This is a genomic window from Burkholderia sp. MSMB1835 (genome assembly GCF_001526365.1).
Lineage (GTDB): Bacteria > Pseudomonadota > Gammaproteobacteria > Burkholderiales > Burkholderiaceae > Burkholderia.
This window is the reverse complement of record NZ_LOYP01000031.1, coordinates 57,672-113,854: the sequence shown is the minus strand read 5'-3', so window position 1 is coordinate 113,854 and position 56,183 is coordinate 57,672. Positions and strand designations below refer to the sequence as shown.

Genomic DNA, 56,183 nt, shown 5'->3' with positions numbered 1-56,183 from the left:
GATCTCGCGACGGTTCAGGTCGGCGAGCTTCGCGATCCGCTGGCTCGAGACCTTGCCGAACACCACGCGCTTGAGCATCCATAGCGTGTACGACGCGCTGAGGATCAGCGTGAGCGCCGCGATCGCGCCGATCCAGAAGTTGAAGCGGATCGCGCCCATGATCACCATGAACTCGCCGACGAACCCCGACGTGCCCGGCAGGCCGACGTTGGCCATCGCGAACAGCAGCGTGAAGGTCGCGAAACGCGGCATCACGCCCGCCACGCCGCCGTACGCGGCGATCTCGCGCTGCCGGGTGCGATCCACGAGCACGTTCACGCACAACAGCATCGCGCCCGCCACGAAGCCGTACGACACGAGCTGCACGATCGCGCCTTCGACGCCGATCCGGTTGAACAGGAACAGCCCGAGCGTGACGATCCCCATGTGCGCGACCGTCGAATACGCGAGCAGCTTGCCGAGATCGGTCTGCGCGAGCGCGATCAGGCTCGCGTAGACGATCGCGAACAACGACAGCGCGATCACCGCCGGCGCGAAGAAGTGGCTCGCATCGGGCGTGATCGGCAGCGCGAAGCGCAGGAATCCGTAACCGCCGAGCTTGAGCATCGCGAGCATCAGCGCGGCGCCGGTCGGACCGTCCGTGTACACGTCGCTCAGCCACGTGTGGACCGGCCACATCGGCACCTTGACCGCGAACGCGGCGAAGAAACCGAGGAACACCAGCAACTGCGGCGCGAAGCCGAGTTGCAACGTGCGCCACACGGCCATGTCGAACGTATGCGACTGCGCGTACAGGTACAGCATCGCCATCAACAGCAACAGCGAGCCGGCGAACGAGATGAAGAAGAACTTCACGGCCGCATACACGCGGCGCTCGCGCCCCCACGTGCCGATCAGCAGATACAGCGGGATCAGCGTCGCTTCGAAGAAGATGAAGAACAGCAGCCCGTCCTGCGCGACGAACACGCCGACCATCAGCCCCGACAGGATCAGGAACGACGCGTAGTACTGCGCGACGCGCACCGTGACCGATTCCCACGACGCCACCACCACCACGAGCGTCGTGAACGCGGTCAGCACGACGAGCCACAGCGACGCGCCGTCGATGCCGACCCGCCATCCGGCATTGAACGCCGCCAGCCAGTCGCGTCTTTCGACGAACTGCATCGTCGCCGAATGCGCGTCGAAGCCGGCAATCAGCGGGACGACGGCCGCGAGCCCGGCAATCGCGCCGACCAGCGCGATCAGTCGTATCCGGCGTGAATGCCGGTCGGAACCGGCGCGCAGCAACCCCGCGCCGAACAGTATCGGAACCCAGATGGCCAGGCTCAGGAAGGGGAAATCATGCATGTCAACAAAGCCTTGAGGAGGTCGCGCGTTGCATCGGGGACAGGCGCGACGAAAGGAACGAAATCGAATCGACAGGTAGATTTCGTGAATCGCCAATGTTGGCTAAATGTAAAGCGGCATCACTGGAAAACTTGATGTCGCTCAAACGCGATCGGGTTAACCAGCATAAGACGATTGATTATTTTCTGCAGCGCAGCAGAGTGTTATTTTTGGGAGTCGACGTAGTTCACTGATTTTTATGAGTAATTTTTCGTAGTGCGCGATCGGCTACGCCACGCATATCGACGCGCTGCCGCATTTTTGACGTCAATCGATCATTTCAAAGGGTTGGAACGACATGGCTGACGTTCCGCATTGCAGCGGTCGCTTCGCCTGCTCCGCCTTACACGAACACTTTCATTTTTATTTCGATTTATTTCGCGTAGCGCAAGCCGGGCAAAGCGTTGCCCTCGCCTGTCGGTTTCACGTGGCCCGCCGCTAACGCCGATATCTCGAGCAATTCCCTACGCGCAGGGTCATCGCACGTTAGTGATCGCGTGGTGCGGGAGTCGTCGACCATTGCATGCCGATAGACCCGGGTTAGCCGGACAAAGTCGCTCGCGGACGATTCCCGCTTCATATCCCTACGCTGCACCTGCTCCGTTCGCCCCAAAGATTTTCTTTCGGCGTGGACAAGATGTTCTCGATTGTCGACGGGCCGGACGGTAGGCATAGTTCCTCGCTCGCCGTGCAGATCGCAGCAAAGCCGGCTCGACCGGTGGCTTCGGTACGTTCGCTGCATTCCTTCGTTCCCCGACAGCGGTCGGGATCGTCGTTGCCGGCGAGCACACCTCGATCGATGGAGCGACCTCCGCATACCGGATTCTCCCGTCACGCGCCAACGGCGCATGCTAGTCAGAGACTGTCCCATGAAAATCTATCATTGCCTTCCTCTCATCTTGCTGACCCTGGCGAGCGCTCGACTCGCAGAAGCCGCCGATCGGGCACCCGCGGCCAAGGACACCGTCGTGTTGCAACGCGTTCCCGTCCCGGGATCGGATCACGAGATGGGCATGGGCATCGCCGAGTTTCCGCCGAACGCCTCGAAGCCGCGGCACAAGGCGACGGGGCCCGAGGTTGCATACGTGCTGTCCGGCGAGGTCACGGTGCAGGTCGACGGTCAATCCCCGCGAGTCGTTCACGCGGGCGAGAGTTACCGGATGCCGGCCGGTGTCGTCCACGTGACGACTGCCGGGCCGGCAGGGGCGAAGGTTCTTGCCACGTGGGCCTGGATACCCGGCAAGCCGTTCAACATCCGTGTGCCGGACTAGCAGGCGCCGATCGACGACGGCAAACATGTCCGTTGCGTCGAGGCGGGTTCGCGAAATTGGGCGAGCCTCAGGCAGAAAAAGAAAAAGCCCCGCAAGTCCGAGAACTTGCGGGGCTTTGTCACCGCTTTTGGCGGAGACGGAGGGATTCGAACCCTCGATCCAGGTTTTGGCCCAGATGCTCCCTTAGCAGGGGAGTGCCTTCGACCTCTCGGCCACGTCTCCCAAACTTTCGCTCGCACCAGGGAGGCAGTGCGACGAGAACGAGATAATAAAGGGTTTCGAACCGTACGTCAATTTCCGTGGTGCATTTTCTTCAATGCATCACGAAAAATTCACGATGCCTGGTCGAGTTCGAATACCTTGTGCAGCGCGCGGACGGCCAGCTCCATGTATTTCTCGTCGATCAGCACCGAAATCTTGATTTCGGACGTCGAGATCATCTGGATGTTGATGCCCTCTTCCGACAGCGTGCGGAACATCTTGCTCGCGACGCCCACGTGCGAACGCATGCCGACGCCGACGACCGACACCTTCGACACCTTCGGGTCGCCCTGCACGCGCTCGGCGCTCACATGGCCCTGCACCTGGTTGGTGAGGATGTCCATCGCCTTCTGGTAGTCGCCGCGGCCGACCGTGAACGTGAAGTCGGTCTTGCCTTCGACGCTCTGGTTCTGAATGATCATGTCGACGTCGACGTTCGCATCGGCCACCGGGCCGAGGATCTGATATGCGATACCCGGCTTGTCGGGCACGCCCATCACCGCAATGCGTGCTTCGTCGCGCTGGAACGCGATGCCGGAAATGACTGCCTTTTCCATGGTCTCGTCTTCTTCAAAAGTAATCAGGGTGCCCGAGCGCATTTCTTCGTCGAGCGCAATCAGCGGATCGGTCAGGCTCGACAGCACACGCGTCTTCACCTGGTATTTGCCGGCGAATTCGACCGAGCGGATCTGCAGGACCTTCGAGCCGAGGCTCGCCATTTCCAGCATCTCCTCGAACGTGACGCGATCGAGGCGGCGCGCCTCTTCGACGACACGCGGATCGGTCGTGTAGACGCCGTCGACGTCGGTATAGATCAGGCACTCTTCGGCACCCAGCGCGGCCGCCACCGCCACCGCCGACGTGTCCGAGCCGCCACGGCCGAGCGTCGTGATGTGACCGTCCGGGTCGACGCCCTGGAAGCCCGTGATGATCACGACCTTGCCCGCGTTCAGATCATCCTTCACGCGCTCGTCGTCGATCGAGTGAATGCGTGCTTTCGTAAATGCGCTGTCGGTCTTGATCGGCACTTGCCAGCCGGCATAGCTCACGGCCTCGACGCCGATTTCCTGCAGCGCGATCGACAGCAGGCCGACGCTGACCTGCTCGCCGGTCGACGCGATCATGTCGAGCTCACGCGGGCTCGGCTGGCTCGAAATCTCTTTCGCAAGACCGAGCAGACGGTTGGTTTCGCCGGACATCGCCGACGGCACGACCACCATCTGGTGCCCGGCCTGATGCCATTTTGCGACGCGTTTCGCGACGTTCTTGATGCGCTCGACCGAGCCCATCGAAGTGCCGCCGTATTTGTGTACGATGAGTGCCATTGTCGTTCTGAACTGGAGGAGAAACCGCACGGGCGCGCTGGGCAGGCCGCGGAGCCGTTCGGTCACGCGGCTTGTGGCTGTGGACGGACGACGAGGGGGACGGCTGGGACGCAACACGCAAGCGTGACGGATTTTGCCCGGAAGGCCGATCAGGCCGCGCAAACCGGGTACGTCACGCGGAAAACCTGCACAAAACGCTCAAAAATCGAGCCGAGCAAACGACCGAGCGTACCCGATAGAAGCCCGCTTGACAAGCCGCGCGCCGTGGCGACGGCCGTTCCGGCGCTGTTTACCAAATGGTGAAAAAGGGCCCGCCGTCGCGCCGCCGGCAGCCCGCCGCCGCTAAGCGATCAGCAGGTCCGGGCGCCATTCGATCCGGCGCCATGCGGGGGCGCCGGGCGCCGCGTCCTCGGGCACGTCGATGTCGCGATTGACACCCAGCCGCGGCACGTAGATCAGCCGGTCGCCCGCGAACAACAGCGGTACGTCGCGCTGCCACGCCGGCACGCCACGCTCCTGGAACAGGTTCTTCAGCGTCCGGCCCGGCCCGCCCGGCGACGTGCGCATCCGTTCGCCGCCGGCCCGGGCGCGCACCGCCAGTCGCGCGCCGCGCAGCAGCGCCTCCGGCACCGCGTCGGCACTGCCCGCGTCGGCCGGCGCGAACACGAACGTGCCGCGCCATCCCGGCAGGCGCCACACTTCCTGTCCGTCCCAGGCGAGCGCCGCCTCCGGTTGCGGCGTCCCCGTACCGTCGTCGGCCGGTTCGCTGCTGTCGCCCGCTTCCCAGTAGACGACATCGCGATAGAGCCGCAGGCACTGCCCCGCGTGATCGACGCGCAGCGCATGCGCGTCGCGCGCCGCGCGCAGTTGCCGCATCATGTTGGCCAGCCGGGCAGCCGACGCGCCCGGCAAACCGAGCCGGCGCATCCAGAAGCGCAGCAGGTTCGCGCCTCGCGTGTCGTCGAACGCGACCAGCGCATCGCGCGACAGCGCCTGACCGTCGTCGCGCGCGGCGACGGCGAAATCCAGCTCGGCCAGATCGTCGAGCAGCCGCTGGGCGGCCGCCGCATGCTGGGCCGCGCGACCGAGCGCGTCGCGAAAGCCCGGGAAATGCACGGCCAGCGCCGGCAGCACGTCGATGCGCAGCGCATTGCGCGCATAGCGCGTATCGCCGTTCGATTCGTCGTCGATCCACGCGAGCGCGTGCTGCTCCGCATAGCGCTCGAGTTGTGCGCGCAACAGTCGCAGCAATGGACGCACACGCTCGATGCGCGTGCCGTCGGGGCGATAACGCGGCGCCATCGCGGCAAGCCCCGCGATTCCCGCCCCGCGCAACAGTTGCAGCAGCACCGTTTCCGCCTGGTCGTCCGCATGTTGCGCGAGCCACAACGCCGCCACGCCGTGGCGCTCGCCCATCTCGTCGAGCGCCGCGTAGCGACGCTCGCGTGCAGTCGCCTCGAGACCGAGCCCGCTGTCGCGCGGCACGTCGACGCGCATCGATTCGAATGCGACACCGCGCCGCGCCGCCTCCGCTTCGGCATGCGCGACCCACGCATCGGCGTTCGCGCTCAGGCCGTGATGCACGTGCAGCGCGACACAGCGCGATGCGCCCGCGACGCGCACGGCCGCATCGAGCAGCACCGTCGAATCGAGGCCGCCGCTGTAGGCGATCGCGATGCGCGCATCCGGCGGCAGGCCGGAAAGCGCAACGCCGACCGCGTCGAATACGACACGGTCGGCGGAGAATTCGTTGGGCGGGATCACGAGCGGGACGCGCGCGCAGCGGCGCGCGAATCGAATACGCAGCCGGTCATGCGCCGGGCGTGGTTTCCTTGAACTTGCCGTAGGCCATCAGGCGCTCGAAGCGACGCTCGCGCAGCGCATCGATGCTCATGCCCTGGAATTGGCGCAGCGAATCGGCCAGCGCACGGCGCAGCAGCGCGGCCATGCCCTTCGGATCGCGATGCGCGCCGCCGAGCGGCTCGTTGACGATCTTGTCGATCAGGCCGAGCGCCTTCAGGCGGTGCGCGGTCAGGCCCAGCGCTTCCGCCGCTTCCGGCGCCTTCGCGGCGCTCTTCCACAGGATCGACGCGCAGCCTTCCGGCGAGATCACCGAGTAGGTCGAGAACTGCAGCATCATCACGGTATCGGCCACCGCGATCGCGAGCGCGCCGCCCGAGCCGCCCTCGCCGATCACCGTCGTGATGATCGGCGTCTTCAGCTCGGCCATCACGTACAGGTTGCGGCCGATCGCCTCCGACTGGCCGCGCTCTTCCGCGCCGATGCCCGGGTACGCGCCCGGCGTGTCGACGAACGTGAAGATCGGCAGCCCGAACTTCTCGGCCAGACGCATCAGGCGTTCGGCCTTGCGATAGCCTTCCGGGCGCGGCATCCCGAAGTTGCGCGCGGCGCGCTCCTTCGTGTCGCGGCCCTTCTGGTGACCGATCACCATGCACGGATGACCGCCGAAGCGTGCGAGACCGCCGACGATCGACAGGTCGTCCGCGAACGCGCGGTCGCCATGCAGCTCGTGAAAATCGGTAAACAGCTCCGCAACGTAATCGAGCGTGTACGGACGCTGCGGATGCCGCGCGATCTGCGAAACCTGCCACGGCGACAGGTTCGCGTAGAGGTCTTTCGTCAGTTGCTGGCTTTTCTTCGACAGCCGCTCGATTTCTTCCGAAATATCGACAGCCGAGTCGTCCTGCACGAATCGCAGCTCTTCGATCTTGGCCTCGAGTTCGGCGATCGGCTGTTCGAAATCCAGAAACGTGGTCTTCATGTGTTCGAATCCTTGGGTCTTGCGGCAGCGCGTATTCTACCCGCGCGGGCGACGCTCAAAACCGGCTCTCAACTATTGATGTTTAAAACCCGATAGCCGGCGCTCAGGCGTCGGCGTCGGGCGCATCGAGGCTGCGCCACATGTACCAGGTCGCGACGGTGCGCCACGGTTCCCAGTTGGCCGCGACCTCGCGCGCCTCGCTGCGCGTGACGGGTTCCCCGCTGAAGTAATTGACGCTGATCGCACGGATCAGGCCCGGGTCGTCGAGCGGCAGCACGTCCGGCCGCGACAGGTTGAAGATCAGGAACATCTCGGCCGTCCAGCGGCTGATGCCGCGGATCTGCGTGAGTTCCGCGATCACGTCCTCGTCGTCCATCGACGTCCATTTGTCGACGTGCAGCGCCCCCGACACGAAATGCTGCGCGAGATCGAGGATGTATTCCGTCTTGCGCTTCGACAACCCGCACGCGATCAGCTTGTCCGCGCCGAGCCGGATCACCGGTTGCGGCGCGAGTTTCGGACAGGCGTCCTCGATGCGCGCCCACAGCGACTGGGCGGACGGCACCGAAATCTGCTGGCCGACGACCGAGCGCGCGAGCGTGACGAACGGGTCGCCGCGCTTCACGAGATGCGCGGGGCCGAACTTCGGAATCAGCTTCTTCAGGATCCGGTCGCGCTTGACGAGGTCCGCGCACGCCTTGTCCCAATAGGCAGGACGCACGACGACCTCCTCGCCGTCCGCTTCGGACGCCCGTGTCTTGCGGGTCGTGTCGGCGGCCGGCGGCGCGGCCGCGGGCTGCGCATGACCGTTCAGCGCGCCGTTCGGCACGGCGCGCGTCGCGTCCGCCTTCGTCGCCGGTACGCGCTTGGCTGCCGGACGCGCGGCGACCGGGGTCGCGCGCCTGACCGGCGCTTTTCTGGCCGTTGCCATCTTGCCTCCTACCTGACGGATCGGTCAGTGGAACGCGCCGCGCTCATACGCGACGCCATTCGGTCGATCCGCCCGGTTTGTCTTCAAGTGCGATGCCGGCGTCGAGCAATTCCGCCCGGATCCGGTCCGCTTCGGCATAGTCCTTCGCTTGCTTCGCCGCGACGCGCGCGGCGATCTTCGCTTCGATCTCGTCGGCAGCGAGCCCGCCCGCCTGTGCGGCGCCCGACGCCTGCTGCAGGAACGCGCGCGGTTCGCGGCCCAGCAGGCCGAGCAGGCCCGCCAGCTGTTTCAGTTGCCGCGCGAGCGACGCATCGCGCGTGCGGTTGACTTCGCCCGCCAGCTCGAACAGCGTCGCCACCGCGACCGGCGTGTTGAAATCGTCGTTCATCGCGGCCGCGAAACGCTGCGCGTGCGGCTCGTTCCAGTCGAGCGCGAGCGTATCGGCGTCGACGTCCTTCAGCGCGGTGTACAGACGCGTGAGCGACGCGCGCGCATCGTCGAGGTGCACGTCGCTGTAATTGAGCGGCGAACGGTAGTGCGTGCGCACGATGAAGAAGCGCATGACTTCCGCGTCGTAACGCTCGAGCACTTCGCGGATCGTGAAGAAGTTGCCGAGCGATTTCGACATCTTCTCGTTGTCGACCTGCACGAAGCCGTTGTGCATCCAGTAATTGACGAACGTCTCGCCGGTCGCGCCTTCGCTCTGCGCGATCTCGTTCTCGTGGTGCGGGAATTGCAGATCCTGCCCGCCGCCGTGGATGTCGAAGTGATTGCCGAGCAGCGTGCAGCCCATCGCCGAGCACTCGATGTGCCAGCCCGGGCGCCCCATCCCGTACTTCGACGCCCACGACGCGCCTTCCGGATCTTCCGGCTTCGCGCGCTTCCACAGCACGAAGTCGAGCGGATCTTCCTTCGCGTCGTTCGCGGCGACGCGCTCGCCCGCGCGCAGATCGTCGAGCGACTTGCCCGACAGCTTCCCGTAGTTCGTGAACTTGCGCACCGAGTAATTGACGTCGCCGTCGGTCGCCTGGTACGCGTAGCCGTTCGTCTCGAGCGTCTCGATCATGCCGAGCATCTGCGGGATGAACTGCGTCGCGCGCGGCTCGATGTCGGGCCGCTGGATGCCGAGCGCGGCTTCGTCCTCGTGCATCGCGCCGATGAAGCGATCGGTCAGCGACTTGATCGTCTCGCCGTTCTCGACCGCGCGGCGGATGATCTTGTCGTCGATGTCGGTGATGTTGCGCACATACGTGACCCGATAGCCGATCGCACGCAACCAGCGCTGGACGAGGTCGAACACGACCAGCATGCGCGCGTGGCCCACGTGACAATAGTCGTAGACGGTGATCCCGCATACGTACATCCGCACTTCGCCGGACTGGCGCGGCACGAAAACTTGCTTGTCACGCGCGAGCGTGTTGTAGATGCGCAGTGATTCCATAGAGATGAACCGTGAGCCGAAGGAAACCGCCCTGGCGAAGCTCGCCCAGCATGTGAAACGGACGGACCATCTGCCGCGGCGCCAGGCCGCGCGTCCTCGATATCACATGGGGCGGTCAGGCTGCAAGCACAGCGGTGACGGCCACGAGAGGCTAAGAAAGACTGTCTGACGCTCGCCGGAACGCTCAGACGTTTTGTTAGAATGGCTCGGAGTATAACATTCCGATTTACGCCTATGAAACCTCATCGCGGCCGCGCGCCGAGCGCTGCGACCCTCGTTGCGACCACCGTCATGGGCGTCGCGCTGACGCTTTTCGCGGCTCCCGCGGCGCATGCGCAAAAGGCCCCGGCGGTCGCCGACGGCACCCCCGAAATCGACGCGTCGATCGCCGGCAAGCAGTGGAAGCAGGCGCTCGCGCAGCTCGACGCACGCATCGCATCGAACCCGCACGACGTGCAGGCGCAGTTCAAGCGCGGCACCGTGCTGGCCCGCCTGAACCGCGACGACGACGCGATCCAGCAGTTCGTCGCGATCACGCAGGCGTACCCCGAACTGCCCGAGCCGTACAACAATCTCGCGGCGCTCTACGCGAAGCACGGCCGCTACGACGAAGCGCGCACCGCGCTCGTCACCGCGACGCAATCGAACCCGAGCTACTCGCTCGCGTACGAGAACCTCGGCGATCTGTACCTGCGGCTCGCGGCCGAATCGTACAAGCGCGCGCAATCGCTCGGCCGCACGAGCGGCGCGACCGCGCAGCGCCTCGCCGATCTCCAGAAGATCGTGTCGCCGTCGAAAGCCGCGCCGAACGCCCGCGCGACGACGCCGACCACGCGCGACTACACCGATCGCGCCGCCGCGAACGTGAGCACCACCACGCTGCCGATGTCGCCGACGTTCCAGTTCAGCGGTCCGTCGGGCGCCCTGGCGGCGCCGTACGTCGCGCCGTCGAAATAAGCGGCGCGGCCTTCCTTCCCCTCCCAACCTGAGGATCGCAATGAAACGTCTGTTGCTGGCGCTTGGCGGCGCCGCCCTTCTCGCGACCGCACCCGCGTTCGCGCAAACGGCCACCGCGCACCCCGTCGTGCAGCTGAAGACCTCGCAGGGCGACATCCGCGTCGAGCTCTATCCGGAGAAAGCGCCGAAATCCGTCGCCAACTTCCTCGATTACGTGAAGTCCGGCCAGTACAACGGCACGATCTTCCATCGCGTGATCAAGGGCTTCATGATCCAGGGCGGCGGCTACAAGACCAACTTCGAGGAGAAGCCGACCCGCGCGCCGATCCCGCTGGAGAGCCGCAATGGTCTGAAGAACCTGACGGGCACGATCGCGATGGCGCGCACCAGCGACCCGAATTCGGCCACCGCGCAGTTCTTCATCAATACGGTCGACAACAGCGGCCTCGACTACCCGAACCCGGACGGCAACGGCTATGCGGTGTTCGGCAAGGTCGTGTCGGGTCTCGACGTCGTGAAGAAGATCGAAGGCGTGGCGACGACCTCGCGCGGCCCGATGCAGGACGTACCGGCCCAGCCGATCGTGATCGAATCCGCGAGCATCGTCTCGAAGTAAGCACCTGCCGGCACGTCCGGCGCCTCACGCGGCCGCGTCGCACGACCGGCCGCGTGCCATTTAAACCGCCTCACCGAAGGAATTCATCATGGTTGAACTGCATACGAACCACGGCGTGATCAAGCTCGAACTCGACGCCGCGAAGGCACCGAAGACGGTCGAGAACTTCCTGAACTACGTGAAGAAGGGCCATTACGACGGCACCGTGTTCCATCGCGTGATCAACGGCTTCATGATCCAGGGCGGCGGCTTCGAGCCGGGCCTGAAGCAGAAGCCGACCGACGCGCCGATCGACAACGAAGCGAACAACGGCCTGAAGAACGACAACTACACGATCGCGATGGCGCGCACGAACGATCCGCATTCGGCGACCGCCCAGTTCTTCATCAACGTGAACGACAACGACTTCCTGAACCACTCGTCGCCGACGCCGCAGGGCTGGGGCTACGCGGTGTTCGGCAAGGTCGTCGAAGGCCAGGACGTGGTCGACAAGATCAAGGGCGTCAAGACGGGCAACGCCGGCTTCCATCAGGACGTGCCGACCGACGACGTCGTGATCGAAAAGGCCGTGGTGGTCTGACGCGCAGTCGTTACGGAGGCACTTCGATGTTGCAGGAGAGTCCGCCGCGAAGCGTCTCCGCGGGCGTGCCGGGCGAGCGCGAATACGCGCAAGCCGCACGCCCGTTCCTGTTTCTCTCCGATCTGCACCTGAGCGAAGCGATTCCGAAGACGGTCGCCGCGTTCGAGCATTTCGTGAGATACACCGCCGACAGCGCCGATTCGGTGTTCATCCTCGGCGACCTGTTCGAATACTGGATCGGCGACGACATCCTCGACGACGATCCGTTCGCGGCCCGCATGGCCGCGCTGATGCACACGTTCTCGGAACGCGGCATCGCGCTCTACGTGATGCACGGCAACCGCGATTTCCTGCTCGGCCGGCGCTTCATGAAGGCCGCCGGCGCGATGCTGCTGCCCGATCCTTCGCTGATCGTCGCGTTCGGCCAGCGCATCGTGCTCGCGCACGGCGACGCGCAATGCACGGCCGACCGCGGCTACCAGATGTTCCGTCGCTTCGCGCGCAACCGCGTCGCGCAATGGCTGTTTCTCGCGTGGCCGTTCCGGTGGCGCCGCGCGCTCGCGCAACGCATGCGCTCGACCAGCGAAGCGGGCCGCATGCGCCCCGCTTCGGCCCTCTACGACGTCACGCGGGAAGGCGTGGCCGCGCTGTTCCGGAAAAGCCGCGCGAGCGTGATCATTCACGGTCACACGCACCGCCCCGCGCGCCACGCGGAACCGGGCGGAATCCGCTGGGTGCTGCCCGACTGGGATCTCGATCACGGCACGCCGCGCGGCGGCTACCTGCGCGTCGATGCGGAAGGCATCCACGCGATGCCGCTCGACTGAGGCCGCCGCTGCCGCGCCGACAGCCGCCGTCGGCGCCCTTCCCGTTCGTTACATCTGGCGTTCGACCGTCCTGCCTTCCAGCACCGCGGACAGCCTGCGCAGGTCGAGGCCCGCCGCGTCGGCGCCCTGCAGCGTTTCCAGATGCGTGCCGAGCCGCTCGAGCGCCGCGACGATCTCGTCGACGCGGCGGCTTTCCTTCGCCGCGTGATCGATCAGCCCGTGAATCGCGAGCGACATCGGATCGTCGGCGTTCGGCGTGATCCCGTATGCGCAAAATGCCGCGCGCTCGGGTTGCGGCTTCGGCTGCGCCGGCATCACGATGCGCGCCGGATTGCCGACCGCCGTACCGCCCGCCGGCACCGGCTTGACGACCACCGCGTTCGAGCCGATCTTCGCGCCCGCGCCGACCGTGAATCCGCCGAGCACCTTCGCGCCCGCGCCGACGATCACGCCGGCCTCGAGCGTCGGGTGGCGTTTCGCGCCGCGCGTGAGCGACGTGCCGCCCAGCGTCACGCCCTGATAGATCGTGCAGTCGTCGCCGACGATCGCCGTCTCGCCGATCACGACGCCCATGCCGTGATCGATGAACACGCGCCGGCCGATCGTCGCGCCGGGATGGATCTCGATCCCGGTCAGGAACCGGCCGGCCTGCGACGCGAATCGCGCGAGCCAGTAGCGTTTCGCGCGCCAGCATGCATGCGCGAAACGGTGCAGCACGAGCGCATGCAGCCCCGGATAACAGGTCAGCACTTCCCACGCACTGCGAGCGGCGGGATCCCGCTCGCGAATCGTTGCAATGTCTTCGCGCAGTCTCGTGAACATGATGTGATCAGGGAAAAGGCCGGCGCGCATCGCCGGCAATGCCGGCCTTATCGCGCCGGGTCATTTGCTTATGACGTCCGGCGATTGTAGGGCCAGTTGCGACGGGCCGCACGCGGCCGCGCGTTCACCCCGCCGCCGGCACGGGTATTCGGCCGGGACGCTTGCTGCGGCGGGGTTTCCGCGGAGGGGTCGATCGGGAGAAACAGCGGGTTCGGCGTGGCCGGTCGGTCGCTGCATGGCCTGTTCGGCCACGCGCCGCATTCGCCGGCGAACGCCCCTCGCGCGTGGCAATCGGAGCGCCGGCCCCTTATGCGTCGCCGCCCGGCTTGCCCGATTTCAGCAGGATGTGCTTCGCGACGCCGCGCAGGATGTTGACCTCCTCGCGCTCGAGGCCCGTGCGCGCGAACAGGCGCCGCAGCCGCGGCATCAGCTTCTTCGGATTGCGCGGATCGAGGAAGTCGAGCGCGATCAGTGCGTTCTCGAGGTGCACGTACATCCGCTCGATTTCGTCGCTCTGCGCGAGCGTGCCGGCTTCGGCCTGCGGCTGCGCCGACGGCTCGCTCGCCTGCTCGAGAAACGCGACGCGCAACTCGTATGCGAGCACCTGCACGGCCTGCGCGAGATTCAGCGAACTGTAGGCCGGGTTGGCCGGAATGTGCGCGAGCGCGCTGCACTGCTCGACATGCTCGTTCGCGAGGCCGGTGCGCTCGTTGCCGAACACGAGCGCGATGTCGCCCGTGCCGACCTGCGCGCTCGCCTGCGTGGCGGCCGCGCGCGGCGCGAGGCGCGGCGGCCCGTATTCGCGCGTACGCGCGGTCAGCGCGATCGACCAGTGAACGCCGGACAGCGCTTCACCGAGCGTCGGCACGACGTGCGCGGACGCCAGGACGTCGTCCGCGCCGCTGGCCATCGCGATCGCCTCGGGGTCGCGCTGCACGTGCGGCACGCGCGGCGCGACCAGCACGAGGCGCGAGAAGCCCATCGTCTTCAGCGCGCGGGCGGCCGCCCCGACGTTGCCGGGATGGCTCGGCTCGACGAGCACGAAACGGGTGGACGTGAAGCCGCCGGACGGCGGCGAGGACGAGGCCGCGCCCGATTCGGACGGCGCGGCGGGGTTCTGCGAGGTTTCCACTACGATACGACTCGGTTCATCAGAATGGCCGTATGGTATCGCCATCCCTCCCGCAAACCCACTCGTCCGGACGGCCAGTGGGGTTTCCCCGCATGCCGGTCGCCTGAAAGCGCCGAAAATCGGGTAAAATCATGCCTTTACGCGTTGCGCTCCGCGCAGCGCGGGTCGTACCCCGCTCTTTGTCAATTCGCGTCTCACCTCGCCCCGGCACGCTTGCGCCGTTCCGGGCGGTTGTCCCACTTCGTGGCGGCCCGTGCCGCCGGCTACAGGATCCAGGCTCATGCATCCCATGCTCAATATTGCTGTCAAGGCTGCGCGCCGCGCCGGGCAGATCATCAATCGCGCGTCCCTCGATCTCGACCTGATCGAGATCCGCAAGAAGCAACAGAACGACTTCGTCACCGAAGTGGACAAGGCCGCCGAAGACGCGATCATCGAGACGCTGAAGACCGCCTACCCCGACCACGCGATCCTCGCGGAGGAATCGGGCGAATCGGAGAACGAATCCGAATTCAAGTGGATCATCGATCCGCTCGACGGCACGACCAACTTCATCCACGGCTTCCCGTACTACTGCGTGTCGATCGCGCTCGAGCACAAGGGCGTCGTCACGCAGGCCGTCGTCTACGATCCGAACAAGAACGACCTGTTCACGGCCACCCGCGGCCGCGGCGCGTACCTGAACGACCGCCGCATCCGCGTCGGCCGCCGCGACCGCCTGTCGGACGCGCTGGTCGGCACGGGCTTCCCGTTCCGCGAGAAGGACGGCCTCGACGCCTACGCGCGCCTCTTCACCGAGATGACGCAGGCCTGCACGGGCCTGCGCCGCCCGGGCGCGGCGGCGCTCGACCTCGCGAACGTCGCGGCCGGCCGCCTCGACGCGTTCTTCGAGCAAGGCATCAACGTGTGGGACATGGCGGCGGGCAGCCTGCTGATCACCGAGGCCGGCGGCCTCGTCGGCAACTACACGGGCGACGCCGATTTCCTGCATCGCCACGAGATCGTCGCCGCGAACCCGAAGATCTACGCGCAGATGATCCCGATCCTGAACCGCTACAGCCGCGTGCATCCGGCAGCGGAATGAGCCCGGGCCGCGCCCGCATGGCGCGGCTTTCGCGCAAACCGCTCGCGCGGCATCGTCACGATGGCGCGCCGATCGCCCCAAGTGCGGGACAATCTTCCGTGCACACGGGTCGCTTCGTGCGCCTATCCTGAAGTTGCTCGCGTGGCCCGTGCGGGTCGGCGTACCGCTCCTCCGGCAACGACAGCGCATGGTTTGCGTCCGGCATGCCCGCACGGCGAACGACGCCGCCGGCGTGCCGGCCCCGCCTGTATCAACACCGCCACGGCGCCGTGGCAATCGCATCCGAGTCCCCATGTTACGGCTAAGCGAAATCAAACTCCCTCTCGACCACCCCGACAGCGCGCTCGAGGCCGCGATTCGCGCGCGCCTCGCGGAGCTCGGCGTGGCGGCAGACGGGCTGCTCCGTTACACCGTGTTCCGCCGCGCGCACGACGCACGCAAGCGCGCCGACATCAAGCTCACGTACATCGTCGATGTCGAAGTCGCCGACGAGGCGGCCGCGCTCAAGCGCATCGCCGGCAAGCCGCATTGCGGCGTGACGCCCGACATGACATACCACTTCGTCACGAAGGCGCCCGAGCACGCCGACTTCCTGCGCCCGGTCGTCATCGGCATGGGGCCGTGCGGGCTGTTCGCGGGGCTGATCCTCGCGCAGATGGGCTTCCGTCCCATCATTCTCGAACGCGGCAAGGCCGTGCGCGAGCGCACCAAGGACACCTTCGGCCTGTGGCGCAAGAGCGTGCTCAATCCCGAATCCAACGTGCAGTTCGGCGAAGGCGGCGCGGGGACGTTTTCCGACGGCAAGCTGTACAGCCAGATCAAGGATCCGAACCACTATGGCCGCAAGGTGCTGGACGAATTCGTCAAGGCCGGCGCACCCGAGGACATCCTGTATCTGAGCCGGCCGCACATCGGCACGTTCCGACTCGTCAGCATGGTGGAAAAAATGCGCGCGTCGATCCACGAACTCGGCGGCGAAGTGCGTTTCGAAACCCGCGTCGACGACATCGACATCGACCAGGGCAAGGTGCGCGCGCTCAAGCTGTCGAACGGGGAAACGCTGCGGTGCGACCGCGTGGTGCTGGCCGTGGGCCACAGCGCGCGCGACACGTTCCAGATGCTGCACGACCGCGGCGTCTACATCGAAGCCAAGCCTTTCTCGCTGGGTTTTCGCATCGAACATCCGCAGGGGCTGATCGATCGCAGCCGCTTCGGCAAGTTCGCGGGCCACAAGCAGCTCGGCGCGGCCGACTACAAGGTGGTCCACCACGCAAGCAACGGGCGCGCCGTCTACAGCTTCTGCATGTGCCCGGGCGGCACGGTGGTCGCCGCGACCTCGGAGCCCGGCCGCGTGGTCACCAACGGGATGAGCCAGTATTCCCGCGCCGAGCGCAATGCGAACGCGGGCATCGTCGTCGGCATCACGCCGGACGACTATCCGGGCGGCCCGCTCGCCGGCATCGCGTTTCAGCGCAAATGGGAAGAACGCGCATTCGAACTCGGCGGCGGCGATTACCGCGCGCCGGGTCAACTGGTCGGCGATTTCATCGCGGGCCGGCCGTCGACGTCGCTGGGCACCGTGGAGCCGTCGTACAAGCCCGGCGTGAATCCGACCGATCTCAGCACCGCACTGCCGGACTACGCGATCGAAGCGATCCGCGAAGCGCTGCCCGAGATCGACAAGAAGATCGCCGGCTTCGCGATGCACGATGCCGTGCTCACCGGCGTGGAAACGCGCACGTCGTCGCCGATCCGGATTCGGCGCAAGGACGACTACCAGAGCTTGAACGTCGAAGGCCTGTATCCGGCCGGCGAAGGCGCCGGCTATGCGGGCGGCATCTATTCGGCAGCGATCGACGGGATCGAGGTCGCGCAGGCGGTGGCGCTCAGCCTGACGTCGGCGCACGCGTCCTGATCTGCAATACGGGGCCGGCGCGCGAAGGTCCGTGACCCGAGCGCGCCGGCTTTCGCGTGTCCGCCGCGCCCATGCGCGCGATCGGCGCCCGGCCGTTGCGCGCTTTCGGCGTTCCCGTCAGAACACGCCTGGAATCAACCGGTACCGCACCTTCGTCTTGTACGCACGATAATCCGCGTCTTCCGACAACACCCGCTCCTCCATGACGATTCGCGCGATCTGCAGCAGCATCCAGATGCCGATCGTGAGCAGGTTTCGGGTACTGAAATTCGCAAGCAGGAAGCCGATTTCGGACAACAGGTAACCGGCATAGATCGGATGACGCATGAACCGGTACGCCCCGGTCGAAACGACCCCGCGATTCGCAGGCAGCAGACCGAACGAGCGCCCCAGCGACAGCTTCGCGAACAGTTGCCACGCAATCCCGGAAATTTGCCAGACGCCCCCTGCCCATTCCGGAATCAATTGCGTACTGGCGTTCAGCTGATAGGCAAGGCAGTAGAACGAACCGCCCAGCGCCACGGTCACCGCGACGGGATGCCAGTCGCGCCGCTTCGGCAGTTTCGCGAAAGCCGACATTCCGACGGTCAGTCCCGCGGAAACCAGCAGCAGGATCAGCGTGATCCGGCTCGGGTTCAATCGCCACTGCACATAAATCAGATAAGCGAATGCGCCCAGCACGGTCACTGAAGACACGCGAGCGCCGAGCTCGATCGGATCGATCCGCTCCGACTTGCCCGCGACCGCGGTCATGGGCGACACCGGCGTACTTTGCGCGCACGCTCCCCCGACATCCTGTACGGCCTGCTTCATGTTCGTGCCCCGTTAATCTATTGTATTTTTATATATCGACGTTTCAGCGTAGCACGCCGATCTCGTCGACACGGGCCCAAGTTTCGGTTTTGCGACGCGAATCGGTGTAAGTCCCGAGCGTATCGGCCAGTAGAAAGACGGATGGGCCGGATGACGCAGTCTGCCAAACGTTTCGCAGGTCATGGCGTTTCCGGACGGATCCGATTCTCCCCGCTCGCCCCAATGCGTTGGCTTGCATCCCCGACGAAATGAGGGCCGGTCAAGGCGACGTACCGGCACCGGTGGCCATGACGGAAACCGGACATCGGCATCGCAGGGCGAGATTCGACGCCGCGGCGCGCGGCGTGGCCGGGCTACGTACGTCGCGCGTGCATGCAGTGCCTGGCGATACCTGGACCTGGGTCAGGTTTCCGAACGCTCCACGACTACTTCGCTGATCTGCAGCACGGGGGGTATATCCGTGTAATTGGCAATGTCGGCCATGATCTCCTGTGCATGCGGATCGCGGGCTGCCTGGAAAGCTTCGAAGGAAGTACAGACGAAGTCGCACTTGGCCACGTACACGGGATCCATGCCCGGAGCGCCACCGGCGATTCCCTTGTCCACCGTGTAGTACAGGCATGCGGCGCCGAGGCGCTGTTTCACCATTGGCATATGCCGCTCGCGATAGTAAGCATGATCGAATCGCGCGCCTGCGGCGTACGGGTACATGACACTGACTTTAATCATCGGGTTCTCCTGTTGCTCCAAGGTAATCGACGCGGCGGTGCCCGCGAGACGAAATCGAGTCGCCGATACAGAGCGTAGGAAAGTCTTTCGGAATCGGCGCACGCATTCTTTCGATTGTAGGCACCGGTGAACCCGTCTTGCCAGTTTGGTGGCGCGGGGTATCCAGCGATGCGGGAGCAGTCCGGCGACGTCGGACGCTTTGCCTTGTGGGTTGGCACTCGAGTGGGCACGTCTGTCACATGGCAGCCGATCGCCATCGCCGACAACCGACCGAATGGCGAACTGCGAGCGGTCCCGTTTGGACCGCTGGTAAACTCGTGCAGTCGAAAGCAACTTTCCCGGTCATATGAGCGCTCGGCTCTGACCTATCCGCCCCCACTATCATGCTCACCGCCTTCGAACTCGCTGGTTTTATTGCGGCGCACGCCGTCTGGTGTGTCTCCGACGCAGATGGCCTTGTCCCTATCGCGGCATTTCAGACCGACGACGGTCAGCGGAAAATCGAGCGGCTGGTGTTCGACGATGCAGCCGAGGCAGTCGCGCAAGGTCGAAAGCGTCTCGACAGCGATCCGCCCAATGCAACCGATGGCGTGCTGGCGTACGACGGCCGGCTCGCGACTCCCGATGGCAAAAAGCTCGATGCGATCGTTCTGGAAGCGCGGTCCTACGCTTTCCCGTCGGCAAGGGCAGCCATTGCGGTCGCATACACACCGAAGAGCACCGGCGACTTCCGCGTACACAAACCCAAACTCGTCTTGTGGGACAAGTGTGGCGACTTCGACATGCGCGCCGCCATCGAGTCGTTCTTCAAAGGCGTTGCCTCGCACGAGCGGGGCGCGAAGGTCTGGAACGACGCGCTGGACGACAGCAAGTAGGCATCGCCCGCTGCCGCTCGCCATCGCCTGCACCTGGCCAAACGGCGAACTTCGCGCGTGGACGTCGAAGCCACTGGTAAACTCGGGCAACCCAAGCAACAACTTCATGCCTGACCTATGACCACGCTGTCGCCCGAGGCCTTTGCCGGCCATACCCCGATGATGCAGCAGTACCTGCGCATCAAGGCCGATCATCCGGACACGCTCGTCTTCTACCGGATGGGCGACTTCTACGAGCTGTTCTTCGAGGATGCGGAAAAAGCGGCACGCCTGCTCGACCTGACCCTCACGCAGCGCGGCGCGTCGGCCGGCACGCCGATCAAGATGGCCGGCGTCCCGCATCACGCGGTCGAACAGTATCTCGCGAAGCTCGTGAAGATGGGCGAATCGGTCGCGATCTGCGAGCAGATCGGCGATCCGGCCACGTCGAAGGGCCCGGTCGAGCGCAAGGTCGTACGCGTCGTCACACCCGGCACGCTGACCGATGCCGCGCTGCTGTCCGACAAGAACGACGTCTACCTGCTCGCGATGTGCACCGGCCACAACAAGCGCGGCGTCGCGGTCAATATCGGCCTCGCGTGGCTGAACCTCGCGAGCGGCGCATTGCGGCTCGCCGAAATCGAGCCCGAGCAGCTTGCCGCCGCGCTCGAACGCATCCGGCCGGCCGAAATCCTGACGCCGGACGGTGCAACCGACGCCATTCCCGCCGGCGCGGGCGCAAGCAAGCGCGTGCCGGCCTGGCACTTCGACATCGCGTCGGGCACGCAGCGCCTGTGCGACCAGCTCGACGTCGCGAGCCTCGACGGTTTCGGCGCGCATTCGCTGACGAGCGCGTGCGGCGCGGCCGGCGCGCTGCTGCTCTACGCAGCGGCCACGCAAGGCCAGCAACTGCGGCACGTGCGCAGCCTGAAGGTCGAGAACGAAACCGAATACATCGGCCTCGATCCGGCCACGCGCCGCAACCTCGAACTGACCGAGACGCTGCGCGGCACCGAGTCGCCCACGCTGTATTCGCTGCTCGATACCTGCTGCACGACGATGGGCAGCCGCCTGCTGCGCCACTGGCTGCATCACCCGCCGCGCGCGTCGGTTGCCGCGCAGTCGCGCCAACAGGCGATCGGCGCGCTGCTCGATGCACCGGCCAACGCGAGCCTCGATGCGTTGCGCAGCGCGCTGCGCCAGATCGCCGACGTCGAACGGATCACCGGGCGTCTCGCGCTGCTGTCGGCGCGCCCGCGCGACCTGTCGAGCCTGCGCGATACGTTCGCCGCGCTGCCGGCGCTGCGTGAGCGCATCGGCGCGATCGTCGCGAACGCGGATGCGCTCGCGCGCGTCGACGCGGCGCTCGCGCCGCCCGCCGAATGCCTCGACCTGCTGACGAGCGCGATCGCAACCGAGCCGGCCGCGATGGTGCGCGACGGCGGCGTGATCGCGCGCGGCTACGATGCCGAGCTCGACGAGCTGCGCGACATTTCGGAGAACTGCGGGCAGTTCCTGATCGATCTCGAAGCGCGCGAGCGCGCGCGCACCGGCATCGCGAACCTGCGCGTCGAATACAACAAGGTGCACGGCTTCTACATCGAGGTCACGCGCGGCCAGACCGACAAGGTGCCCGACGATTACCGCCGCCGCCAGACGCTGAAGAACGCCGAGCGCTACATCACGCCGGAACTGAAGACCTTCGAGGACAAGGCGCTGTCCGCGCAGGAGCGCGCGTTGGCGCGCGAGCGCGCGCTGTACGACTCGGTGTTGCAGGCGCTGCTGCCGTTCATCCCCGAGTGCCAGCGCGTCGCATCGGCCCTCGCCGAACTCGACCTGCTGGCCGCGTTCGCCGAACGTGCGCGCGCGCTCGACTGGGTCGCGCCCACCTTCACCGACGAGATCGGTATCGAAATCGAGCAGGGTCGCCATCCGGTCGTCGAAGCGCAGGTCGAGCAGTTCATCGCGAACGACTGCCGGTTCGGCGCCGAGCGCAAGCTGCTGCTGATCACCGGGCCGAACATGGGCGGTAAGTCCACGTTCATGCGGCAGACCGCGCTGATCGCGCTGATGGCGTACGTCGGCAGCTACGTGCCGGCGAAATCGGCGTGCTTCGGCCCGATCGACCGAATCTTCACGCGCATCGGCGCGGCCGACGATCTCGCGGGCGGCCGCTCGACGTTCATGGTCGAGATGACCGAAGCCGCGGCGATCCTCAACGACGCGACGCCGCAAAGCCTCGTGCTGATGGACGAGATCGGCCGCGGCACGTCGACCTTCGACGGCCTCGCGCTCGCATGGGCCATCGCGCGCCACCTGCTGGCGCACAACGCGTGCTACACGCTGTTCGCGACGCATTACTTCGAGCTGACGCAACTGCCGGCCGAATTCCCGCAGGCGGCCAACGTCCATCTGTCGGCCGTCGAACACGGCCACGGGATCGTATTCCTGCATGCGGTCAACGAAGGCCCGGCGAACCAGAGCTACGGCCTTCAGGTCGCGCAGCTCGCGGGCGTCCCGGCGCCCGTGATCCGCGCCGCGCGCAAGCACCTCGCGTATCTCGAACAGCAGTCGGCATCCCAGCACACGCCGCAACTCGATCTCTTCAGCGCGCCGCCGGCAGCCATCGACGATCTCGAATGCGCGGACGCGCCGGCGCTGCCCGACGCGCCGCATCCGGCGCTCGAAAAGCTGCGCGACATCGATCCCGACGATCTCAAGCCGCGCGAGGCGCTCGACCTGCTGTACGAACTGCGCACGCTGGTCCGGTCGCACGATGCCGACGGGCACGCGTAAGCGCATTCCGCGGGGCCTGCCGGCCCGCGCTGCCGCCGCGCTCGCCGCGACACTGCTTGCGCTGGCGCAGGCCGGCGCGCTGGCCGCGCCGCCCAAGCGCAGCGCCGCACCCTACTCGTTCGCGGTGGTGTCGGGCGTCATCAACGGGCCGGCGGACGAACCGGCCGCGCAGCGGCTGCTCGATGCGGTCGCACGCGAGCGCAATCTCGCGTTCGTGGTCTACGCGGGCGATCTCAAAGGCCCGAAGGAAGCATGCCGCGATACGCTGTATTCGCAGCGCGGCGCGATCCTGGATTCGGCGCGCGTGCCGCTCGTGTTCATTCCCGGCCACGACGACTGGATCGCGTGCAACACCGCGGCCGGCGGCGGCTACGATCCGGTCGAGCGGCTCGATTTCCTGCGACAGACGCTGCTCGCCGACTCGGCGCTGCCCGACCCCGGTGCGCTGCCGATCACGCGGGAGAGCGAAGTCGCACGGTTTCGGCCCTATCGCGAGAACGCACGCTGGATGCGCGACGACATCGTCTACGTCGCACTCAATGCGCCCGCGCCGAACAACCATTATTTGACGGCGGGCGGCCGCAACGGCGAATTCGAGGACCGCATCATCGCGAACGGCTTCTGGGTCGACCATGCCGCCGAATATGCGAAGCGGCGCGAAGCCCGCGCGATGGTCGTGATTTTCGAGGGCGATCCGCAGTTCGAACGCTACGAACGCTCGGAGCGCTTCGCGTGGCTGCGTTTCAACCGGCCGCGCGTGCGCGACGGCTTCCGTGAACTGAAACGAACGCTGGTGAAGGCGGCGGCGACGTTCCGCGGCCCGATACTGGTGATGCACGCGAGCGGCGAACCGCTGGCGAACGGCTTTCTGATCGACCGTCCGCTGCATGCCGACGACGGTGAGCTGGTAGGAAACGTGACGCGCGTCGCGATCGGACCGCGCCATCCGGCGAATCAGTGGGTCAAGGTGACCGTCTCGCCGGCGCGGCAGACGATCTTCAACGTGAGCCTGCGGGAGGTGCCGAAGAACCTGCCGGTGCCGCCCACGCTGCCGCTCGTGCCGCACGACGACGTGCCGCTGCCGCAGATGCCGGAAATCCCCGCACTGCCGGCGCTGCCCGACGCGTCGTCGGTCGCGCCGCCGTTGCAGGGCGACGGCGCCGCACCGGGCGGCGCATCGTGGCCGGCACCGCCCGCCGCATCAGGGCCGGCGCCGGGCCTGCCGGCAAGCTCAGTGCAGCGTACGCCCTGACGGCGCTTCGCCGTCCTCGTCGTCATCCTCGTCGACGATCTCGAGCCCTTCCGCGCCATGCGCGTGCTCGTGCTCGATTTCGTCTTCGGTGGCTTCGCGAACGTCCTTCACGGTCAGCGCGAAACGCAGCGCCATGCCCGCCAGCGGGTGATTGCCGTCGAGCACGACCTTGTCTTCGGCGATATCGGTGACCGTATAGATCAGCGAGTCGACTTCCTCGTCGGCGTCTTCCGGCGTGCCTTCGAACTGCATGCCCACTTCGAGCGGTTCGGGAAAACGATCGCGCGGCTCGATCTTCACGAGCTCGGGATCGTAGTCGCCGAACGCGTCCTCCGGCTCGAGCTGGATCTGCGCCTGGTAGCCCGCCTCGTGCCCGTCGAGCTGTTCCTCGATCTTGGGGAACGTGCCATCATAGCCGCCGTGCAGATAGACCATCGGCTCGTCGCTTTCCTCGATCAGATTGCCCTGTGCGTCCGACAGCTTGTAAGTGACCGATACGACGGTGTTTTTTGCGATTTTCATCCAATTCTCCCAAGTACAAGTCCCATTATACGATGCGCAACCGGTCTCAAGCCGAACCGCGGGATGCCGCTGCCGCCCCGCTCGGCGCGCCGCCCTCCGATCTTCCCACGCCACTGCTCGGCGGCCTCACGCCGGCGCAATTCATGCGCGGCTACTGGCAAAAAAAACCGCTGCTGATCCGCCAGGCCATTCCCGGCGTCGCGTCGCCGATCACGCGCGACGCATTGTTCGAGCTCGCCGCCGACTATGACGCGGAATCGCGATTGATCACCCATTTTCGTAACAAGTGGCAACTGGCGCACGGCCCGTTCGAGCCCGACTCGCTGCCTGCGGTCACGCGCAAATCCTGGACCTTGCTTGTGCAGGGGCTCGATCTGCACGTCGACGCGGCCCGCGCGTTGCTCGACCGCTTCCGCTTCATCCCCGACGCGCGGCTCGACGACCTGATGATCTCGTATGCGACGGACGGCGGCGGCGTCGGCCCGCACTTCGATTCATATGACGTATTCCTGCTGCAGGTCGAAGGCCGGCGTCGCTGGCGGGTCGGCGCGCAGAAGGATCTGTCGCTGCAGCCGGACGTGCCGCTGAAGATTCTCGAGAACTTCGAGCCGAGCGACGAATGGGTGCTGGAGCCCGGTGACATGCTGTACCTGCCGCCGCACATCGCGCACGACGGCGTCGCCGAAGGCGAGTGCATGACCTGCTCGATCGGCTTCCGGGCACCGTCCGCCGGCGAGCTGGGCGCCCAGTTCCTGTACTACCTCGCGGAGCGCGGCGGCCTGCGCGACGCGCGCGGCGACGACCTCTACCGCGATCCGAAGCAGCCGGCCGTCGACGCGCCCGCGCAATTGCCGCCGGCCATGATCGAACGGGTCGCCGAGATCGTCGACGCGATCCGCTGGCGCAAGCGCGACGTCGCCGAATTCCTCGGCTGCTACCTGAGCGAGCCCAAACCGAGCGTCGTTTTCGACCCGCCCGAGCGTCCGCTGTCCGAGGCCGCGTTCGTCACGCAAGCGTCACGCCGCGGCGTGTGTCTCGACAGAAGGGCTGCATTGATGTATAACGCGCGCTCGTACTTCATTAATGGCGAGGAAGGGCCGCTCGAGCAAGCCGATGAATGGCTGCCCGAACTGGCCAATCAACGCCAGATGGAGGCGAAACGGTTTGTAACACTATCCCGGGTTCCGTCGATGACAGCTTTGTTGCACGAGTGGTATCGTGCGGGCTGGATACGGGTCGGAAGCCGGAATTAGTGTGAGTCGCCCCGTATGCCCGTACAGATCAAATTCTGTATGGGAAAGACAACGTATTGACCCCGCATTTGTCGACGGTCGATAGGAAAGTGCATATAATTTCCGCCCAAGCCGTAGGGAAGATTCACGCTCTAGAAGTGCGTCTCCACCAGCGGCCCAGGTCGGTGTTGGAGCACATTACCGGTATTGTTTCGCGCTGTTGCTTACCTTTAACCATAAAAGGACGTGATCATGAAGAAATCCCTCCTCGTAGCTTCCCTGTTGGCTGCTGTTGCACTGGCTGCTTGCAACAAGAGCGCTGATCAAGCTGCTTCGTCGGCTGCAAGCGACGCGGCTGCTGCTGCTTCGTCGGCTGCTTCGGCAGTTGCTGGTGCTGCGAGCGACGCTTCGGCTGCTGCTTCGTCGGCAACGGCTGCTGCGAGCGACGCTGCTGCTGCAGTGGCGTCGGCTGCTTCGGCAGCGACGGCTGCTCCGGCTTCGGGCGCAAGCCAGTAAGCCTTCAGCATCAGCTGAAAAAAAACCGGCCCGAGGGCCGGTTTTTTTACGTCTGCCGCTTTCGAATCGAGCGCCCGGCAGCCGCTTGAAGGTGCCGCAGCAGCCCCTGCCCGCTCACACGAGCATCAGCCAGTCGAAGCCCGCGTCCTGCGAGGCCACGATCACGTCCTCCCCGTCCGTCCCGAGTACACCGCCAAACGCCTGGCGAGCCAGTTCCGGCAGGTTGTTCTGCTGGCTCAGATGGGCCGCGACCAAATGCTGGAGACGGCTGCGTTCGAGCGACGCGAGGATGTCCGCCGCCGCGTCGTTGCTCAGGTGGCCGTGGTTGCCGCCGATCCGCGCCTTCAGCGACTGCGGATAGCGGCTGGCGGCCAGCATCGCGGTATCGTGGTTGGATTCGAGCACCAGCGCGTCACAGCCGCTCAGGACGGCCGTGATGTGCGGGGTGGCCATCCCGACGTCCGTCAGCACGCCGAGCCGGCGGCTTCCGTCCGTGAAGACGAACTGGAGCGGTTCCCGCGCATCGTGGGGGACCGTATAGGGCATCACGGCCAGATCGCGTATCGCGGCCGTCTCGTCGCCCCACAGCACATGGAGATCGACATCGGCCTCGTCCGCGCCGACCGCGCGCGCGGTGCCCCAGCTCATGTAGAGCGGCAGCGACGCACGGCGTGCGAGCGTCAGCGCACTGCCGACGTGGTCGCTGTGTTCATGGGTAATGAGGATCGCATCGAGGTCGGCGATGCAGAGATTCAGTCGGCCGAGCCGGCGCTCGACCTCCTTGGCGGAAAAGCCGCAGTCGAGCAGCACGCGGGTGGTCGTCGTGCCGCTCGTGGCCTCGACGACCAGCGCGTTGCCTTCGCTGCCGCTTCCGAGGCTGGCGAATCGCACGCGCTCAGTTCAGTTGCGCGTGCAGCAGCGAGATGAGCCGCTGCGCGTCCGACGAGTTGTCGACCTGGCCGTCCGCGCCGACCACGGCGACCTGCGTACCGCCATTGCCCTGCGCGCGCACGTTGATCAGATATTCCTTGCCGGGCTTGGCCGCCGACGGGCCGCCGTAGAACAGCTTGCCGAACAGACCGTCACGCTTGAGCTCGTCCATCGAGTTCGCGTAGCGCACGGTGTAGACCCCCTTCTCGCGGTCGCGATTGTCGACCGTGAAGTTGGTCCGGTCGAGCGCCAGGCCCACGCGCAACCACGCGCGGTCGAACGACTCGGCCAGTTGCAGCGTCGCTGCACCGCCGCTCGTGTCGGCGACCTGCGCCGGCGCCGTCGCGGGGCGCGCATCGGTCAGCAACTGCTTCGCCTGCGCGTCGGTCAGGCCGAACTTCTGCATCAGCTTCGACAGGAACACGGCTTCGAGCACCGGGTTGCGCGGACGCTCTTCCCAGCGCGACGACGTGCCGCCCTGCGGGCCGACCATCATTTCTTCCATCGCGCTGTGCGTGATCGAGATGTCGGTGTTGCCGTCCGACGTCCGGTTCACGAGCGTGCGGAAGCGGTCGCGCGTACCCGACGAATAGGCGAAATCGATGACCTTGCCGATCGTGCGACGGAACCAGTCGTCCGGAATGTTCGCGCGGTTCTCGGCCCAGTCGGTGGCCATGATGCCCGTCGACGGCGCATCGGTCTTCAGCGAGAAGCCGTTCTCCTGCCAGAACTCCTTCAGGATCGGCCACAGCTGCTCGGGCGTCCGGCCGTCGACGACGAGCCAGCGGCGATCGCCGTCGCGCTCGATGTGCATGCCGAGCGGATCCTGCGCGCTCGGGATGCCGTCGGTCGCGTTGCCGGCCTGCGTCGTGGCCCGCGGCGGCAGCGTACCGAGCCCGGCATTGGTCGGCGGCGCGACGAACTGCTGCGTCGTCGGCACCGGCTTCAGGTCGCTCGGCACCGCGAGCGGCGGCGCCGAGCCGGTGTTCTTGTAGTTGACCCGGTCAGGGGCCAGGTAGTCGTTCAGCGTATCGCAGCCGGCGAGCGCGCCCAGCGCCAGCGCCATCACCGACAACTGGATGGCACGAGAGGAAAAGGCGAAACGTTTCATGAAATCCTTCGTCTTGCTAGAACGCTCGTCAGGAGCGGCGCCGGACGGAGCCGGCCGGTGCGGGTTGATCAGGGGTCGAGCCGGCGGCCGCAGGACGCGGCCGCCTCGGCATCAGGCGAGAACGCCAGCCTCGACGAGGGCCGAACGCACGGCATCGTGGCAGCGCTCGTCGAGCGCCGTGAGCGGCAGCCGAATGCCGCCCTGCATCTTGCCCATCGCCTGCAGCGCCCACTTCACCGGGATCGGGTTCGCTTCGATGAACAGGTTCTTGTGCAGCGACAGCAGCTTCATGTGCAGCGTACGGGCCGTCTGCACGTCGCCGGCCAGCGCCGCGCGGCACAGCTCGCTCATCGCGCGCGGCGCGACGTTCGCGGTCACCGAGATGTTGCCGTGGCCGCCGAGCAGCATCAGCGCGATCGCGGTCGGATCGTCGCCGCTGTAGATCGCGAAATGCTTCGGCGCGGCCTTGATCAGGTGGGCGGCGCGATCGATGTTGCCGGTCGCTTCCTTCACGCCGATGATGCCCGGCACCTGCGCGAGGCGCAGCGTCGTCTCGTGCGCCATGTCCGCGACCGTCCGGCCCGGCACGTTGTACAGGATCACCGGCAGGTCGACCGCTTCGGCGATCGTCCGGAAGTGGCGGTACATGCCTTCCTGCGTCGGCTTGTTGTAGTACGGCACGACCTGCAGCGTCGCGTCCGCGCCGACCGCCTTCGCGTGCTTCGTCAGCTCGATCGCTTCCGCGGTCGAGTTGCCGCCCGCGCCCGCGATGATCGGGATGCGCTTGCCCGCATGCTCGACCGCCGTGCGGATCATCAGGATGTGCTCTTCGACGTTGAGCGTTGCCGACTCGCCGCTCGTACCGACGACGACGAGTGCATCGGTGCCTTCCGCGATGTGCCAGTCGATCAGTTTGCGAAACGCCGGCAGGTCGAGACTGCCGTCTTCGAGCATCGGGGTGACGATCGCGGGGATGCTGCCGCGGATTTGAATGCCGTCTTGGGTGCCGTTAGCCATGAAACGCGATTGATTGTGTACCGGTAAACATTGAGATTGTAGCGGATTAGCCGGGCAGTTCGTAACGTGGAATTCCCGCCCCCGCCTTTGGGGTCGCGCCCTCGCGCACTGCGCAAAGACGCTGGACGAACGCCTCGCGCGGCGCGGCGACGAAACCGTCCTCGTACGCGACCGTCCGCAGACGACCGTGCACGGCGTCCAGCAACTCGCCCGGGGCGAGCAGGAACGCGGGATTGGACGGCTTTCCGACCGTTTCGTTTCCTTGCGCGAAGGTTTCGTAGATCAGCACGCCGCCCGGCGCCACGGCAGCGAGCAGATGGGGCCAGAGCGGGCGATGCAGATAGTTCGTGACGATCACGGCCGCGAACCGCTCGTCGGCCGGCAGCGGCCATGGCGCGCCTTCGAGATCGGCCGCGCGAGCGGCGACGCCGGGAATCGCGCGCAACGCGGCCAGGGCGGCCGGATCGCGGTCGAGCGCGACGACCGGATGCCCGCGCGACGCGAACCAGCGCGCATGGCGGCCGCCGCCCGCCGCGACGTCGAGCACCGCCCCGCCGGCCGGCACGAGCCGCGCCCATTGCGCAACCCAGCGCGACGGCTCGGCCTGGCCGACGTGGCCGCCCGCGGCGGCGATGACGGACTCGCTCATGCGCCGGATCAGTTGTACGACAGGCCCATCGCGTCGCGCACGTCGCGCATCGTTTCCGTCGCGTACTTGCGCGCCTTGTCGCAACCGTCCGCGACGATCGCGCGCAACAGCGACGGATCGTCCATGTACTTCTGCGCACGCTCGAGCATCGGCTGCTGTTCGCGCAGGATGCCTTCGACGACCGGCTGCTTGCAGTCGAGGCAACCGATGCCCGCCGAGCGGCAGCCCTTCTGCACCCATTCGTGCGTCGCTTCGTCCGTATAGACCTGGTGAAGCTGCCACACCGGGCACTTGTCGGGATCGCCCGGATCGGTGCGGCGCACGCGCGCGGGATCGGTCGGCATCGTGCGGACCTTCTTCGTGATCGTCTCGGCGTCTTCACGCAGGCCGATCGTGTTGCCGTACGACTTGGACATCTTCTGCCCGTCGAGGCCCGGCATCCGCGACGCTTCGGTCAGCAGCGCCTGCGGCTCGACCAGGATGATCTTGCGTGCGCCTTCGAGATAGCCGAACAGCCGCTCGCGGTCGCTCATCGACAGGCTTTGCGATTCCTGCAGCATCGCGCGCGCCTGTTCGAGCGCCTCGTCGTCGCCTTCCTGCTGATACGCGTTACGCAACTCGTGATAGAGCTTCGCGCGCTTGCCGCCGAGCTTCTTCGCGGCTTCGAGCGCCTTCTCCTCGAAACCGGGCTCGCGGCCGTACAGGTAGTTGAAGCGGCGCGCGATCTCGCGCGTCATCTCGACGTGCGGCACCTGGTCCTCGCCGACCGGCACGAGCGAGCCGCGATACAGCAGGATGTCGGCGGCCATCAGCACCGGATAGCCGAGGAAGCCGTAGGTGGACAGATCCTTGTCCTTCAGCTTCTCCATCTGCTCCTTGTAGGTCGGCACGCGTTCGAGCCAGCCGAGCGGCGTGCTCATGCCGAGCAGCAGCGCGAGTTCCGCGTGCTCGGGCACCTTGCTCTGGATGAACAGCGTCGCCTGCGCCGGGTCGATGCCGGACGCGAGCCAGTCGATCAGCACGTCCCACACGTTCTTCTCGATGACCTCGGGCGTCTCGTAGTGCGTCGTCAGCGCATGCCAGTCGACGACGCAGAAGAAGCACGGGTACTCGGACTGCAGCTTCACCCAGTTTTTCAGCACGCCGTGGTAATGACCGAGGTGCAGCGACCCGGTGGGTCGCATGCCGGAGAAAATACGTTCTGGGAACATGATTGTCGTTAGAAAAGCGAGGCGAAGGGAGACAGGACGGCGCTCAGGACGGCGTAACCGACATTGACGAGCGGACGCAGCCAGAAATTCGTCAGCACGCCCGTCGTGACGAGCACGAGGACGATGATGAAACCGTACGACTCGATGCGCGACAGCGCGATCGATTGCCTGGTCGGCAGCAGCGCCGCCAGGATGCGGCCGCCGTCGAGCGGCGGCAGCGGAAACAGGTTCAGCACGCCGAGCACGAGGTTCGCGCTGACGCCGGCGAACGCCATCCGCGTGAAGAACGGCTCGTCGATGCCGACGGCCGGCAGCACGAGGGTCAGCAGGCCCCAGACCAGCGCCTGCACGAAGTTGCAGGCCGGCCCCGCGAGCGCGACCCACAGGCTGCCCCAGCGCGGATTGCGCAGGTTGCCGAACGACACCGGCACCGGCTTCGCATAGCCGAACAGGAACGCGCCGCCGGTCAGGAAGTACATCGCGAGCGGAATCGCGATCGTGCCGAGCGGGTCGATGTGGCGCATCGGATTGAACGACACGCGCCCCATCGCGTAGGCGGTGTTGTCGCCGAGCAGGCGCGCGGCGTAACCATGCGCGGCCTCGTGCAGCGTGATCGCGAAGATCACGGGCAGCGCGTAGACGGCGATGGTCTGTATCAGGGAAGCATCCATATCGCGTTATTGTAACAAGCGCACTCGCGCAAAAACGGCACGGCGCGTCATGCGGCCGAAAGCCCGAACGGTTCGAGCGCGCCGCGCCCCGCGCGGACGAGTTCGGGCGCGTCGCCGGTCAGGTCGATCACCGTCGACGGTTCGCGCGGACACGCACCGCCGTCGATCACGAGGTCGACCTGCTTCTCGAGCCGCGTGCGGATTTCTTCGGGATCGTTCAGCGGTTCGTCGTCCGGCGGCAGGATCAGCGTCGTGCCGAGCAGCGGCTGGCCAAGCGACTCCAGCAGCGCGAGCGTGATCGCGTGATCGGGCACGCGCAACCCGATCGTCTTGCGCGACGGGTGCGACAGCCGGCGCGGTACTTCCTTCGTCGCCTGCAGAATGAACACGTACGGGCCCGGCGTCACCGACTTGATCTGCCGGTACTGGCGGTTGTCGACCATCGCGAAGTTGGCGAGCTCCGACAGGTCGCGCACGAGCAGCGACAGATGCTGCTTCTCGTCGAGGCCGCGAATCCGGCGCACGCGCTCGACCGCATCCTTGTCGTCGAGATGGCACGCGAGCGCATAGCTCGAATCGGTCGGCATCGCGATCACGCCGCCCTTGCTGACGATCTCCACCGCCTGCTTGATCAGGCGCGGCTGCGGATTATCCGGATGAATCCTGAAGAACTGGGACATGGGGACACGTAAAGAGGGAGAAGTCGGATGCGCATCGGCGGCAACGCGGGCGGCCGAAGCCGCCCGGCGTCAGAGCCAGCGCTCCCAGACCGGCGTCAGGTCGGGCGGCAACGGCGGCAGGCCGCCGAGCTCGATGCGGCCCTCGCCCGGCGCGTGGAAATCCGAGCCGCGCGACACTTCGAAGCCGAAGCGGCGCGCGACGTCCGCGTATTCGCGGTACTGGTCGGGCGTGTGACTGCCCGTGACGACCTCGATCGCGCGACCGCCGAGATCGATGAACTCGCCGAAAAACGCGTCGAATTCGACCGGCGTATAGCGATAGCGGCCCGGATGCGCGACCACCGCTTCGCCGCCTGCCGCGCGGATCCAGCCGACCGCGTCGGACAGCGACGCCCAGCGATGCGGGACGAAGCCGGGCTTACCGTCGCCGAGCAGGCGGTCGAACACGTCGGTCGTCGATTCGGCGTGGCCGTTCTCGACGAGAAAGCGCGCGAAGTGCGTGCGCGAGATCAGATCGGGATTCGATACGTATTTCAGCGCGCCTTCGTACGCGCCGGGTATGCCGAGCGTCGCGAGCTGCTCCGCGATCGCCAGCGCGCGCGCCGCGCGGCCGTGGCGGGTGCGGTACAGGCCGTCGACCAGCGCCGGATGGGCGGGATCGATGTGCAGACCGACGATGTGCACGGTGCGCGATGCCCACGTGACCGAAATCTCCACGCCGCTCAGATAGCGCATGCCGAGCGCCTCCGCCTCGCTGCGCGCCGCCGCCTGGCCGCCGATCTCGTCGTGGTCGGTCAGCGCCCACAGGGTCACGCCGCCCGCATGCGCGCGGCGCGCGACGTCGGCAGGCGACAGCAACCCGTCGGAAACATTGGAATGGCAGTGGAGATCGGCGTTCATCGTCGGCATGGCAGGTAAGGCCTCATTCTACTGCAACGCGGCAATTGCGCCGCCCGCCTGCCGTGCCGGCGCCGCCACGCGCCTACGCGCAGAACGCCTCGATCAGCGACGCGATCTGCTCGGGCTGGTCGTGATGCACCATGTGGCCGGCATCCTCGACGAGCTTCTCGCGCCAGTCGGGGAATGCGTCGAAGCGCGCCTTGAATTCGGCCAGCGGGATGTCGCCGGCGAGGTGCGCGAGCGTCGGCGAATTGACGGCCTCGATGTGCAGCACCTTCGCGCGCACCTGCTTCCAGATGGCCATCACTTCGTCGAGCCGGTACAGCAGCGGGCCCGGCATCTTGTGCGCCGGGTCGGCCAGCAGGTGGTAGAGGCCGTCGTCGCCGCGTTTCGACCAGTGCGCGGCGAGAAACGCGGCGCGGCGCGGGTCGAGCCGCGGATTGGTCTTGATCAGGCGCGCCGCCACGTCGTCGAGGGACGCGTACGGCCGCAGCGCGGGCGGCTCGCGCAGCTCGTCGAGCCAGCCGCGCAGCCGGCGCGGTGCCTGTTCGGCGCGGGCCGGCGCAAGCCCGAACCCCTCGAGGTCGACCACGCGCCGCACCCGTTCCGGCCGCGCGCCGGCATACAGACACACGACGTTCGCACCCATGCTGTGTCCGACCAGATTGACCTCGCCGGTCGGCGCATAGCGGTCGACGAGCGCATCGAGATCGCCCAGGTACTCGTGGAACCAGTAATGGCCGCCGCCCTGCCGCGCGACCGGCCAGTCGGACAGCCCGAAGCCGCGCGCGTCGGGCGCGATCACCTGCCAGTCGCCCGCGAGCGCGTCGACGACGAACTGGAACGACGCCGCAACGTCCATCCAGCCGTGCAGCATGAACAGCGTCGGCGCATCGGGCCGGCCCCAGCGCCGCACATGCAGCTGGACGCCGCGCACCGTGACGAAATCGGAAACAGAACTCGAGGCACTCATCGCAGCCGCCAAAAAAAGAATGGTCGTTCGATTATAGCGGCGACAGTCCGGTTCCGGCGGCCGGCAATCGAAGTACCGCTCTAGCGGCGAGGTCGTCCCGGGGCCCGCCGGCAGCATGCCGTCGATCGGCCGTGCGAGCCGGCCGGCAGCCACCAAGGACGCACCCGAACGCGGGGTCAGGCTAAGGCGCGGGACGTCCGTCCGCCGCGTCCTGCGCGGCCAGTTCGTCGAGTTCGGCTTGCTCGAAGCCCGCGTCGCGTCGCGCATCGAAATTGAACGGGCCGCGCAGCCGCGGCGCGTGGTATTGCTCGGCGAGCTGCCGATAAGTCGGTACGGGATCGCGGCCGGCTGCGTCGCACAAATGGCGGAACCAGCGGTTGCCGATCGCGACGTGGCCGATTTCGTCGCGCAGGATCACGTCGAGGATCGCGGCCGACGCATCGTCGCCCGCCTGCACGAGCCGTGCGCGGATCGGCGGCGACGCGTCGAGCCCGCGGGCCTCGAGCGTGCGCGGCACGAGCGCCATGCGCGCCAGCACATCGTCCCGGGTCCGCTCGCACATCTCCCACAGCCCGTTGTGCGCGGGAAAATCGCCGTATGCGTGCCCGAATGCCGCGAGCCGGTCGGACAGCAGCGTGAAGTGGTAGGCCTCCTCGGCCGCGACCTTCAGCCAGTCCGCATAGAACGCGTCCGGCAGGCCGGCGAAGCGCCAGACCGCGTCGAGCGCCAGGTTGATCGCATTGAACTCGATATGGGCGAGCGCGTGCAGCAGCACGGCACGCCCTTCCGGCGACCGCATGCTGCGCCGCTCGAGCTGGCGCGGCTCGACGAGCGGCGGTCGCGCCGGGCGGCCGGGCAGACCGGCCGGTTCGCGCAGTCGAAGCGACGGTGCGATCGCGGCCTGCCCGGCCCGCAGCGCATCGTGCAGTGCGCGCACCTGCGCGGCCTTGGCCGCCGGCTCGGCGACACACAGCGCATCGAGCGCCACGCTGCGCACGCAGGCCGGCACCTGGCCGAAAGAAGAAGACACGATGCTCATAAACAGGGACACCTTGCGTACGCGTCGCGGGAGCACAGGCACGCGACGGTTTACAATATGCGTTTGTTCCGCGGCGCCACGCGCCGGGCAAACCGGACGCGCCATTCTACCGGCGCCCCTCATCGAAGAGACAAGGAGACTCCGTGACGATCTACAAGCTGGGCGAGACGGCCCCGACGATCCACGAAAGCGTATTCGTCGCCGATACGGCGGCCATCATCGGCAAGGTCGTGCTCGAGGAAAACGCGAGCGTGTGGTTCGGCGCGACGATTCGCGGCGACAACGAGACGATTACGGTCGGCGCCGGCAGCAACGTCCAGGAAGGCGCGGTCCTGCATACCGACCCGGGCTTTCCGCTGACGATTGCCGAGAACGTGACGATCGGGCACCAGGCCATGCTGCACGGCTGCACGATCGGCGAAGGTTCGCTGATCGGGATTCAGGCGGTGGTCTTGAATGGAGCGGTCATCGGCCGCAACTGTCTGGTCGGTGCCGGCGCGGTCGTGACGGAAGGCAAGACGTTCCCGGACAACTCGCTGATTCTCGGCGCACCGGCGAAAGTCGTGCGCGAGCTGTCGGCCGAAGACGTCGCGCGGCTGCGCGCGAACGCGAAGACGTATGTCGAGCGACGCGCGCATTTCAAGGAGCAACTCGTGCGGATCGGGTGATTCGCACGGATTTCAAGGAAGAAGAGTGAGCGACCAGTTACAGAAATTCATGTTCAATGCGGCGCCCGTGCGCGGCGAGATCGTTTCGCTGCGCAACACGTGGCAGGAAGTACTCACCCGCCGCGACTACCCTGCCCCCGTGCGCACGGTGCTCGGCGAGATGATGGCCGCGTGCGCGCTGCTGTCCGCGAACCTGAAATTTCACGGCACCCTGATCATGCAGATCTTCGGCGACGGGCCGGTCCAGATGCTGGTCGTCCAGTGCGGGTCCGATCTGTCGATGCGGGCCACCGCGAAGTTCTCGGGCGACGCCGCGCAGACGATCGGCGACGACACGCGTTTCGCGGCGCTCGTCAACGCGAGCGGCCACGGCCGCTGCGTGATCACGCTCGATCCGGCCGACAAACTGCCCGGCCAGCAGCCGTACCAGGGCATCGTGCCGCTTAACGGCGTCGACGGCCCGCTCGAATCGGTGTCGCAGGTACTCGAGCACTACATGCATCACTCGGAGCAGCTCGACACGCGGCTGTGGCTTGCGGCCGATCGCGACCGCGCGGTTGGCATGCTGCTGCAGAAGCTGCCGGGCGACGGCGGCATCGTGCCGCGCAACGCCGAAACCGATATCGACACGTGGGAGCGCGTGTGCACGCTCGGCGGCACGCTGTCCGCGAAGGAATTGCTCGAGGTCGAACCGGAAGTGGTGTTCCGCCGGCTGTTCTGGCAGGAAAACGTGCAGCACTTCGAACCGGCCGGCACGCGCTTCCAGTGCTCGTGCTCGCGCGAGAAGGTCGGTGCGATGCTGCGCATGCTCGGTCGCGAAGAAGTCGACAGCGTGATCGTCGAGCGCGGCCACGTCGAGATCCACTGCGAGTTCTGCAACCAGCGCTACGAGTTCGATCCGGTCGACGTCGCGCAGCTGTTCGCGGCGCCCGGCGTCGAAACCGGCATCGCGCCCGCGACCGACCAGCGTCACTGAGCCGCGCGCCCGTGCCCGCCACCGGCGCGGCACGGGCGCATAATGACGCACGAGCGCCGCATGCGCGGCTCCGGCGCCGGAGGCCCGGCCTTCGGTGCCAGCCGCTTTCCACGGTCGGCGCGCCGCAGGAGAAACACATGAATCGCCCCCGCCCCTTTGGCACCATCCGCAGCATCGTCGTGACGAGCATGATCGCCGGCACGCTCGCGCTTGCCGGCTGCGCGATGCCGCCGCCGAGTTCCACGATCCTGAGCCGCCTGCCCGAGCCGGGCGCGTCGGGTGGCCAGCCGCCGGTGCTGTCGAGCGACGAACGCAAGCGCTACGACGAGATCGACCAGCAGGTTCTGCGCGAGCAGAACAGCGCGATGGCGGCCGAAGCGGCCGCACGCGCGTGGGCCTATTACTCGCCGCCGCCCGTGACGGTCTACGGCGGGTATTACGGCGGTTGGGGCAATCGCTGGGGCACGGGCATCAGCTACGGCTATCCGGGCTGGTGGTGGTGAGCTCGCATCCCCCGACCGATTGAAGACTGGCAGGAAATAAAAAAGCGCGGCATTTCCCGCGCTTTTTCAATGAATTCGACGTATCGCGCTCAGTGATGCGCCGCCTTGCCCTTGTCGCCGCCATGATGGCGCGACGGCTTCGCGATCGACTGCGGATTCGGCACGACCCGCACGGGCGCGGCGGAGACGGCGCCGCGCGTCGACGTATTCGACGGCGTGTTGTTCGGCGGCCCCGCAGGCGCATTCGGCGACACGAACTGCACGAATACTTCGCCGTCCTTCACCATGCCCATCTCGTAGCGCGCACGCTCCTCGATCGCCGCGGTGCCGCTCTGCAGATCCTGCACTTCGCCGGCGGTGCGCTCGTTGCGCAGCTTCTCGTCCGCATTCTTCTGGAGCTGGTCGTCGAGCTGCTGACGCAATTCGTGCACCCGCAGCCAGCCGCCGTGTCCCCACCATAGGGGGTACTGAATGAGCGCCAGCAAGGCAATCAGGACGACAGTGACAAGCCGCATGTAAGAGACGCAGATATAAGAAGCGCCGCTCCGCGCACAGGCACAGAGCGGCGTCGAGATGACGAACCCGATAGTAGCGCGTTAGCGCAGGTTATAGAAAGCCGATTTGCCCGGGTAGCTAGCGATGTCGCCGAGATCTTCCTCGATGCGCAGCAACTGGTTGTACTTCGAGATGCGGTCGCTGCGCGACAGCGAACCCGTCTTGATCTGACCGGCGTTCAGGCCGACCGCGATGTCCGCGATCGTCGAATCTTCCGTTTCGCCCGAGCGGTGCGAGATCACGGCCGTGTAGCCCGCGCGCTTCGCCATTTCGATCGCCGCGAACGTTTCGGTCAGCGTACCGATCTGGTTGATCTTGATGAGGATAGAGTTCGCGATGCCCTTCTCGATGCCTTCCTTCAGGATGCGCGTGTTCGTGACGAACAGATCGTCGCCGACGAGTTGCACCTTCTTGCCGAGACGGTCGGTCAGCAGCTTCCAGCCGTCCCAGTCGCTTTCGTGCATGCCGTCCTCGATCGACACGATCGGGAACTTGTCGGCGAGCGTCGCGAGGTAGTCGGTGAATTCGGCCGACGACAGTTGCAGGCCTTCGCCCGCGAGCTGGTACTTGCCGTCGTGGTAGAACTCGGATGCCGCGCAGTCGAGCGCGAGCAGCACGTCTTCGCCCGCACGGTAGCCGGCCTTCTCGATCGCCTGCAGGATCGTCGACAGGCACTCGTCGTTGCTGCCGAAGTTCGGTGCGAAACCGCCTTCGTCGCCGACGGCCGTGCTCATGCCGCGGTCGCTCAGGATCTTCTTCAGCGCGTGGAACACTTCCGCGCCGCAACGCAGCGCTTCACGGAACGTCGGCTGGCTGACCGGGACGATCATGAATTCCTGGATGTCCAGGCTGTTGTTCGCGTGCGCGCCGCCGTTGACGATGTTCATCATCGGCACCGGCAGTTGCATCGCGCCCGACCCGCCGAAGTAGCGGTACAGCGGCAGGCCGGCTTCTTCGGCGGCGGCCTTCGCGACGGCCATCGACACGGCCAGCATCGCGTTCGCGCCCAGGCGCGACTTGTTGTCGGTGCCGTCCAGCTCGAGCAGCGTCTTGTCGAGGAACGCCTGTTCCGACGCGTCGAGGCCCATGATGGCTTCGGAGATTTCGGTGTTGATGTGCTCGACCGCCTTCAGCACGCCCTTGCCGTTGTAGCGGCCGGCTTCGCCGTCGCGCAGTTCGATCGCTTCACGCGAGCCGGTGGACGCGCCCGACGGCACCGCCGCGCGGCCCATCGTGCCCGATTCGAGCAGCACGTCGCATTCGACGGTGGGGTTGCCGCGCGAATCCAGAATCTCGCGGCCGATGATATCTACGATTGCACTCATGGGTTTCCTCTGAGAATGACGATGGATTCTTCAAACTGCGACGGCGGGCGCGCCGGAACCGCTTTCGCTACAGACGCGCAAAGCCGTCGCAAGGTTCATTCGATCTTTAATTGAAATCGTTTTCCAGGAACGGGTTGCGCTTCACCGCCTGGTCGAGCGTGACGAGCGTCTCCAGCAACGCGCCCATCCGGTTCAGCGGCACCGCGTTCGGGCCGTCGGACTTCGCCTCGGCCGGATTCGGATGCGTTTCCATGAAGAGGCCCGCGACGCCCGTCGCGACCGCCGCACGTGCGAGCACCGGCACGAATTCGCGCTGGCCGCCCGAGCTCGTGCCCTGCCCGCCCGGCAACTGCACCGAGTGGGTCGCATCGAACACGACCGGCGCGTTCGTCTCGCGCATGATCGCGAGCGAACGCATGTCCGACACGAGATTGTTGTAGCCGAACGAGACGCCGCGCTCGCACGCCATGAAGCGGTCTTCCGACAGCCCCGCGTCACGTGCGGCGTCGCGCGCCTTGTCGATCACGTTCTTCATGTCGTGCGGCGCGAGGAACTGGCCCTTCTTGATGTTGACGGGCTTGCCCGAGCGCGCGCACGCATGGATGAAATCGGTCTGACGGCACAGGAACGCCGGCGTCTGCAGCACGTCGACGACCGACGCGACCTGCTCGATCTCGTCGATCGAATGCACGTCCGTCAGCACCGGCAGGCCGAGCTGGCGCTTCACCTCGGACAGGATCCGCAGGCCCTCGTCCATTCCGAGGCCGCGAAACGATTTGCCCGAGCTGCGGTTTGCCTTGTCGTAGGACGACTTGTAGATGAACGGAACGTTCAGCTTCTCGCAGATCTCCTTCAGGCGGCCGGCCGTGTCGATCGTCATTTGCTCCGATTCGACGACGCAGGTACCCGCGATCAGGAAGAAAGGCTTGTCGAGACCGACCTCGAAATCGCACAGCTTCATGCTTGCACTCCGCGCGCTTGCTTGTTGGCGAGCGCGGCTTCGACGAACGACTTGAACAGCGGATGGCCATCACGCGGCGTGGACGTGAATTCCGGGTGGAACTGGACGCCGACGAACCACGGGTGCATCGAGCGCGGCAGCTCCATCATTTCCGGCAGATCCTCGCTCGGGGTACGGGCGCTGATGATAAGGCCGCCGGCTTCGAGCTGGGGCACGAAGCGGTTATTGACTTCATAACGGTGGCGATGGCGCTCGTTCACGTCCTTGCCGTAGATTTCTTCCGCCATCGTGCCCGGCTTGATCGGGCAGCGCTGCGAACCGAGGCGCATCGTGCCGCCGAGGTCGGATTCCTCGGTGCGCGTCTCGACCTTGCCTTCGCGGTCGTACCATTCGGTGATCAGCGCGACCACGCGCTCCGGCGTGTCCGGATCGAATTCCGTGCTGTTCGCCTGCTTCAGGCCGACGACGTCGCGCGCGAATTCGATCACCGCGAGCTGCATGCCGAGGCAGATGCCGAGGTACGGCACCTTCGACTCGCGCGCATAGCGGACCGCCGCGATCTTGCCTTCCGTGCCGCGACGGCCGAAGCCGCCCGGCACCAGCACGGCGTCGAGGTGCTTCAGGCTGTCGACGCCGTTCGTCTCGAGCTCTTCCGAATCGATGTACTCGATGTTGACCTTGGTCGACGTGTGGATCGACGCATGGCGCAGCGCCTCGATCAGCGACTTGTACGACTCGGTCAGGTCGACGTACTTGCCGACCATGCCGATCGTCACTTCGTGCTGCGGGTTCTCGAGCTTTTCGACGAGCGTCGACCACATGCTCAGGTCGGCGTCCTTCGGCGACAGCTTCAGCTCTTCGCAGATGATCCGGTCGAGGCCCTGGTCGTGCAGCATCTGCGGAATCTTGTAGATGCTGTCGGCGTCCCACACCGAGATCACGGCGTCTTCGGGCACGTTCGAGAACATCGAGATCTTCTTCGATTCGTCGTCGGGGATGCGGCGATCCGCACGGCACAGCAGCACGTGCGGCAGGATGCCGATCTCGCGCAGCTTCTGCACGCTGTGCTGGGTCGGCTTCGTCTTCAGCTCGCCGGCCGTCGCGACGTACGGCACGAGCGTCAGGTGCACGAAGCACGCGCTGTTGCGGCCGAGGCGCAGGCTCATCTGGCGCGCGGCCTCGAGGAACGGCAGCGACTCGATGTCGCCGACCGTGCCGCCGATCTCGACGATCGCGACGTCCGGCTCGCCGCAGGTGGCCGATGCCGCCCCGCGCTCGATGAACGCCTGGATTTCGTTCGTGATGTGCGGAATCACCTGCACGGTCTTGCCGAGATAATCGCCGCGGCGCTCCTTGCGGATCACCGATTCGTAGATCTGGCCGGTCGTGAAGTTGTTGGCCTTGCGCATCTTCGTGCTGATGAAGCGCTCATAGTGGCCGAGGTCGAGGTCGGTCTCCGCTCCGTCTTCCGTCACGAACACTTCGCCGTGCTGGAACGGGCTCATCGTGCCGGGGTCGACGTTGATGTAGGGATCGAGTTTGAGGAGGGTGACTTTCAGACCGCGCGATTCGAGGATCGCGGCGAGAGAGGCGGCGGCAATACCCTTGCCGAGGGAAGAAACTACGCCGCCGGTGACGAAAACATATTTGGTCATCGCTGGATGCTCGCGGGAAAAACGGATTATACCGTAAAGCCCGCCCTTCTCTCAGCAATTGACGCGATGATCGCGCCCTTTCGTGCCGACCCGCGCCAACCGTGCGCGACGGCGCGAACCGGCCGGCCCGTCGGCGCCGCGCGCATGCGCCGGCGGTCGTTCCGTCCGCCGGACCCGGCGTCAGGCGCGCCTCGCGATCGGCGCGCCGGCCTGCGAAGCGCAACCCTCTTCCGCCTTCAGCGAATTCAGCATCCGCTGCAATGCGCGGGCGGTCTCGATCGGCCGCTCCATCGGGAACAGGTGGCTCCCTTCGATCCATTCGATGCGCCCGCGCGTCGCGCGGCGCGTCGCGTCGAGCCCGACCTGCCGGACCTCGCGCGAGCGCGTGCCGGCGAGAAAGCCGAGCGGCACCGGCGCGCCGTGCGCGAGCCGCGGGCCGAGCGTGTGCGGCAGCGTCCGGTAGATCAGGTACTCGACCTGACGGTCGAACGCCAGCGCGCGCTCGCCGTCGGCGCCGGCCTGCGGGATCCCGTGGTCGATATAGTCGGCGAGCATCCGTTCGTCCCAGCGCGCGAACGCGGGCTTCTCCCGAAAGTGCCGCCAGACTTCGTCGCGGCTCGTCCAGCGCGTGCGCCGGTTGCGCGTGGCCGCGGCCGGCGACAGCCGCTCGTCGAGCCCCGCCCACTGGCTCGCGCGCAGCGCGCCGGCACGCCAGCCCGCGATGATCGGCGAATCGATCATCACGACGCCGCGCACCCACTGCGGCTTCTTCAGCGCGGCCATCAACGACAGGTAGCCGCCGAGCGAATGGCCGACGAGCCAGACCGGGCGCTCGTAGCGGCTGCCGATGTCGTCGAGCAGTTGCTCGACGAGATGCGGCCAGTCGCGCGTCACCGGGAAGCGGCGGTCGTGACCGATCCGTTCGATGTAGCGCAGCTCGTAGTCGTCGGCCAGTTCGGCGAAGATCGTCCGGTATGTCGACGCCGGGAAGCCGTTCGCATGCGAGAAGTGGAGGATGTCCTTCAAATGCCGATGTCTCCTTTGTCGACGGGAGCGGGTGCTTCGGCACGCGCTCCCGTCCCATGCTTCGCGATCGACGGAAGCTGGCGCTTCGGCGCTTGCGCCGATCCCGTGCTTCGTATTCTGTCGGAACCGTGCTTCGGCACGCTACGCCGGCCCCGCGCTTTCCGTCCGGACAAGCCGGCCTTCGCCGCGCTTACCGGTCCATCCAGTACCGGCGCCGTTCGTCGCGATAGCGCGCGAAGGCAAACCCGGCGCCCGCCGGCGCGACGTCGAACCGCACGGCGCCGTCGCGATCGGTGCGCGGCAGCGGAATCCCGCGCGCCTCGTAGCGGGCGAGCACGGTCCGGTGCGGATGCCCGAAACGATTGCGATAGCCTACAGGAAATACCGCGACGCGCGGCCCGACCGAATCGAGGAAAGGCTCGACCGACGACGTGCGGCTGCCGTGGTGCGGCACGACCAGGATCTGCGCGGCCAGCGCGTCGCGCGCATCGGCCACCAGCCGGCGCTCGGCGGCGGCCTCGATGTCGCCCGTCAGCAGTGCCGACGTGCCGCCCGCATCGATGCGCAGTACACACGATCGGCCGTTCGACGAACCCGTGCCCACCCCGCCCGGCGGCCACAGCATCGTGAAGACGACGCCGTCCCAGGTCCACCGCTGCCCGGCCGCGCACGGCAGCCGATCGGCCACGCCCGCCGCCTGCGCATCGCGCCACAGCCGGTGCCGCGGCGCAATGCCGGCCAGCAACTGGCGCACGTCGGCGGCCGCATAAACGGCCGCTGCGCCGCCCGCATGATCGGCATCCGCATGACTGAGCACGAGCGAATCGATCGTCGCGATGCCGCGCGCCCGCAACGCCGGCGCGACGATCCGCGTACCGGCGTGGGACGACTCCGCACCCGGCCCCGCATCGAACAGCAAGGCCCGCCGCGCCGTTTCGACCAGCACCGCCGCGCCCTGCCCGACGTCGAGCACGGTCAGCCGGAAGCCGCCCGCCGGCGGCGCATCCGGCGCCGGCGCGACGAGCGGCAGCCACGTCAGCGGCGCCGCCCAGCGCAGCGGCCAGCCGCGCGGCATCAGCGCCCACGCGACCCCCATGCATGCCAGCACCAGCACCGGCCAGTCGGGCATGCGCAGCCAGAACACGCCGGCGGGCCAATCGGCCAGGTACCCGAGCAGCGTCATCATCGGCGCGAGCGCCGCATGCGCAAGCCGAAAGGCAGCCGCGTCGAGCGGCGGCGGCAACGCGATGCCGGCCAGCACGACCGGCGTCACGACCGAGCTGACCCACGGAATCGCGAACGCATTGCCGAACGGCCCCGACAGGGAAACCTGCGCGAACCATGCGGCGGTGAGCGGCGCGAGTCCGATCGTCACCGCGTACTGCACGCGTGTCGCCTCGGCGACGCGGCGCCGGCAGCGCGTCGCCCACGCACGCAACCGGCTCCGCGAGCCGGTCGCGCCGCTCTCCGCGCCCGCTTCGTCGATCTCGTCGGCCTCGCGCACCGCGCGCCAGCCGGCGACGGCCAGCAGGATCACCGCGACCGCACCGAACGACAGCCAGAACCCGGCCGACAGCACGGCCCACGGGTCGGCGAGCAGCACGCCGCCGAGCGCCAAGCACAGCACCGCCGACGTGGGCACGCTGCGGCCGGCCAGATACGCGATGCCGCCGCCCGCGATCATCCACCACGCGCGCTGTGCCGGCACGTTGAAGCCGGCGAGCGCGGCGTAGCCGGCCGCAGCGGCCAGCGCGGCGAGCGCGGCCGCGTACGGCGCCGGCAGCACGAGCGTCGCGGCCCGTCCGCGCCAGCGCACGCGGCGCCAGACCATCGAGACGAGCCAGCCGGCGAGCGCGCCGACCAGCCCGACATGGAGACCGGAAATCGCGACCAGATGGCTCGTGCCCGTGTTGCGCAGCACGCGCCAATCGTCGTCGCCGATGCCCGACTGGTCGCCGATCGCCAGCGCGGCGACGATGCCGCGATGCGCCGCATCGGTACCGAGCCCCTCGCCGATGCGTGCCCGCAGCATGTCGCGCACCCGATCGATCGATGCACGCCAGCCCGATGCGCGCCCATCGAGCAATACCGCCCGACGCGGCGCACTGACATAGCCGATCGCGCGAATGCCCGCGGCGAGCCACGCCGCCTCGCCGTCGCGCACGCCGGGATTGGCCTCGGCATGCGGACGCTTGAGACGCACGACCAAACGCCAGCGCTGGGCCGCACGCAAATCGGGAAGCGCATCGCGTGTCGCGGATGCGCCATACGCGCGCCACGACAACCGGATCAACGGCGGAAAACGGGTGAGCCCCGCATCGTTCGATTCGACCGCGAACAGCAGCCGCGCACCTGTCTCGTCGACGACGGGCAGCCCGCGGATCACGCCCGTGACGACGATGTCGCGCCCTTCCCACTCGACGGGCAGACTGTCGCGCAGCCGCCATTCGGCCCGCGCGGCCGCATAGCCGAATCCCGCGACGCAGGCCGCGACCGCGCACAACATCCATCCGCCTACGACGACCGCACGCGTGCGCCGACGACGCGCGCACCACGCGCCCAGCGCCGCGCAGCCCGCGAGCACGGCCGCTCCGATCGTCCATGCGATCGCCCCCGGCAACGCCGCCTGCCGCTGCAGCACGACGACGCCGAGCGCGAACGCGATCCACCACACGCGCATTCCGCCTCCTCGTCGACCCGGCGCCGCCCCTGCCCATGCGGCGCCTTCCGGCAACGATTATGCGGACGAAAGCGCGAGTCGCGGCAGCGCGGCGAGCGCGTTAGCCGAAGTGCATAGGGACAATTCGCCGGCATCGAGCCCGCGCAGTTCGGCGAGCACGCCGCCGATGCGCGGCACCTGGTCGGGCGTATTGCGGGATTTGTATGCCCATTCGGGCGCGATGTCGGGCGCGTCGGTCTCGACGACGAGCGCGTCGAGCGGCAATTCGGCGGCGAGCCGGCGGATCTGCCGCGCGCGCGTGAAGGTCACGTTGCCGCCGAAGCCGAGATGCAGCCCGTGCGCAAGATACGCGTCGGCCTGCTGGAAACTGCCGTTGAACGCATGCGCGATGCCGCGCCGTACGCCGAAACGGCGCAGCCCGGCCAGCACGCGGTCCTGCGACTTGCGCACGTGGCAGAGCACCGGCAGATCGAATTCCCGCGCCAGCCTGAGCTGGCCCTGGTAGAAGAACTGCTGCCGGTCTTCGTCGAGGCCCGGCACGAAATAGTCGAGCCCGATCTCGCCGATCGCGACGAAACGCGGATCGTCGAGACTCGCCTCGATCTCCATGCGCAGCCGGTCGAGATCCGCATCGCGCGCTTGCGGCGTATACATCGGATGGATGCCGAGCGCGTACACCGCGCCCGGCGTGCGGTGCGCGAGTTCGCGCACCGTCGTGAAGTTGTCGCGCCCGATGCTCGGGATCACGATGCGCGACACGCCGGCCGCGCGCGCAGCCTGCGCGACCGCGTCGCGGTCGGCGTCGAACTCGGCGGCATCGAGATGGCAGTGCGTGTCGATCCACATGGCAGCGGTCCTGCGCCGTTGCGCCGTGCCGGACGAGCCGGCGACCGGCCGCACGCGCGTTGCTTCTTACGCCGGCAGCGCCGGCTCCTCGTGCAGCACCCCGTCGCGCAGCCGCATGATGCGGTCGCAGCGCGCGGCGAGATCGGGATCGTGCGTGACGATCACGAAACTCGTTTCGAGCGTCTCGGACAGCTCCAGCATCAGGTTGAACACCGTGTCGGCCGTCGTGCCGTCGAGGTTGCCGGTCGGCTCGTCGGCGAGCACGCACGCCGGCTTCGTGACCAGTGCGCGCGCAATCGCGACACGCTGCCGCTCGCCGCCCGACAGCTCGCCCGGCCGGTGCTTCGCACGCGGGCCGAGACCGACGCGTTCGAGCATCGCCTGTGCCTGCGCGCGCGCGTCCTCGGTCGTCATCCGGCGGATGCGCAGCGGCATCGCGACGTTGTCGAGCGCCGTGAACTCGGGCAGCAGATGATGGAACTGGTAGACGAAGCCGAGCGCGCGGTTGCGCAGCTCGTTGCGCTCGCGCTCGGCGAGTTGCGTAAACGGCTTGCCGAGCAGCGACACTTCGCCGGCGCTCGGCTCGTCGAGCCCGCCCAGCACGTGCAGCAGCGTGCTCTTGCCGGAGCCCGACGCGCCGACGACCGCGAGCTTCTCGCCGCGCCGCACCGTCAGCTCGGTGTTGTTGAGCACCTGCACGTTGAAGCCGCCCTGCACGAACGCCTTCGTGATCCCGCGCGCCTGAAGCACGTATTCCTGCATACCTGCCGAATCCTGTCCGTTGTGTTGTCGTTGTCGTGAATCCGCGAATGCGGTCGCGCGGTCATTCATAGCGGAGCGCCTCCGCAGGCTTCACCTTCGCGCCGCGCCAGCTCGGATAGAGCGTGGCGACGGCCGACAGCGCGAACGCGATCAACCCGATCCGGATCACGTCGCTCGCGACGAGTTCGGACGGCAGTTCGCTGATGAAGTACACGGACGGCGGCAGGAACTGCACGCCGAACAGGTGCTCGATCATCGGGATCAGCCACGGGATGCTCCATGCGATCAGGCAGCCGAGCGCGACGCCGGACGCGGTGCCGACGAAGCCGATCGTCACGCCCTGCACGACGAAGATCTTCATGATCGACCCCGGCTGCGCGCCGAGCGTGCGTAGGATCGCGATGTCGGCCTGCTTGTTGGTCACCGTCATCACGAGCGACGACACGAGGTTGAACGCGGCCACCGCGATGATCAGCGTGAGGATGATGAACATCATCCGCTTCTCGATCTGCACGGCCGAGAACCAGGTCTTGTTCTGCTGGGTCCAGTCGCGGATGTACAGGCTGCCCGACAGCGTATGCGACAGCTCGAGCGCGACCTGCGGCGCCTTTTGCATGTCGGTGAGCCGCAGCCGCACGCCGGTCGGCGCGCTCATCCGGAACAACGCCTCGGCGTCGCGGATGTTGATCATCGCGAGCGTGCTGTCGTATTCGTAGTGGCCCGATTCGAACACGCCGACGACCGTGAACTGCTTCAGGCGCGGCATCATGCCGGCCGGCGTGATCGACCCTTCGGGCGCGACGAGCGTGACCTTGTCGCCGACCGTCACGCCGAGGTTGCCGGCGAGCGCGTCGCCGAGCACGATGCCGAACTGGCCCGGCACGAGCGCATCGAGCTGGCCGGCCTTCATGTCCTTGCCGATGTCCGACACCTGCGGTTCGAGCGACGGCTCGATCCCGCGCAGCATCACGCCGCTCACCGAGTCCTGGCGCGTGAGCAGCGCCTGCGCGTCGACGTACGGCGCCGCGCCGATCACCGACGGATTGCGGCGCGCTTCCTGCGCGGTCAGTTGCCAGTCGGGCATCGAACCCGTCGGCGAGAACACCTCGACGTGCGCGAGCACCGACAGCATGCGGTCGCGCACTTCCTTCTGGAAGCCGTTCATGACCGACAGCACGACGATCAGCGCCGCGACGCCGAGCGCGATCCCGAGCATCGAGACGAGCGCGATGAAGGAAATGAAGCCGTTGCCGGTCGTGCGTTTGCCGGCGCGCGTGTAGCGCCAGCCGATTTGCCATTCGTACGGAAGTTTCAAGCGAATCCTTTCTGCTGGTTACGGCGGGGATGGCGGCCCGCGGCCGGACCGCCATCCGGCGGCAGCCGCCCGGGCGCGATCGAAAAAACGGTCGCCGGACGCGAACGGGCCGTCGGCCGGCCCGATCACGCGCGCAGTTTGCCATACAATGCGCACCATCATGCACGACCGACGCCTCCATTTTCTCGTTCCGTTCGCGCTGCCGTCGGCGGCCGATGCGGCCTCGTCCCTGCACACGCTGGACAGCCCTGCGCTCCAAAAGTTGCTCGCCCGCGCGAGCCTCGTCGAGCGCGTGGCCGGCGAGGACTTCCAGCGCACGCTGCCGCACGAGCGCTGGCTGGCAAGCCGGTTCGGCGCCACGCAAGGCAACGCCGCGGACGAGGCGCCGCTCGCGCCCTACATGCTGCTGGCTGACGGCGGCGATCCCGGCGCGCATGCATGGGCGTGCGTCGAGCCCGTGCACGTCGAAATCGCGCACGATCACCTGGTGCTCGTCGATCCGGCCGCCCTCGCGCTCGACGACGGCGACGCAGCCGCGCTGCTCGCGGTCGCGCGGCCGCTGATCGAGGAGATGGGCGTGCGGCTCGAAGCGCCGAACCCGGCGCGCTGGTATCTGTCGAGCGACCAGCTCGCGCGCCTCGCCGGCGCCGCGCCGCTGCGCGCCAGCGGCCGCAACATCGAGATCTGGTTGCCCCACGAGGCGCATACGGGCGAGCGCTCGCGGATGTGGATGAAACTGCAGAACGAAGTGCAGATGGCGTGGTTCCAGCATCCGGTGAACGAAGCCCGCGAGGCCCGTGGGTTGCCGGCCGTCAATTCGATCTGGTTCCATGCACAGGGCACGCTGAAGCCTGTCGGCAAGCCGTTCGCGCGCGTGCTGTCCGCGTCGCCCGCCGCACTCGGCCTCGCGCGCGCCGCGCAATCCGAAGCGGGCCGCCCGCCCGCGACGTTCGGCGCGCTGCCGGCCGCCGATGGCGCGACGCTCGTCGAGCTGCCGGCGCTGACCACCCCGTTCATCGAGCAGGACTGGGCGCGCTGGCACGACGGGCTCGCCGCGCTCGAGCGCGACTGGTTCGCGCCGGCGCTCGCCGCGCTGCAGAACGGCGAGTTGGCGGCCGTCGATTTCACGCTGTGCGGTGACACGAGCTCCGTGACGCTGCACGCGACGCGCGGCGACCTGCGCAAGTTCTGGCGCCGCCGCGCGCTCGCCTCCCTGTTCGAATAACAACGCCAACCCGTATGACCCGGATCGTTACCCGCCCCGTCGCGCCCGCCGACGCCGAAGCGCTCGCGCGCCACGGCCTGCATCCCGTCCTCGCGCGCCTGTACGCGTCGCGCGGCGTGCAGTCGCCCGTCGACATCGAGACCGCGCTCGCGCGCCTCGTGCCGCCCACCGAGCTGAAAGGCTGCGCCGATGCGGCGGTGCTGCTCGCCGACGCGATCGCCGACAAGCGGCGCCTGCTGGTCGTCGCCGACTACGACTGCGACGGCGCGACCGCCTGCGCGGTCGCGGTGCGCGGCCTGCGGATGTTCGGCGCGCAGATCGACTACCTGGTGCCGAACCGCTTCGAATACGGCTACGGCCTCACGCCCGAGATCGTCGAGCTCGCGGCCGCGCGCAAGCCCGACCTGCTGATCACCGTCGACAACGGGATCGCGAGCGTCGCCGGCGTCGAAGCCGCGAACGCGCGCGGCATCGACGTGCTCGTGACCGACCACCACCTGCCCGGCGACGCGCTGCCCGCCGCGCGCGCGATCGTCAACCCGAACCAGCCCGGCTGCGCGTTCCCGAGCAAGCACCTCGCCGGCGTCGGCGTGATGTTCTACGTGCTGCTCGCGCTGCGCGCCGAGCTGCGCCGCCGCGGCGCGTTCGCGAGCAAGGAAGCCGAGCCGCGCCTCGACGGCCTGCTCGACCTCGTCGCGCTCGGCACCGTCGCCGACGTCGTGCGGCTCGACGGCAACAACCGCGTGCTCGTCGCGCAGGGGCTGCAGCGCATCCGCAACGGCCGCATGCAGCCGGGCGTCGCCGCGCTGTTCCGCGCCGCCGCGCGCGACGCGCGCACCGCGTCGGGCTTCGACCTCGGCTTCGGCCTCGGCCCGCGCCTGAACGCCGCCGGACGGCTGTCCGACATGTCGCTCGGCATCGAATGCCTGATCACCGACGACATCGGCCGCGCGTGGGATCTCGCGCAGCAGCTCGACGCGATGAACCGCGAGCGCCGCGAAATCGAGGCCGGCATGCAGCAGCAGGCGCTCGCCGATCTCGCCGACGTCGATCCGGCCGACGCGTGCACGATCACGCTGTTCAATCCCGCGTGGCACCAGGGCGTGATCGGCATCGTCGCCGGCCGGCTCAAGGAAAAATTCCACCGCCCGTCGTTCACGTTCGCGCATGCCGACGACGAAGGCAAGCGGGTCAAGGGGTCCGGCCGGTCGATCGCGGGCTTTCACCTGCGCGACGCGCTCGACCTCGTCTCGAAACGCGAACCGGACCTGATCGTCGCGTTCGGCGGCCATGCGATGGCGGCCGGCCTCACGCTCGACACCGAAAACGTGCCGCGCTTCGCGGCCGCGTTCGAAGCCGTCGCGCGCGAATGGCTGTCCGACGACGCGCTCGCCCGCGTGATCGAGACCGACGGCGAACTCGAGGACGCGTACTTCACGCCGCAGTTCGTCGGCCTGCTCGACGAGGCCGTCTGGGGACAAGGGTTTCCGGCCCCGCTTTTCTCGGGGGAATTCGACGTCGTGTCGCAGTCGCTCGTGAAGGAAAAGCACCTGAAGCTGCAGCTTGCGCGCGGCCGCCAGCGCTTCAATGCGATCTGGTTCAACCACACCGAGCCGCTGCCGGCGAGCGCGCTGGTCGCGTACCGGCTCGTCGCCGATACGTGGAACGGCGTCACGCGCGTCCAGTTGATCGTCGAACACGCGGCCGGCTGAGCACGCCGCCCGGCCCGCGACGCGCCGCCGCACACGTGCGCGCCGCGCCGGACGGGGCCGTCGACACGCGTGCAGGCACCGTTTGCGTCACCGGGCAACCCTGCCGATCGGCTATAATTCCGCTTTTTTACGAAGCCGGAACAGCGAACGATCATGGAAGCGGAACGTCTCAACGCGATCGAAAGCTCCCTGCTCGACCTGCGCAATCGCGCGGGCGAGCTTCGGGGGTATCTTTGACTACGACGCCAAAGCTGCGCGTCTGACCGAAGTCAACAAGGAACTCGAAGACCCGAACGTCTGGAACGATTCGAAGAACGCCCAGGCGCTCGGCCGCGAGAAGAAGCTGCTCGAAGGCGTCGTCATGACGCTCACCGCACTCGATAGCGACCTGCGCGATGCGCTCGACCTGTTCGAGCTGGCACGCGAGGAAGGCGACGAGGATACGCTGCTCGCGTCGGAGGAAGACGCCGCGAAGCTCGAAGCGCGCGTCGGCGACATCGAGTTCCGCCGGATGTTCTCGAACCCGGCCGATCCGAACAACTGCTTCATCGACATCCAGGCCGGCGCCGGCGGCACCGAGGCATGCGACTGGGCGTCGATGCTGCTGCGCCAGTACCTGCGCTACTGCGAACGCAAAGGCTTCAAGGCCGAGGTACTCGAAGAGTCCGACGGCGACGTCGCCGGCATCAAGAACGCGACGGTCAAGGTCACGGGCGAATACGCATACGGCTTCCTGCGTACCGAAACGGGCATCCACCGCCTCGTGCGCAAGTCGCCGTTCGACTCGTCGGGCGGCCGCCACACGTCGTTCTCGTCGGTGTTCGTCTATCCGGAAATCGACGACTCGATCGAAGTCGAGATCAACCCGGCGGACCTGCGCATCGACACGTACCGCGCGTCGGGCGCGGGTGGCCAGCACATCAACAAGACCGACTCCGCGGTGCGGATCACGCACATGCCGACGGGGATCGTCGTGCAGTGCCAGAACGACCGCTCGCAGCACCGCAACCGCGCCGAAGCGATGGCGATGCTGAAGTCGCGCCTGTACGAAGTCGAGATGCGCAAGCGCCAAGCCGAGCAGGACAAGCTCGAATCGAGCAAGACCGACGTGGGCTGGGGCCACCAGATCCGCTCGTACGTGCTCGACCAGAGCCGCGTGAAGGACCTGCGCACGAACGTCGAAATGAGCAACACGCGGGCGGTGCTCGACGGCGACCTCGACGACTTCATCAGCGCGAGCCTCAAACAGGGCGTGTAAGCGCCGCGGCGCGGCCTGCCCGCGCCGCCCTTTCCGTTCGCGTTGCCGCACCCCACTCCGAATTCCGACCATCATGACCGAATCGACCCAAACGCAGCCCGCCGTCACGGCGGACGACAACCAGATCATCGCCGAGCGCCGCGAGAAGCTGCGCGCGTTGCGCGAGCAAGGCGTCGCCTATCCGAACGACTTCCGGCCCGAGCACCACGCAGCCGACCTGCAGGCCAAATTCGCCGATTCGGACAAGGCCGCGCTCGAAGCGAACCCGGTCGAGGTGTCGGTGGCCGGCCGCATGATGCTCAAGCGCGTGATGGGCAAGGCGAGCTTCGCGACGGTGCAGGACGGGTCGGGCCAGATCCAGTTCTTCGTGACGCCGAACGACGTCGGCGCCGACACCTACGACGCGTTCAAGAAGTGGGACCTCGGCGACATCGTCGCCGCGCGCGGCGTGCTGTTCCGCACCAACAAGGGCGAGCTGTCGGTCCAGTGCAAGGAGCTGCGCCTGCTGGCGAAGGCGCTGCGGCCGCTGCCGGACAAGTTCCACGGCCTGTCCGACCAGGAAATGCGCTACCGCCAGCGCTACGTCGACCTGATCGTCACGCCGGAAACGCGCGACACGTTCCGCGCCCGCACGAAGACGATCGCGTCGATCCGCAAGTTCATGGACAACGCCGAGTTCATGGAAGTCGAGACGCCGATGTTGCACCCGATCCCGGGCGGCGCGGCCGCGAAGCCGTTCGTCACGCATCACAATGCGCTCGACATGCAGATGTTCCTGCGCATCGCGCCGGAGCTGTACCTGAAGCGCCTGATCGTCGGCGGCTTCGAGCGCGTGTTCGAGATCAACCGCAATTTCCGGAACGAAGGCGTGTCGCCGCGTCACAACCCGGAATTCACGATGATGGAGTTCTACGCCGCGTACACCGACTACCGCTGGCTGATGGACTTCACCGAGCAACTGATCCGTCAGGCGGCGATCGATGCGCTCGGCACCGCGACGATCCAGTACCAGGGCCGCGAGCTCGACCTCGCGAAGCCGTTCCATCGCCTGACGATCACCCAGGCCATCCAGAAGTACGCACCGAACTACACCGACGGCCAGCTGTCGGACGACGCGTTCCTGCGTACCGAACTGAAGCGCCTGGGCGTCGACGTGTCGCAGCCGGCGTTCCTGAACGCCGGCATCGGCGCGCTGCAGCTCGCGCTGTTCGAGGAAACGGCCGAAGCGCAGCTGTGGGAACCGACGTTCATCATCGACTATCCGGTCGAAGTGTCGCCGCTCGCGCGCGCATCGGATACGGTGCCGGGCATCACCGAGCGTTTCGAGCTGTTCATGACCGGCCGCGAGATCGCGAACGGCTTCTCGGAGCTGAACGACCCGGAAGACCAGGCCGCGCGCTTCAAGAAGCAGGTCGAGCAAAAGGATGCGGGCGACGAGGAAGCGATGTTCTTCGACGCCGACTACATCCGCGCGCTCGAATACGGGATGCCTCCGACGGGCGGCTGCGGGATCGGCATCGACCGTCTCGTGATGCTGCTGACCGACAGCCCGACGATCCGCGACGTGCTGCTGTTCCCGCATCTGCGCCGCGAAGACTGACGCGTGCCCCCGTATGCGCCGCGCCACGCGGTGCATACGGAGCGGCTTTGTAACCGCGCGTAAATCCTGCCTGCCGGCGTTCGCCGGCTTTCGCTCCTCCCCCGTTTTATTCCCTCGTCGCACCGGCCTTCTCCGGGTTTTCCCGATGGCGCCCGCTGCACCCGTGCTGCAATTCGTTACACCTTGATACGGCGCGCCGCTTGGCCGTGGACGACACTCCTGTTGCGTCACCACGCATGACCACGGGACCAGAACGAGGCGCCGGAACGCCAAGTCTGCTCGCTCCCGAGCGTGGGATCCTGCTTCGGCGCAGTGTGCCGATCCGGATCGACATTGGAGAACAAAATGGACAACCAGAATCAGACCACGCCGCAAAAGCAACGCCTCCACCCGCTCATCGCCACCGCGGCCGGCGCCGTCATCGTCGCCAGCCTCGCAGCGACGGCAGCGATCACGGGCGTATTCCCGAAGGCCAGCAGCAGCAATGAACAGAACGGCCAGACCCAGGCCGCGCTGATCGCGTCGCAACCGGCCGTCGACACGGCCGCGGCTGCCAGCGCCGCACTGGCCGCGCAAGCGCAGCGGCAGGCAGCAGAACAGGCCGCCGCTCAGCAGAAGGCCGCCGTCGCGCAAGCCGAGCCGAAGCCGGCGCCGCGCCCGGCTGCGCCGCATCGCCGTCACACGACCGCCCCGCAGCCGCCGCAATACGCGCAGCAGCCGTCGGCGCCCGCGCAAACCTACTGCCAGAGCTGCGGCACCGTCGTCGCGATCACGCAGACGCGCACGCCGGGCCAGAGCTCCGGGATTGGTGCGGTTGGCGGCGCGGCCGCCGGCGGCCTGCTCGGTAACCAGTTCGGTCACGGCAACGGCCGCACCGCGATGACGATCATTGGCGCGCTCGGCGGCGGTCTCGCCGGCAACCAGGTCGAGAAGCAGGTTCGCGCGGAAACCGACTACCAGGTGCAGGTCCAGATGGAAAGCGGCGCAACGCGCACGTTCACGTACCACAACCCGCCGCCGTTCGGTCAGGGCCAGCGCGTGCGGATCGAGAACGGCACGCTGGTCGGTGCGTAAGCACCGGCGCGTCATCGCCAACGCCCCCGCCCGCGCATCGTGCGCGGGCAGTCCGCCAAAAACGAAAACGGCTCGCGAGCAAACGCTCACGAGCCGTTTTTCATGGGCGCGGCGTGCGCCGTTGCGGCGCATGCCGTGACCGGTCGGTTAGTCTTCGTCGTCGAAATCCGATTCGTCGATCCAGTGCGCCTGGATCGCCTCGAGGATCTTCTCGCCGGAGTGCGCGGGATCGTCGGCGAAGCCGTCGAGTTCGAGCACCCACTGGCGCAGATCGACGAAGTTGATCCGCTGCGGGTCGATGTCCGGGTACTTTTCCGCCAGCGCAATGGCTATTTCACGCGAATCGGTCCATTTCATCGCCTGCCTCCGGTTCCTGTCAGTGATTTTCCTTCGCGTGGTTGATCGAGTACTTCGGAATCTCGACCACCAGGTCCGAATCTTCCTTCACGATCGCCTGGCACGACAGGCGCGACGTCGGCTCGAGGCCCCACGCCTTGTCGAGCAGGTCGTCTTCGTCCTCTTCGGACGGCTCGAGATCGTTGAAACCCTCGCGAATCACCACGTGGCACGTCGTGCACGCGCACGACTTCTCGCACGCATGTTCAATCTCGATCCCGTTGTCGAGCAGGTTGTCGCAAATACTCTTGCCGGGCGTCGCGTCGATCACTGCGCCGTCCGGGCACAGTTCGACGTGAGGCAGCACCACCAGTTGAGGCATGTCCGTTCCGTCAGTCAGGGTGCGGCGGCTGGCGCCGCACGGTTCATCGTCGCGCAGGCCGTTGCCGGCCGATGCGCGGTTCGTGGGTTCAGATCT

General features: G+C 67.1%; 54 protein-coding genes, 1 tRNA gene and 1 pseudogene (2 of these 56 cut by a window edge). 21 read left to right on the top strand and 35 right to left on the bottom strand.

From position 1 onward, the window contains the following. Window positions 1-1,350, bottom strand: partial view of a complex I subunit 4 family protein gene (locus WS96_RS13790; protein WP_059833191.1) — the 5' portion only. Its footprint begins 180 nt before the window's first position; 1,350 of the gene's 1,530 nt are visible here — the first part of the coding sequence; it begins with the start codon at window positions 1,348-1,350; its stop codon lies off the left edge, out of view. A 908-nt stretch (window positions 1,351-2,258) separates the two neighbouring features. On the opposite strand from WS96_RS13790, the gene WS96_RS13785 reads away from it, so the two are divergent. Further along, entirely contained in the window at window positions 2,259-2,660 is a 402-nt protein-coding gene (locus tag WS96_RS13785; RefSeq protein ID WP_059833212.1) for a cupin domain-containing protein, read from the top strand. 128 nt (window positions 2,661-2,788) lie between these two features. On the opposite strand, the gene WS96_RS13780 is transcribed toward WS96_RS13785, so the two are convergent. Together WS96_RS13780 and WS96_RS13775 are read right to left on the bottom strand one after the other, a co-directional pair. Further along, window positions 2,789-2,882, bottom strand: a tRNA-Ser gene (locus tag WS96_RS13780). A 110-nt stretch (window positions 2,883-2,992) separates the two neighbouring features. Next, complete coding sequence (locus tag WS96_RS13775; protein WP_011549493.1) at window positions 2,993-4,246, bottom strand: aspartate kinase; 1,254 nt, start codon at window positions 4,244-4,246, stop codon at window positions 2,993-2,995. Here WS96_RS13775 and WS96_RS34965 point away from each other — a divergent pair. Further along, window positions 4,229-4,466 (top strand): annotated as a pseudogene (locus WS96_RS34965) (hypothetical protein); the annotation flags it as partial. The gene WS96_RS13775 and the pseudogene WS96_RS34965 sit on opposite strands and share 18 nt — an antisense overlap. Window positions 4,467-4,588: 122 nt before the next feature. On the opposite strand, the gene tilS reads toward WS96_RS34965, so the two are convergent. From tilS to cysS, 4 genes are all read right to left on the bottom strand, one after another. Continuing rightward, window positions 4,589-6,010: a tRNA lysidine(34) synthetase TilS gene (gene tilS, locus WS96_RS13770; protein WP_059833189.1), complete on the bottom strand. Its 1,422-nt coding sequence runs from the start codon at window positions 6,008-6,010 to the stop codon at window positions 4,589-4,591. A gap of 46 nt (window positions 6,011-6,056) precedes the next feature. After that, window positions 6,057-7,028: an acetyl-CoA carboxylase carboxyltransferase subunit alpha gene (locus WS96_RS13765; RefSeq protein WP_034207712.1), complete on the bottom strand. Its 972-nt coding sequence runs from the start codon at window positions 7,026-7,028 to the stop codon at window positions 6,057-6,059. Between the two features lie 103 nt (window positions 7,029-7,131). Beyond that, on the bottom strand, window positions 7,132-7,959 hold the full coding sequence (locus WS96_RS13760) for a DNA-3-methyladenine glycosylase family protein (RefSeq protein ID WP_059833187.1): 828 nt from the start codon (window positions 7,957-7,959) through the stop codon (window positions 7,132-7,134). Between the two features lie 43 nt (window positions 7,960-8,002). Next, window positions 8,003-9,400, bottom strand: coding sequence for a cysteine--tRNA ligase (gene cysS, locus WS96_RS13755; protein WP_059833185.1), 1,398 nt, complete (start codon window positions 9,398-9,400; stop codon window positions 8,003-8,005). Between the two features lie 234 nt (window positions 9,401-9,634). Between cysS and WS96_RS13750 the strand changes: the two genes are divergently transcribed. The 4 genes from WS96_RS13750 (at window position 9,635) to WS96_RS13735 (ending at window position 12,380) form a co-directional block, all read left to right on the top strand. Continuing rightward, the gene (locus WS96_RS13750) at window positions 9,635-10,357 is read left to right on the top strand and encodes a tetratricopeptide repeat protein (protein ID WP_060259468.1); all 723 of its coding nucleotides are present in this window, start codon (window positions 9,635-9,637) and stop codon (window positions 10,355-10,357) included. Between the two features lie 40 nt (window positions 10,358-10,397). Continuing rightward, the gene (locus tag WS96_RS13745) at window positions 10,398-10,973 is read left to right on the top strand and encodes a peptidylprolyl isomerase (protein ID WP_059505814.1); all 576 of its coding nucleotides are present in this window, start codon (window positions 10,398-10,400) and stop codon (window positions 10,971-10,973) included. Between the two features lie 88 nt (window positions 10,974-11,061). After that, window positions 11,062-11,553 (top strand): peptidylprolyl isomerase, encoded by a 492-nt coding sequence (locus WS96_RS13740; RefSeq protein WP_006483987.1) that lies wholly within the window; start codon window positions 11,062-11,064, stop codon window positions 11,551-11,553. 26 nt (window positions 11,554-11,579) lie between these two features. After that, on the top strand, window positions 11,580-12,380 hold the full coding sequence (locus WS96_RS13735; protein WP_034207717.1) for a UDP-2,3-diacylglucosamine diphosphatase: 801 nt from the start codon (window positions 11,580-11,582) through the stop codon (window positions 12,378-12,380). A 48-nt stretch (window positions 12,381-12,428) separates the two neighbouring features. On the opposite strand, the gene cysE is transcribed toward WS96_RS13735, so the two are convergent. Together cysE and WS96_RS13725 are read right to left on the bottom strand one after the other, a co-directional pair. Continuing rightward, window positions 12,429-13,202 (bottom strand): serine O-acetyltransferase, encoded by a 774-nt coding sequence (cysE, locus tag WS96_RS13730; protein ID WP_034207718.1) that lies wholly within the window; start codon window positions 13,200-13,202, stop codon window positions 12,429-12,431. 307 nt (window positions 13,203-13,509) lie between these two features. Beyond that, entirely contained in the window at window positions 13,510-14,334 is an 825-nt protein-coding gene (locus tag WS96_RS13725; protein ID WP_059833183.1) for an RNA methyltransferase, read from the bottom strand. Between the two features lie 280 nt (window positions 14,335-14,614). Between WS96_RS13725 and WS96_RS13720 the strand changes: the two genes are divergently transcribed. Together WS96_RS13720 and WS96_RS13715 are read left to right on the top strand one after the other, a co-directional pair. Next, window positions 14,615-15,418 (top strand): inositol monophosphatase family protein, encoded by an 804-nt coding sequence (locus WS96_RS13720; protein ID WP_059608913.1) that lies wholly within the window; start codon window positions 14,615-14,617, stop codon window positions 15,416-15,418. Window positions 15,419-15,710: 292 nt separating this feature from the next. Beyond that, window positions 15,711-17,333, top strand: a complete 1,623-nt coding sequence (locus tag WS96_RS13715) for an NAD(P)/FAD-dependent oxidoreductase (RefSeq protein WP_034207721.1) — start codon at window positions 15,711-15,713, stop codon at window positions 17,331-17,333. A gap of 117 nt (window positions 17,334-17,450) precedes the next feature. Here WS96_RS13715 and WS96_RS13710 read toward each other — a convergent pair whose 3' ends face one another. Together WS96_RS13710 and WS96_RS13705 are read right to left on the bottom strand one after the other, a co-directional pair. After that, window positions 17,451-18,086, bottom strand: a complete 636-nt coding sequence (locus WS96_RS13710) for a methyltransferase family protein (protein ID WP_059833180.1) — start codon at window positions 18,084-18,086, stop codon at window positions 17,451-17,453. Window positions 18,087-18,548: 462 nt separating this feature from the next. Further along, the gene (locus WS96_RS13705; RefSeq protein ID WP_059833210.1) at window positions 18,549-18,875 is read right to left on the bottom strand and encodes an EthD family reductase; all 327 of its coding nucleotides are present in this window, start codon (window positions 18,873-18,875) and stop codon (window positions 18,549-18,551) included. Between the two features lie 383 nt (window positions 18,876-19,258). Here WS96_RS13705 and WS96_RS13700 point away from each other — a divergent pair, with 383 nt between their 5' ends. From WS96_RS13700 to WS96_RS13690, 3 genes are all read left to right on the top strand, one after another. Then, a complete protein-coding gene (locus tag WS96_RS13700; protein WP_059833178.1) occupies window positions 19,259-19,750 on the top strand; it encodes a hypothetical protein in 492 nt (163 codons plus the stop codon). A 117-nt stretch (window positions 19,751-19,867) separates the two neighbouring features. After that, on the top strand, window positions 19,868-22,525 hold the full coding sequence (gene mutS, locus WS96_RS13695; protein WP_059833177.1) for a DNA mismatch repair protein MutS: 2,658 nt from the start codon (window positions 19,868-19,870) through the stop codon (window positions 22,523-22,525). Further along, entirely contained in the window at window positions 22,506-23,777 is a 1,272-nt protein-coding gene (locus tag WS96_RS13690; protein WP_059833174.1) for a hypothetical protein, read from the top strand. Before mutS ends, WS96_RS13690 begins: the two co-directional genes overlap by 20 nt. Here the strand turns inward: WS96_RS13690 and WS96_RS13685 are convergent. Beyond that, window positions 23,757-24,299: an FKBP-type peptidyl-prolyl cis-trans isomerase gene (locus WS96_RS13685; protein WP_034207726.1), complete on the bottom strand. Its 543-nt coding sequence runs from the start codon at window positions 24,297-24,299 to the stop codon at window positions 23,757-23,759. The two genes, WS96_RS13690 and WS96_RS13685, sit on opposite strands and share 21 nt — an antisense overlap. 32 nt (window positions 24,300-24,331) lie before the next feature. Here WS96_RS13685 and WS96_RS13680 point away from each other — a divergent pair, with 32 nt between their 5' ends. After that, window positions 24,332-25,552 (top strand): cupin domain-containing protein, encoded by a 1,221-nt coding sequence (locus WS96_RS13680; RefSeq protein WP_059833172.1) that lies wholly within the window; start codon window positions 24,332-24,334, stop codon window positions 25,550-25,552. 56 nt (window positions 25,553-25,608) lie between these two features. Beyond that, window positions 25,609-25,854 carry a hypothetical protein gene (locus tag WS96_RS34890; RefSeq protein WP_011657350.1) on the top strand — a complete coding sequence of 82 codons (246 nt, stop codon included), beginning with the start codon at window positions 25,609-25,611 and terminating at the stop codon, window positions 25,852-25,854. Here WS96_RS34890 and WS96_RS34045 read toward each other — a convergent pair whose 3' ends face one another. The 11 genes from WS96_RS34045 to WS96_RS13630 all read right to left on the bottom strand — a co-directional run bounded on the left by WS96_RS34045 (window position 25,855) and on the right by WS96_RS13630 (window position 35,228). Continuing rightward, entirely contained in the window at window positions 25,855-26,058 is a 204-nt protein-coding gene (locus tag WS96_RS34045) for a hypothetical protein (protein WP_006487056.1), read from the bottom strand. Between the two features lie 103 nt (window positions 26,059-26,161). Further along, window positions 26,162-26,938, bottom strand: a complete 777-nt coding sequence (locus WS96_RS13675) for an MBL fold metallo-hydrolase (RefSeq protein ID WP_034207728.1) — start codon at window positions 26,936-26,938, stop codon at window positions 26,162-26,164. A gap of 4 nt (window positions 26,939-26,942) precedes the next feature. Further along, the gene (gene bamC, locus WS96_RS13670; RefSeq protein ID WP_059833170.1) at window positions 26,943-28,088 is read right to left on the bottom strand and encodes an outer membrane protein assembly factor BamC; all 1,146 of its coding nucleotides are present in this window, start codon (window positions 28,086-28,088) and stop codon (window positions 26,943-26,945) included. A gap of 111 nt (window positions 28,089-28,199) precedes the next feature. Continuing rightward, the gene (gene dapA, locus WS96_RS13665; RefSeq protein ID WP_034207730.1) at window positions 28,200-29,105 is read right to left on the bottom strand and encodes a 4-hydroxy-tetrahydrodipicolinate synthase; all 906 of its coding nucleotides are present in this window, start codon (window positions 29,103-29,105) and stop codon (window positions 28,200-28,202) included. Between the two features lie 46 nt (window positions 29,106-29,151). Continuing rightward, window positions 29,152-29,754 carry a class I SAM-dependent methyltransferase gene (locus WS96_RS13660; RefSeq protein ID WP_059833167.1) on the bottom strand — a complete coding sequence of 201 codons (603 nt, stop codon included), beginning with the start codon at window positions 29,752-29,754 and terminating at the stop codon, window positions 29,152-29,154. Window positions 29,755-29,762: 8 nt separating this feature from the next. Further along, window positions 29,763-30,965 carry a tryptophan--tRNA ligase gene (locus tag WS96_RS13655; protein ID WP_006487046.1) on the bottom strand — a complete coding sequence of 401 codons (1,203 nt, stop codon included), beginning with the start codon at window positions 30,963-30,965 and terminating at the stop codon, window positions 29,763-29,765. An 8-nt stretch (window positions 30,966-30,973) separates the two neighbouring features. Further along, window positions 30,974-31,636 (bottom strand): site-2 protease family protein, encoded by a 663-nt coding sequence (locus WS96_RS13650; RefSeq protein WP_059833165.1) that lies wholly within the window; start codon window positions 31,634-31,636, stop codon window positions 30,974-30,976. Between the two features lie 47 nt (window positions 31,637-31,683). Beyond that, window positions 31,684-32,316, bottom strand: a complete 633-nt coding sequence (locus tag WS96_RS13645) for an L-threonylcarbamoyladenylate synthase (protein WP_006478414.1) — start codon at window positions 32,314-32,316, stop codon at window positions 31,684-31,686. 69 nt (window positions 32,317-32,385) lie between these two features. Further along, on the bottom strand, window positions 32,386-33,216 hold the full coding sequence (locus tag WS96_RS13640; RefSeq protein ID WP_034207938.1) for a 3',5'-nucleoside bisphosphate phosphatase: 831 nt from the start codon (window positions 33,214-33,216) through the stop codon (window positions 32,386-32,388). 82 nt (window positions 33,217-33,298) lie between these two features. Then, window positions 33,299-34,189: an alpha/beta fold hydrolase gene (locus WS96_RS13635; RefSeq protein WP_059833163.1), complete on the bottom strand. Its 891-nt coding sequence runs from the start codon at window positions 34,187-34,189 to the stop codon at window positions 33,299-33,301. 181 nt (window positions 34,190-34,370) lie between these two features. Then, window positions 34,371-35,228, bottom strand: coding sequence for a ferritin-like domain-containing protein (locus WS96_RS13630; RefSeq protein WP_059833161.1), 858 nt, complete (start codon window positions 35,226-35,228; stop codon window positions 34,371-34,373). A gap of 143 nt (window positions 35,229-35,371) precedes the next feature. Here WS96_RS13630 and WS96_RS13625 point away from each other — a divergent pair, with 143 nt between their 5' ends. The 3 genes from WS96_RS13625 to WS96_RS13615 all read left to right on the top strand — a co-directional run bounded on the left by WS96_RS13625 (window position 35,372) and on the right by WS96_RS13615 (window position 37,375). Further along, complete coding sequence (locus WS96_RS13625) at window positions 35,372-35,896, top strand: gamma carbonic anhydrase family protein (RefSeq protein ID WP_006478410.1); 525 nt, start codon at window positions 35,372-35,374, stop codon at window positions 35,894-35,896. A 25-nt stretch (window positions 35,897-35,921) separates the two neighbouring features. Next, window positions 35,922-36,872 (top strand): Hsp33 family molecular chaperone HslO, encoded by a 951-nt coding sequence (hslO, locus tag WS96_RS13620; protein WP_059828279.1) that lies wholly within the window; start codon window positions 35,922-35,924, stop codon window positions 36,870-36,872. 137 nt (window positions 36,873-37,009) lie between these two features. Beyond that, window positions 37,010-37,375 carry a hypothetical protein gene (locus tag WS96_RS13615; RefSeq protein ID WP_059833159.1) on the top strand — a complete coding sequence of 122 codons (366 nt, stop codon included), beginning with the start codon at window positions 37,010-37,012 and terminating at the stop codon, window positions 37,373-37,375. An 89-nt stretch (window positions 37,376-37,464) separates the two neighbouring features. Here WS96_RS13615 and ftsB read toward each other — a convergent pair whose 3' ends face one another. The 9 genes from ftsB to WS96_RS13570 form a co-directional block, all read right to left on the bottom strand. Further along, a complete protein-coding gene (gene ftsB, locus WS96_RS13610; RefSeq protein WP_034207737.1) occupies window positions 37,465-37,890 on the bottom strand; it encodes a cell division protein FtsB in 426 nt (141 codons plus the stop codon). Between the two features lie 81 nt (window positions 37,891-37,971). Continuing rightward, entirely contained in the window at window positions 37,972-39,255 is a 1,284-nt protein-coding gene (gene eno, locus WS96_RS13605; protein ID WP_006478406.1) for a phosphopyruvate hydratase, read from the bottom strand. 106 nt (window positions 39,256-39,361) lie between these two features. After that, a complete protein-coding gene (gene kdsA / locus WS96_RS13600; RefSeq protein ID WP_059833157.1) occupies window positions 39,362-40,216 on the bottom strand; it encodes a 3-deoxy-8-phosphooctulonate synthase in 855 nt (284 codons plus the stop codon). Further along, entirely contained in the window at window positions 40,213-41,871 is a 1,659-nt protein-coding gene (locus WS96_RS13595; protein ID WP_034207739.1) for a CTP synthase, read from the bottom strand. Before WS96_RS13595 ends, kdsA begins: the two co-directional genes overlap by 4 nt. 180 nt (window positions 41,872-42,051) lie before the next feature. Continuing rightward, a complete protein-coding gene (locus WS96_RS13590) occupies window positions 42,052-42,897 on the bottom strand; it encodes an alpha/beta fold hydrolase (RefSeq protein WP_059833156.1) in 846 nt (281 codons plus the stop codon). Between the two features lie 190 nt (window positions 42,898-43,087). Beyond that, on the bottom strand, window positions 43,088-45,577 hold the full coding sequence (locus WS96_RS13585) for a DNA internalization-related competence protein ComEC/Rec2 (protein WP_059833154.1): 2,490 nt from the start codon (window positions 45,575-45,577) through the stop codon (window positions 43,088-43,090). Between the two features lie 57 nt (window positions 45,578-45,634). Continuing rightward, window positions 45,635-46,423, bottom strand: a complete 789-nt coding sequence (locus tag WS96_RS13580; RefSeq protein WP_059833151.1) for a TatD family hydrolase — start codon at window positions 46,421-46,423, stop codon at window positions 45,635-45,637. Window positions 46,424-46,489: 66 nt separating this feature from the next. Then, the gene (gene lolD, locus WS96_RS13575) at window positions 46,490-47,254 is read right to left on the bottom strand and encodes a lipoprotein-releasing ABC transporter ATP-binding protein LolD (RefSeq protein WP_179949939.1); all 765 of its coding nucleotides are present in this window, start codon (window positions 47,252-47,254) and stop codon (window positions 46,490-46,492) included. Continuing rightward, window positions 47,247-48,500 carry a lipoprotein-releasing ABC transporter permease subunit gene (locus WS96_RS13570; RefSeq protein ID WP_059833149.1) on the bottom strand — a complete coding sequence of 418 codons (1,254 nt, stop codon included), beginning with the start codon at window positions 48,498-48,500 and terminating at the stop codon, window positions 47,247-47,249. The genes lolD and WS96_RS13570 overlap by 8 nt, the downstream gene beginning before the upstream one ends. A 148-nt stretch (window positions 48,501-48,648) precedes the next feature. Between WS96_RS13570 and WS96_RS13565 the strand changes: the two genes are divergently transcribed. The 5 genes from WS96_RS13565 (at window position 48,649) to WS96_RS13550 (ending at window position 55,369) form a co-directional block, all read left to right on the top strand. Beyond that, complete coding sequence (locus tag WS96_RS13565) at window positions 48,649-49,725, top strand: hypothetical protein (RefSeq protein ID WP_059833148.1); 1,077 nt, start codon at window positions 48,649-48,651, stop codon at window positions 49,723-49,725. A 14-nt stretch (window positions 49,726-49,739) separates the two neighbouring features. Continuing rightward, window positions 49,740-51,437 carry a single-stranded-DNA-specific exonuclease RecJ gene (gene recJ, locus WS96_RS13560; protein ID WP_059833146.1) on the top strand — a complete coding sequence of 566 codons (1,698 nt, stop codon included), beginning with the start codon at window positions 49,740-49,742 and terminating at the stop codon, window positions 51,435-51,437. Between the two features lie 153 nt (window positions 51,438-51,590). After that, window positions 51,591-52,695, top strand: a protein-coding gene (gene prfB, locus WS96_RS32335; protein ID WP_108041952.1) for a peptide chain release factor 2 whose coding sequence is annotated in 2 segments (ribosomal slippage) — window positions 51,591-51,671 and window positions 51,673-52,695 — 1,104 coding nt in all. Because the reading frame shifts where the segments join, the coding sequence is not laid out codon by codon here. Between the two features lie 73 nt (window positions 52,696-52,768). Continuing rightward, window positions 52,769-54,295 (top strand): lysine--tRNA ligase, encoded by a 1,527-nt coding sequence (gene lysS, locus WS96_RS13555; protein WP_059833144.1) that lies wholly within the window; start codon window positions 52,769-52,771, stop codon window positions 54,293-54,295. A gap of 345 nt (window positions 54,296-54,640) precedes the next feature. Beyond that, window positions 54,641-55,369: a glycine zipper 2TM domain-containing protein gene (locus WS96_RS13550; protein WP_059833142.1), complete on the top strand. Its 729-nt coding sequence runs from the start codon at window positions 54,641-54,643 to the stop codon at window positions 55,367-55,369. 147 nt (window positions 55,370-55,516) lie between these two features. Here the strand turns inward: WS96_RS13550 and iscX are convergent, their stop codons facing one another. The 3 genes from iscX to hscA form a co-directional block, all read right to left on the bottom strand. Next, window positions 55,517-55,726: a Fe-S cluster assembly protein IscX gene (gene iscX / locus WS96_RS13545; protein ID WP_034207749.1), complete on the bottom strand. Its 210-nt coding sequence runs from the start codon at window positions 55,724-55,726 to the stop codon at window positions 55,517-55,519. A 19-nt stretch (window positions 55,727-55,745) separates the two neighbouring features. Beyond that, complete coding sequence (gene fdx / locus WS96_RS13540) at window positions 55,746-56,087, bottom strand: ISC system 2Fe-2S type ferredoxin (RefSeq protein WP_040144570.1); 342 nt, start codon at window positions 56,085-56,087, stop codon at window positions 55,746-55,748. Window positions 56,088-56,175: 88 nt separating this feature from the next. Beyond that, window positions 56,176-56,183 carry the final stretch of a Fe-S protein assembly chaperone HscA gene (gene hscA, locus WS96_RS13535; protein ID WP_059833140.1) on the bottom strand. It continues 1,861 nt past the right edge of the window, so only the last 8 of its 1,869 coding nucleotides appear in the window; the start codon falls outside the window, past its right edge; the stop codon is at window positions 56,176-56,178.

What these genes read in the sequence shown, in the direction of transcription:
- bamC (WP_059833170.1), bottom strand. Translation starts at nt 28,088, where the DNA reads ATGAAACGTTTCGCCTTTTCCTCTCGTGCCATCCAGTTGTCGGTGATG.
- WS96_RS13685 (WP_034207726.1), bottom strand. Translation starts at nt 24,299, where the DNA reads ATGAAAATCGCAAAAAACACCGTCGTATCGGTCACTTACAAGCTGTCG.
- WS96_RS13715 (WP_034207721.1), top strand. Translation starts at nt 15,711, where the DNA reads ATGTTACGGCTAAGCGAAATCAAACTCCCTCTCGACCACCCCGACAGC.
- WS96_RS13710 (WP_059833180.1), bottom strand. Translation starts at nt 18,086, where the DNA reads ATGACCGCGGTCGCGGGCAAGTCGGAGCGGATCGATCCGATCGAGCTC.
- WS96_RS13775 (WP_011549493.1), bottom strand. Translation starts at nt 4,246, where the DNA reads ATGGCACTCATCGTACACAAATACGGCGGCACTTCGATGGGCTCGGTC.
- WS96_RS13645 (WP_006478414.1), bottom strand. Translation starts at nt 32,316, where the DNA reads ATGTCCCAGTTCTTCAGGATTCATCCGGATAATCCGCAGCCGCGCCTG.
- WS96_RS13720 (WP_059608913.1), top strand. Translation starts at nt 14,615, where the DNA reads ATGCATCCCATGCTCAATATTGCTGTCAAGGCTGCGCGCCGCGCCGGG.
- WS96_RS13585 (WP_059833154.1), bottom strand. Translation starts at nt 45,577, where the DNA reads ATGCGCGTGTGGTGGATCGCGTTCGCGCTCGGCGTCGTCGTGCTGCAG.
- WS96_RS13690 (WP_059833174.1), top strand. Translation starts at nt 22,506, where the DNA reads ATGCCGACGGGCACGCGTAAGCGCATTCCGCGGGGCCTGCCGGCCCGC.
- lysS (WP_059833144.1), top strand. Translation starts at nt 52,769, where the DNA reads ATGACCGAATCGACCCAAACGCAGCCCGCCGTCACGGCGGACGACAAC.
- WS96_RS13635 (WP_059833163.1), bottom strand. Translation starts at nt 34,189, where the DNA reads ATGAGTGCCTCGAGTTCTGTTTCCGATTTCGTCACGGTGCGCGGCGTC.
- WS96_RS13750 (WP_060259468.1), top strand. Translation starts at nt 9,635, where the DNA reads ATGAAACCTCATCGCGGCCGCGCGCCGAGCGCTGCGACCCTCGTTGCG.
- cysS (WP_059833185.1), bottom strand. Translation starts at nt 9,400, where the DNA reads ATGGAATCACTGCGCATCTACAACACGCTCGCGCGTGACAAGCAAGTT.
- WS96_RS13565 (WP_059833148.1), top strand. Translation starts at nt 48,649, where the DNA reads ATGCGCACCATCATGCACGACCGACGCCTCCATTTTCTCGTTCCGTTC.
- ftsB (WP_034207737.1), bottom strand. Translation starts at nt 37,890, where the DNA reads ATGCGGCTTGTCACTGTCGTCCTGATTGCCTTGCTGGCGCTCATTCAG.
- lolD (WP_179949939.1), bottom strand. Translation starts at nt 47,254, where the DNA reads ATGAATGACCGCGCGACCGCATTCGCGGATTCACGACAACGACAACAC.
- mutS (WP_059833177.1), top strand. Translation starts at nt 19,868, where the DNA reads ATGACCACGCTGTCGCCCGAGGCCTTTGCCGGCCATACCCCGATGATG.
- WS96_RS13700 (WP_059833178.1), top strand. Translation starts at nt 19,259, where the DNA reads ATGCTCACCGCCTTCGAACTCGCTGGTTTTATTGCGGCGCACGCCGTC.
- WS96_RS13760 (WP_059833187.1), bottom strand. Translation starts at nt 7,959, where the DNA reads ATGGCAACGGCCAGAAAAGCGCCGGTCAGGCGCGCGACCCCGGTCGCC.
- iscX (WP_034207749.1), bottom strand. Translation starts at nt 55,726, where the DNA reads ATGAAATGGACCGATTCGCGTGAAATAGCCATTGCGCTGGCGGAAAAG.
- WS96_RS13660 (WP_059833167.1), bottom strand. Translation starts at nt 29,754, where the DNA reads ATGAGCGAGTCCGTCATCGCCGCCGCGGGCGGCCACGTCGGCCAGGCC.
- WS96_RS13580 (WP_059833151.1), bottom strand. Translation starts at nt 46,423, where the DNA reads ATGTGGATCGACACGCACTGCCATCTCGATGCCGCCGAGTTCGACGCC.
- WS96_RS13745 (WP_059505814.1), top strand. Translation starts at nt 10,398, where the DNA reads ATGAAACGTCTGTTGCTGGCGCTTGGCGGCGCCGCCCTTCTCGCGACC.
- WS96_RS13735 (WP_034207717.1), top strand. Translation starts at nt 11,580, where the DNA reads ATGTTGCAGGAGAGTCCGCCGCGAAGCGTCTCCGCGGGCGTGCCGGGC.
- WS96_RS13630 (WP_059833161.1), bottom strand. Translation starts at nt 35,228, where the DNA reads ATGAGCATCGTGTCTTCTTCTTTCGGCCAGGTGCCGGCCTGCGTGCGC.
- dapA (WP_034207730.1), bottom strand. Translation starts at nt 29,105, where the DNA reads ATGGCTAACGGCACCCAAGACGGCATTCAAATCCGCGGCAGCATCCCC.
- WS96_RS13655 (WP_006487046.1), bottom strand. Translation starts at nt 30,965, where the DNA reads ATGTTCCCAGAACGTATTTTCTCCGGCATGCGACCCACCGGGTCGCTG.
- WS96_RS13765 (WP_034207712.1), bottom strand. Translation starts at nt 7,028, where the DNA reads ATGAAGACCACGTTTCTGGATTTCGAACAGCCGATCGCCGAACTCGAG.
- recJ (WP_059833146.1), top strand. Translation starts at nt 49,740, where the DNA reads ATGACCCGGATCGTTACCCGCCCCGTCGCGCCCGCCGACGCCGAAGCG.
- WS96_RS13640 (WP_034207938.1), bottom strand. Translation starts at nt 33,216, where the DNA reads ATGAACGCCGATCTCCACTGCCATTCCAATGTTTCCGACGGGTTGCTG.
- WS96_RS13785 (WP_059833212.1), top strand. Translation starts at nt 2,259, where the DNA reads ATGAAAATCTATCATTGCCTTCCTCTCATCTTGCTGACCCTGGCGAGC.
- WS96_RS13680 (WP_059833172.1), top strand. Translation starts at nt 24,332, where the DNA reads ATGCGCAACCGGTCTCAAGCCGAACCGCGGGATGCCGCTGCCGCCCCG.
- WS96_RS13740 (WP_006483987.1), top strand. Translation starts at nt 11,062, where the DNA reads ATGGTTGAACTGCATACGAACCACGGCGTGATCAAGCTCGAACTCGAC.
- WS96_RS34045 (WP_006487056.1), bottom strand. Translation starts at nt 26,058, where the DNA reads ATGCTGAAGGCTTACTGGCTTGCGCCCGAAGCCGGAGCAGCCGTCGCT.
- eno (WP_006478406.1), bottom strand. Translation starts at nt 39,255, where the DNA reads ATGAGTGCAATCGTAGATATCATCGGCCGCGAGATTCTGGATTCGCGC.
- WS96_RS13595 (WP_034207739.1), bottom strand. Translation starts at nt 41,871, where the DNA reads ATGACCAAATATGTTTTCGTCACCGGCGGCGTAGTTTCTTCCCTCGGC.
- kdsA (WP_059833157.1), bottom strand. Translation starts at nt 40,216, where the DNA reads ATGAAGCTGTGCGATTTCGAGGTCGGTCTCGACAAGCCTTTCTTCCTG.
- WS96_RS13705 (WP_059833210.1), bottom strand. Translation starts at nt 18,875, where the DNA reads ATGATTAAAGTCAGTGTCATGTACCCGTACGCCGCAGGCGCGCGATTC.
- fdx (WP_040144570.1), bottom strand. Translation starts at nt 56,087, where the DNA reads ATGCCTCAACTGGTGGTGCTGCCTCACGTCGAACTGTGCCCGGACGGC.
- WS96_RS13550 (WP_059833142.1), top strand. Translation starts at nt 54,641, where the DNA reads ATGGACAACCAGAATCAGACCACGCCGCAAAAGCAACGCCTCCACCCG.
- cysE (WP_034207718.1), bottom strand. Translation starts at nt 13,202, where the DNA reads ATGTTCACGAGACTGCGCGAAGACATTGCAACGATTCGCGAGCGGGAT.
- WS96_RS13615 (WP_059833159.1), top strand. Translation starts at nt 37,010, where the DNA reads ATGAATCGCCCCCGCCCCTTTGGCACCATCCGCAGCATCGTCGTGACG.
- WS96_RS13650 (WP_059833165.1), bottom strand. Translation starts at nt 31,636, where the DNA reads ATGGATGCTTCCCTGATACAGACCATCGCCGTCTACGCGCTGCCCGTG.